The sequence below is a fragment of the Raineyella sp. LH-20 genome, assembly GCF_033110965.1.
Lineage (GTDB): Bacteria > Actinomycetota > Actinomycetes > Propionibacteriales > Propionibacteriaceae > Raineyella.
On record NZ_CP137003.1, the window covers coordinates 3,453,082 to 3,509,834 of the forward strand.

Annotated in this window: 53 protein-coding genes, 2 tRNA genes and 2 pseudogenes (2 of these 57 only partly in view); 20 read left to right on the plus strand and 37 right to left on the minus strand. The window is 68.2% G+C overall.

Annotated elements, in window-relative coordinates:
- The 5 genes from ettA to R0146_RS15320 all read right to left on the minus strand — a co-directional run.
- Positions 1–1,150 carry the 5' portion of an energy-dependent translational throttle protein EttA gene (gene ettA, locus R0146_RS15300; protein ID WP_317690714.1) on the minus strand. The gene continues 533 nt to the left of window position 1, outside the view, so only the first 1,150 of its 1,683 coding nucleotides appear in the window; the start codon lies at positions 1,148–1,150; its stop codon lies off the left edge, out of view.
- A gap of 176 nt (positions 1,151–1,326) precedes the next feature.
- A complete protein-coding gene (locus R0146_RS15305; protein ID WP_317690715.1) occupies positions 1,327–2,001 on the minus strand; it encodes a single-stranded DNA-binding protein in 675 nt (224 codons plus the stop codon).
- Between the two features lie 146 nt (positions 2,002–2,147).
- Positions 2,148–3,797, minus strand: a complete 1,650-nt coding sequence (locus tag R0146_RS15310) for a GTPase (protein ID WP_317690716.1) — start codon at positions 3,795–3,797, stop codon at positions 2,148–2,150.
- Positions 3,797–6,145 (minus strand): dynamin family protein, encoded by a 2,349-nt coding sequence (locus tag R0146_RS15315; RefSeq protein WP_317690717.1) that lies wholly within the window; start codon positions 6,143–6,145, stop codon positions 3,797–3,799. Before R0146_RS15315 ends, R0146_RS15310 begins: the two co-directional genes overlap by 1 nt.
- Positions 6,146–6,153: 8 nt before the next feature.
- Positions 6,154–7,656 (minus strand): PrsW family intramembrane metalloprotease, encoded by a 1,503-nt coding sequence (locus tag R0146_RS15320; protein ID WP_317690718.1) that lies wholly within the window; start codon positions 7,654–7,656, stop codon positions 6,154–6,156.
- A 130-nt stretch (positions 7,657–7,786) separates the two neighbouring features.
- Here R0146_RS15320 and R0146_RS15325 point away from each other — a divergent pair.
- A tRNA-Arg gene (locus tag R0146_RS15325) sits at positions 7,787–7,860 on the plus strand.
- Positions 7,861–8,351: 491 nt separating this feature from the next.
- Here R0146_RS15325 and R0146_RS15330 read toward each other — a convergent pair.
- Positions 8,352–9,758, minus strand: a complete 1,407-nt coding sequence (locus tag R0146_RS15330; RefSeq protein ID WP_317690719.1) for a cation:dicarboxylate symporter family transporter — start codon at positions 9,756–9,758, stop codon at positions 8,352–8,354.
- A gap of 245 nt (positions 9,759–10,003) precedes the next feature.
- Between R0146_RS15330 and R0146_RS15335 the strand changes: the two genes are divergently transcribed.
- Together R0146_RS15335 and R0146_RS15340 are read left to right on the plus strand one after the other, a co-directional pair.
- Positions 10,004–11,722, plus strand: a complete 1,719-nt coding sequence (locus R0146_RS15335; RefSeq protein ID WP_317690720.1) for a sensor histidine kinase — start codon at positions 10,004–10,006, stop codon at positions 11,720–11,722.
- The gene (locus tag R0146_RS15340) at positions 11,715–12,440 is read left to right on the plus strand and encodes a response regulator (protein WP_317690721.1); all 726 of its coding nucleotides are present in this window, start codon (positions 11,715–11,717) and stop codon (positions 12,438–12,440) included. Before R0146_RS15335 ends, R0146_RS15340 begins: the two co-directional genes overlap by 8 nt.
- Before the next feature lie 7 nt (positions 12,441–12,447).
- Here R0146_RS15340 and R0146_RS15345 read toward each other — a convergent pair whose 3' ends face one another.
- Together R0146_RS15345 and R0146_RS15350 are read right to left on the minus strand one after the other, a co-directional pair.
- The gene (locus R0146_RS15345; RefSeq protein ID WP_317690722.1) at positions 12,448–13,254 is read right to left on the minus strand and encodes a DeoR/GlpR family DNA-binding transcription regulator; all 807 of its coding nucleotides are present in this window, start codon (positions 13,252–13,254) and stop codon (positions 12,448–12,450) included.
- A gap of 141 nt (positions 13,255–13,395) precedes the next feature.
- On the minus strand, positions 13,396–14,343 hold the full coding sequence (locus R0146_RS15350) for a carbohydrate kinase family protein (protein ID WP_317690723.1): 948 nt from the start codon (positions 14,341–14,343) through the stop codon (positions 13,396–13,398).
- A 725-nt stretch (positions 14,344–15,068) separates the two neighbouring features.
- On the opposite strand from R0146_RS15350, the gene R0146_RS15355 reads away from it, so the two are divergent.
- A complete protein-coding gene (locus tag R0146_RS15355; RefSeq protein WP_317690724.1) occupies positions 15,069–16,997 on the plus strand; it encodes an MDR family MFS transporter in 1,929 nt (642 codons plus the stop codon).
- 225 nt (positions 16,998–17,222) lie between these two features.
- Here R0146_RS15355 and bfr read toward each other — a convergent pair whose 3' ends face one another.
- Together bfr and R0146_RS15365 are read right to left on the minus strand one after the other, a co-directional pair.
- Entirely contained in the window at positions 17,223–17,690 is a 468-nt protein-coding gene (gene bfr, locus R0146_RS15360; protein WP_317690725.1) for a bacterioferritin, read from the minus strand.
- A gap of 7 nt (positions 17,691–17,697) precedes the next feature.
- Complete coding sequence (locus R0146_RS15365; protein WP_317690726.1) at positions 17,698–17,904, minus strand: (2Fe-2S)-binding protein; 207 nt, start codon at positions 17,902–17,904, stop codon at positions 17,698–17,700.
- A 352-nt stretch (positions 17,905–18,256) separates the two neighbouring features.
- Between R0146_RS15365 and orn the strand changes: the two genes are divergently transcribed.
- A complete protein-coding gene (orn, locus tag R0146_RS15370) occupies positions 18,257–18,982 on the plus strand; it encodes an oligoribonuclease (RefSeq protein WP_317690727.1) in 726 nt (241 codons plus the stop codon).
- A gap of 366 nt (positions 18,983–19,348) precedes the next feature.
- Positions 19,349–19,424: transfer RNA gene (locus tag R0146_RS15375), tRNA-His, on the plus strand.
- Here the strand turns inward: R0146_RS15375 and R0146_RS15380 are convergent.
- The 8 genes from R0146_RS15380 to R0146_RS15415 form a co-directional block, all read right to left on the minus strand.
- Positions 19,417–21,096 (minus strand): recombinase family protein, encoded by a 1,680-nt coding sequence (locus R0146_RS15380; protein WP_026926257.1) that lies wholly within the window; start codon positions 21,094–21,096, stop codon positions 19,417–19,419. The two genes, R0146_RS15375 and R0146_RS15380, sit on opposite strands and share 8 nt — an antisense overlap.
- A 176-nt stretch (positions 21,097–21,272) precedes the next feature.
- Positions 21,273–21,479, minus strand: a complete 207-nt coding sequence (locus R0146_RS15385; protein WP_026926258.1) for a hypothetical protein — start codon at positions 21,477–21,479, stop codon at positions 21,273–21,275.
- Between the two features lie 3 nt (positions 21,480–21,482).
- Positions 21,483–22,061 carry a hypothetical protein gene (locus R0146_RS15390; protein WP_166231459.1) on the minus strand — a complete coding sequence of 193 codons (579 nt, stop codon included), beginning with the start codon at positions 22,059–22,061 and terminating at the stop codon, positions 21,483–21,485.
- The gene (locus R0146_RS15395) at positions 22,058–22,495 is read right to left on the minus strand and encodes a single-stranded DNA-binding protein (RefSeq protein WP_026926260.1); all 438 of its coding nucleotides are present in this window, start codon (positions 22,493–22,495) and stop codon (positions 22,058–22,060) included. Before R0146_RS15395 ends, R0146_RS15390 begins: the two co-directional genes overlap by 4 nt.
- 82 nt (positions 22,496–22,577) lie before the next feature.
- Positions 22,578–24,332, minus strand: a complete 1,755-nt coding sequence (locus R0146_RS15400) for a type IV secretory system conjugative DNA transfer family protein (protein ID WP_317690729.1) — start codon at positions 24,330–24,332, stop codon at positions 22,578–22,580.
- 20 nt (positions 24,333–24,352) lie between these two features.
- Positions 24,353–24,901, minus strand: a complete 549-nt coding sequence (locus R0146_RS15405) for a hypothetical protein (protein WP_026926262.1) — start codon at positions 24,899–24,901, stop codon at positions 24,353–24,355.
- Positions 24,898–26,382, minus strand: coding sequence for a putative type IV secretion/conjugal transfer ATPase (locus R0146_RS15410; RefSeq protein ID WP_026926263.1), 1,485 nt, complete (start codon positions 26,380–26,382; stop codon positions 24,898–24,900). Before R0146_RS15410 ends, R0146_RS15405 begins: the two co-directional genes overlap by 4 nt.
- Positions 26,379–27,209: a hypothetical protein gene (locus R0146_RS15415; protein WP_026926264.1), complete on the minus strand. Its 831-nt coding sequence runs from the start codon at positions 27,207–27,209 to the stop codon at positions 26,379–26,381. Before R0146_RS15415 ends, R0146_RS15410 begins: the two co-directional genes overlap by 4 nt.
- A 115-nt stretch (positions 27,210–27,324) precedes the next feature.
- Here R0146_RS15415 and R0146_RS15420 point away from each other — a divergent pair, with 115 nt between their 5' ends.
- Positions 27,325–28,386, plus strand: a complete 1,062-nt coding sequence (locus tag R0146_RS15420; protein ID WP_026926265.1) for a CHAT domain-containing protein — start codon at positions 27,325–27,327, stop codon at positions 28,384–28,386.
- A 2-nt stretch (positions 28,387–28,388) separates the two neighbouring features.
- Here the strand turns inward: R0146_RS15420 and R0146_RS15425 are convergent, their stop codons facing one another.
- From R0146_RS15425 to R0146_RS15435, 3 genes are read right to left on the minus strand one after another with little or no spacing between them, the layout of a single operon-like run.
- Positions 28,389–29,858, minus strand: coding sequence for a PrgI family protein (locus tag R0146_RS15425; protein ID WP_026926266.1), 1,470 nt, complete (start codon positions 29,856–29,858; stop codon positions 28,389–28,391).
- A 3-nt stretch (positions 29,859–29,861) separates the two neighbouring features.
- Positions 29,862–31,223, minus strand: coding sequence for a conjugal transfer protein TrbL (locus R0146_RS15430; RefSeq protein ID WP_317692437.1), 1,362 nt, complete (start codon positions 31,221–31,223; stop codon positions 29,862–29,864).
- A gap of 34 nt (positions 31,224–31,257) precedes the next feature.
- Entirely contained in the window at positions 31,258–31,554 is a 297-nt protein-coding gene (locus R0146_RS15435; protein ID WP_206080060.1) for a DUF6112 family protein, read from the minus strand.
- Between the two features lie 187 nt (positions 31,555–31,741).
- Between R0146_RS15435 and R0146_RS15440 the strand changes: the two genes are divergently transcribed.
- Positions 31,742–32,608 (plus strand): TIGR02391 family protein, encoded by an 867-nt coding sequence (locus R0146_RS15440; protein WP_026926269.1) that lies wholly within the window; start codon positions 31,742–31,744, stop codon positions 32,606–32,608.
- 14 nt (positions 32,609–32,622) lie between these two features.
- Here the strand turns inward: R0146_RS15440 and R0146_RS15445 are convergent, their stop codons facing one another.
- The 9 genes from R0146_RS15445 to R0146_RS15485 form a co-directional block, all read right to left on the minus strand.
- Entirely contained in the window at positions 32,623–32,889 is a 267-nt protein-coding gene (locus tag R0146_RS15445) for a DUF6112 family protein (protein ID WP_026926270.1), read from the minus strand.
- Positions 32,890–32,895: 6 nt separating this feature from the next.
- Positions 32,896–34,506, minus strand: a complete 1,611-nt coding sequence (locus R0146_RS16205; RefSeq protein WP_026926271.1) for a M23 family metallopeptidase — start codon at positions 34,504–34,506, stop codon at positions 32,896–32,898.
- A gap of 12 nt (positions 34,507–34,518) precedes the next feature.
- Positions 34,519–35,211: a hypothetical protein gene (locus R0146_RS15455; RefSeq protein ID WP_026926272.1), complete on the minus strand. Its 693-nt coding sequence runs from the start codon at positions 35,209–35,211 to the stop codon at positions 34,519–34,521.
- 36 nt (positions 35,212–35,247) lie between these two features.
- Positions 35,248–36,249: a ParB N-terminal domain-containing protein gene (locus tag R0146_RS15460; RefSeq protein ID WP_077684803.1), complete on the minus strand. Its 1,002-nt coding sequence runs from the start codon at positions 36,247–36,249 to the stop codon at positions 35,248–35,250.
- A complete protein-coding gene (locus tag R0146_RS15465) occupies positions 36,246–37,133 on the minus strand; it encodes a hypothetical protein (RefSeq protein WP_026926274.1) in 888 nt (295 codons plus the stop codon). Before R0146_RS15465 ends, R0146_RS15460 begins: the two co-directional genes overlap by 4 nt.
- Positions 37,134–37,226: 93 nt before the next feature.
- Positions 37,227–37,631: a hypothetical protein gene (locus R0146_RS15470; RefSeq protein ID WP_077684802.1), complete on the minus strand. Its 405-nt coding sequence runs from the start codon at positions 37,629–37,631 to the stop codon at positions 37,227–37,229.
- The gene (locus tag R0146_RS15475; protein ID WP_013601299.1) at positions 37,628–38,275 is read right to left on the minus strand and encodes a DUF2637 domain-containing protein; all 648 of its coding nucleotides are present in this window, start codon (positions 38,273–38,275) and stop codon (positions 37,628–37,630) included. Before R0146_RS15475 ends, R0146_RS15470 begins: the two co-directional genes overlap by 4 nt.
- 32 nt (positions 38,276–38,307) lie before the next feature.
- On the minus strand, positions 38,308–39,240 hold the full coding sequence (locus R0146_RS15480; RefSeq protein WP_013601298.1) for a bifunctional DNA primase/polymerase: 933 nt from the start codon (positions 39,238–39,240) through the stop codon (positions 38,308–38,310).
- Complete coding sequence (locus R0146_RS15485) at positions 39,240–40,319, minus strand: ArdC-like ssDNA-binding domain-containing protein (protein WP_026926276.1); 1,080 nt, start codon at positions 40,317–40,319, stop codon at positions 39,240–39,242. The genes R0146_RS15480 and R0146_RS15485 overlap by 1 nt, the downstream gene beginning before the upstream one ends.
- Before the next feature lie 311 nt (positions 40,320–40,630).
- Between R0146_RS15485 and R0146_RS15490 the strand changes: the two genes are divergently transcribed.
- The 7 genes and pseudogenes from R0146_RS15490 (at position 40,631) to R0146_RS15520 (ending at position 45,851) form a co-directional block, all read left to right on the plus strand.
- On the plus strand, positions 40,631–41,062 hold the full coding sequence (locus R0146_RS15490; protein WP_013601296.1) for a hypothetical protein: 432 nt from the start codon (positions 40,631–40,633) through the stop codon (positions 41,060–41,062).
- A 59-nt stretch (positions 41,063–41,121) separates the two neighbouring features.
- The gene (locus R0146_RS15495; RefSeq protein WP_013601295.1) at positions 41,122–41,586 is read left to right on the plus strand and encodes a hypothetical protein; all 465 of its coding nucleotides are present in this window, start codon (positions 41,122–41,124) and stop codon (positions 41,584–41,586) included.
- Positions 41,583–42,593: an MAB_1171c family putative transporter gene (locus tag R0146_RS15500; protein ID WP_026926277.1), complete on the plus strand. Its 1,011-nt coding sequence runs from the start codon at positions 41,583–41,585 to the stop codon at positions 42,591–42,593. The genes R0146_RS15495 and R0146_RS15500 overlap by 4 nt, the downstream gene beginning before the upstream one ends.
- Entirely contained in the window at positions 42,590–43,726 is a 1,137-nt protein-coding gene (locus R0146_RS15505) for an alpha/beta hydrolase (protein ID WP_317690731.1), read from the plus strand. Before R0146_RS15500 ends, R0146_RS15505 begins: the two co-directional genes overlap by 4 nt.
- A 135-nt stretch (positions 43,727–43,861) precedes the next feature.
- A pseudogene (locus tag R0146_RS15510) lies at positions 43,862–44,038 on the plus strand (helix-turn-helix domain-containing protein); the annotation flags it as partial.
- An 80-nt stretch (positions 44,039–44,118) separates the two neighbouring features.
- A complete protein-coding gene (locus R0146_RS15515; RefSeq protein WP_026926279.1) occupies positions 44,119–44,763 on the plus strand; it encodes an N-6 DNA methylase in 645 nt (214 codons plus the stop codon).
- Positions 44,760–45,851 (plus strand): Eco57I restriction-modification methylase domain-containing protein, encoded by a 1,092-nt coding sequence (locus tag R0146_RS15520; protein WP_084189747.1) that lies wholly within the window; start codon positions 44,760–44,762, stop codon positions 45,849–45,851. The genes R0146_RS15515 and R0146_RS15520 overlap by 4 nt, the downstream gene beginning before the upstream one ends.
- Here the strand turns inward: R0146_RS15520 and R0146_RS15525 are convergent.
- From R0146_RS15525 to R0146_RS16210, 3 genes and pseudogenes are all read right to left on the minus strand, one after another.
- Positions 45,788–47,059: pseudogene (locus tag R0146_RS15525) on the minus strand (ISL3 family transposase); the annotation flags it as partial. The gene R0146_RS15520 and the pseudogene R0146_RS15525 sit on opposite strands and share 64 nt — an antisense overlap.
- Before the next feature lie 12 nt (positions 47,060–47,071).
- The gene (locus tag R0146_RS15530) at positions 47,072–47,671 is read right to left on the minus strand and encodes an IS5 family transposase (RefSeq protein ID WP_078062235.1); all 600 of its coding nucleotides are present in this window, start codon (positions 47,669–47,671) and stop codon (positions 47,072–47,074) included.
- Entirely contained in the window at positions 47,565–47,981 is a 417-nt protein-coding gene (locus R0146_RS16210; RefSeq protein ID WP_075890300.1) for an IS5 family transposase, read from the minus strand. The genes R0146_RS15530 and R0146_RS16210 overlap by 107 nt, the downstream gene beginning before the upstream one ends.
- A gap of 208 nt (positions 47,982–48,189) precedes the next feature.
- Here R0146_RS16210 and R0146_RS15535 point away from each other — a divergent pair, with 208 nt between their 5' ends.
- The 4 genes from R0146_RS15535 (at position 48,190) to R0146_RS15550 (ending at position 53,076) form a co-directional block, all read left to right on the plus strand.
- A complete protein-coding gene (locus R0146_RS15535) occupies positions 48,190–48,840 on the plus strand; it encodes a hypothetical protein (RefSeq protein WP_217652097.1) in 651 nt (216 codons plus the stop codon).
- Positions 48,837–51,299 carry a DEAD/DEAH box helicase family protein gene (locus R0146_RS15540; protein ID WP_217652096.1) on the plus strand — a complete coding sequence of 821 codons (2,463 nt, stop codon included), beginning with the start codon at positions 48,837–48,839 and terminating at the stop codon, positions 51,297–51,299. Before R0146_RS15535 ends, R0146_RS15540 begins: the two co-directional genes overlap by 4 nt.
- Before the next feature lie 107 nt (positions 51,300–51,406).
- Positions 51,407–52,771: an IS1380 family transposase gene (locus R0146_RS15545; RefSeq protein ID WP_175558238.1), complete on the plus strand. Its 1,365-nt coding sequence runs from the start codon at positions 51,407–51,409 to the stop codon at positions 52,769–52,771.
- 167 nt (positions 52,772–52,938) lie between these two features.
- Positions 52,939–53,076, plus strand: a complete 138-nt coding sequence (locus tag R0146_RS15550) for a hypothetical protein (protein ID WP_175558235.1) — start codon at positions 52,939–52,941, stop codon at positions 53,074–53,076.
- A 287-nt stretch (positions 53,077–53,363) separates the two neighbouring features.
- Here the strand turns inward: R0146_RS15550 and R0146_RS15555 are convergent, their stop codons facing one another.
- Positions 53,364–53,753: a heavy metal-responsive transcriptional regulator gene (locus R0146_RS15555; protein ID WP_073186157.1), complete on the minus strand. Its 390-nt coding sequence runs from the start codon at positions 53,751–53,753 to the stop codon at positions 53,364–53,366.
- A 95-nt stretch (positions 53,754–53,848) separates the two neighbouring features.
- Between R0146_RS15555 and merA the strand changes: the two genes are divergently transcribed.
- Entirely contained in the window at positions 53,849–55,228 is a 1,380-nt protein-coding gene (gene merA, locus R0146_RS15560) for a mercury(II) reductase (protein WP_026926283.1), read from the plus strand.
- 222 nt (positions 55,229–55,450) lie between these two features.
- Here the strand turns inward: merA and R0146_RS15565 are convergent, their stop codons facing one another.
- From R0146_RS15565 to R0146_RS15575, 3 genes are all read right to left on the minus strand, one after another.
- Positions 55,451–56,053: a cadmium resistance transporter gene (locus tag R0146_RS15565; protein WP_073186143.1), complete on the minus strand. Its 603-nt coding sequence runs from the start codon at positions 56,051–56,053 to the stop codon at positions 55,451–55,453.
- 76 nt (positions 56,054–56,129) lie between these two features.
- Positions 56,130–56,699 carry a signal peptidase II gene (locus tag R0146_RS15570; protein WP_077684801.1) on the minus strand — a complete coding sequence of 190 codons (570 nt, stop codon included), beginning with the start codon at positions 56,697–56,699 and terminating at the stop codon, positions 56,130–56,132.
- Positions 56,696–56,753 carry the 3' portion of a heavy metal translocating P-type ATPase gene (locus R0146_RS15575; RefSeq protein ID WP_073186142.1) on the minus strand. It continues 1,847 nt past the right edge of the window, so the window shows 58 of its 1,905 coding nt (coding positions 1,848–1,905); its start codon lies off the right edge, out of view — the gene reads right to left on this strand; the stop codon is at positions 56,696–56,698. The genes R0146_RS15570 and R0146_RS15575 overlap by 4 nt, the downstream gene beginning before the upstream one ends.

Genomic DNA, 56,753 nt, shown 5'->3' on the forward strand with positions numbered 1-56,753 from the left:
TGCCGAGATCCAGGGAGCCGCTGTCCGGCTCCTCCTGGCCGACGATCATCTTGAACAGCGTCGACTTGCCGACACCGTTCGGGCCGATCACGCCGACGATGCCGGCGCGCGGCAGCTCGAAGCCCAGCCCGTCGAACAGCTCTCGGTCGTCGAAGGCCTTGTGCACGTCGTCGGCCTTGAGCACGTCGTTGCCGAGGCGCGGGCCCGGCGGGATGTTGATCTCGGAAGTGTCGAGCTTGCGGTTGCGCTCCGCCTCCGCCGCCAGTTCCTCGTAGCGGGCCAGACGGGCCTTGTTCTTCGCCTGGCGGGCCTTCGGGCTGGACCGCACCCACTCCAGTTCCTTCTCCAGGATCTTGGCGCGCTTGGCGTCCTTCTGACCCTCGATCTGGAGCCGCTTGCGCTTGGTGTCCAGGTAGGTGGAGTAGTTGCCCTCGTACGGGTGCAGCTGGCCGCGGTCGACCTCGCAGATCCAGCTGGCGACGTTGTCGAGGAAGTACCGGTCGTGGGTGACCGCCAGCACGGCGCCCGGGTAGGACTTCAGGTGGCCCTCGAGCCAGGCGACCGACTCGGCGTCCAGGTGGTTGGTGGGCTCGTCGAGGAGCAACAGATCGGGCTGCTCGAGCAGCAGCTTGCACATCGCGACCCGGCGGCGCTCACCACCGGACAGCACGTCGACGATCGCATCGGCCGGCGGGCACCGCAGGGCGTCCATGGCCTGCTCGAGCTGGGAGTCGAGGTCCCAGGCGTTCGCGGCGTCGAGCGCGGTCTGCAGCTCCCCCATCTCTGCCATCAGGGCGTCGAAGTCGGCGTCCGGGTCGGCCATCTCCATGCCGATCTCGTTGAACCGGTCGAGCTTGCCCTTGATCTCGGCCACGCCCTCCTGGATGTTCTCCAGCACGGTCTTGCCCTCGGTCAGCGGCGGCTCCTGCAGAAGGATGCCGACCGAGGCGCCCTTCGCGATCATCACATCGCCGTTGTCGGGCTGGAGCAGCCCGGCCATCAGCTTCAGCAGGGTCGACTTGCCGGCGCCGTTCGGGCCGACCACGCCGATCTTGGCGTCGGGGAAGAACGACATCGTGACATTGTCGAGAACGACCTTGTCACCCAGCTTCTTGCGGACGTTGTGCATCGTGCAGATGAACTCAGCCACGAATCACTCCAGCTTTCTCACGTACGGACCCGGACCGGGTCCGGGAGGGCGGGCACGGCGCGAGGGCACGCCGTCGCCAGTATGCCAGCGTCCGCGGGGCAGGCCCCAATCCTCGCGCCGCGCTCCGCGGCTCCGACAGTGTGTCCGTGGCTGCTCGGGCGTCCGCCGCCGGGCGGTCAGGCGACCGCCCGGCGGTACGCGTCGACACCGTCGTCGACGGGAAGGTCGTCCGGGTCCCCGGTGAAGTCGTCGTCGCCCGGCCCGGCGAGCCCCGCGTACGTTCCGGAAGGAGCCGACACGACCGGCTCGGCGCTGGCGTCGGTGACAAGGCCGGTCGGCGCACCGTACGCCGCGGTCGTCTCCTGCTGCGCGTCGATCCGCACCGGCTCCTGGCCGGTGGCGCCCATGGCGTCGGCCTCGACGTTGGTGGCCTGCGAGTCGTCTGCACTGGCGTCGGCGGTCGCCTCTTCGGCGGTGCGCAGGGGCGCCGCGGGCCGGGGGCGGCGGACCACCACGACGGTGCCGCGATTCAGGTCGGGACCGATCGACAGCGCCTCGATCTCGTCGCGGGTCTGCAGCACCCCGTCCTTGTCGGCCCATTCGTGGGTGCGGACCTTGCCGTGGACGATCACGGAGTCGCCGCGGCGCAGGGACTGGAACGCGTTCTCGGCGAGGCGGCGCCAGCAGGTGATCCGGTACCAGGTGGTGGTGCCGTCGTGCCACTGGCCGTCGCGTTGGATCCGCGGAGTGTGCGCGATGGAGAACTCGGTGAAGAGGTGCTGTTCCGGGCCCACCATGCGGATCCGTGGGTCGGCCCCCAGATTGCCGGTGAGCGTGATGATGGCGTCCATGTTTCCTCCGGTCGTGTCTACCCAGGTCGGGAGTGATCTCCCCCGGAGAGTGGGACGTACGGACGCCGATCGGTCGCGACATCGACGGCCTGTGGACAACTCTGCACCGGCCCGCCAGGCCTGTTGACGAGAGGGCCGGTCGACGGTCAGCCGGCAGCGATGGTCAGCGCCGCACGGGCCTTCTCGTAGCGCTCGAGCTCGTCGGTGACCGGGTGGACGACCAGCTCGCGGGTGACGGTGTCGATCTTGCCGAGCAACGCCCGACGTGCCGTCACCACCTTCCGTCGGGCACCGACCTCGACGCCGATCCGGCTCAGGCCGCCGAGGACGAGGCCGAGCAGCACCCCACCGACCGCCAGTGCGGTCGGGGCCGGGATGCCTCGCCAGGAAAAGTCGGGCAGCGGTGGCATCCGCAGGTAGAGCAGGCCGAAGTCCGCCGCGAGCCAGGCCAGGCCGGCCAGCACCGTGGCGATCAGGATCCACTGGACGACGCGGACCACAGACCACCACCGGCGGTTGCGGTGCATCTGCAGGTTCGTCGACCCGATGGCCCGGTCCAGCGCGTCGGAGAGGTCGCCGGTCCGCGAGCGGGCCGCTGTCCGTACGGCGTCCGCCCAGCCGCGGGGCAGGCCGGCCGAGGCCTGGTCCGCCAGCACACGCAACGCGGCATCGACCTGGGCAGCGGGGACGCCCTTCAAGGACGTGACCGAGGTCCGGGACAGCGCGGTCGGCGCGTGGGTGGCGTCGACGCCCGATTCGATCTCCCGGCGCGCGCGGCGCCGCGGGCCCAGGTCCAGGTGGAGGCGCCGCAGCGGATCCGGGCGCAACGTGGCCACCCAGGAGACCACCGGCCAGCCGGTGGCGCCCCGACCCCGGCGCCGCCAGGCCTGCCCGACCGCCTCGGTCACGGCCGGGACACCGGCCGCCCGGGCGCAGGCGGTGTCCAGTTCGGTCACCGTACGGTCGTCGACCCGCGGCATCTGTGCGGTGCCGGAAGCCTTGCTCAGTCGCGTCACGATGCGATCGATGTCCACGCCGACCCGGTCGGCGACGGCCTGCTTGTCCCGGACCCGACCGGCGAGAATGGCCCGCAGCTCCGCCATGCCCTCCCCGGTGAGCGCGGACACGGCGTGCACCGGCACCTCCTGCAGGCCCTCGCGGTCGAGCAGGCCACGCAGGTCGTCCAGCGTCCGGCGGCGGTCCTCCCTGTTGAGCAGATCGGTCTGGTTGAGCACGACCATCATCACCGGGGCGTACTCCCGCAACGGGACGAGGTAGTTGTCGTGCAGGGCCGCGTCGGCGTACTTCTGCGGATCGACGACCCAGACCAGCATGTCGACGAGGCGGACCAGACGATCGACCTCCATCCGGTGGGAGACCTCGACCGAGTCGTGGTCGGGCAGGTCGAGGAGCACCAGTCCGTCGAGTCCGGCCTCGCCGCCGTACGCGTCGACGTGGTGGCGCCGCGGCACCTGCAACCAGTCGAGCAGCTCGGAGGTCGGCTCGTCGCCCCAGGTCACCGCCGCCGGCTGCCCGGTGGTCGGCCGGCGGATCCCGGGAACGGACACCTCGCTCCCGGCCAGGGCGTTGAAGAGCGTGGACTTGCCCGACCCGGTGGCGCCCGCCAGCGCCGTGACGGTAGCCGCTCCAGAGAACCGCAGTCGCTGACCCGCCCGGCGGACGACGCTGTTGGCCTCCTCGACGAGCTGCGCGTCGACCCGCCCGGAGGCGGCGTCGGCCGCTTCTCCGAGGGCACGCAGACGGTCGGCGAGACCGGGCTTCGACGAACGGGCCATCACTTCTCCTCGTCACGGTGGGCGGCCCCACCATGGTCACGTCGCCAGTCGCTCTCGGGCCGCAGCAGGCCGGTTTCGCTGGTCTCCTCGGACGCGGGTGTTTCCCCCGGTTCCTCGGACGCGGGTGTCTCGCTCGACTCCACAGACGCAGGCGCCTCACCAGACTCTGCAGAGGCCGGGTCGTCGGCGGGCTCCTCCGACTCCGACACCGCACCGGGCCACTGGACCTCCGCCGGCGCCTCGCTGGTCGCTCGACGAGCAGGCACCTCGGTCACCTCGCCCACATCAGGATCCTCGTCGGACGTCGAGTCCTCGAGGTCCTCGTCGGACAGCGGCGCGTACGCCCGCCGACCGGTCGCCACCACCGGTGTCCCTCCCTCGACCGTCGTCTCGGCGGACTCCACCGGCTCGACCGGCTCGACCGCGGAGGAGGTCTCGGGTGTCCCGACCATGTCCACCGCCTCAACTGCCACGGGGGTCGTCGCTTCGATCGCCTCGGGCACCTCGGCCGTCTCGATCGCCTCGGGCACCTCGGCCGTCTCGATCGCCTCAGGCACCACGGCCGTCTCGATCGCCTCAGGCACCACGGCCGCCGCCACCGACGGGGCCTCCTCGCCGGACGCGTACGACTCCGGGTCCTCGTACGACGCGGGATCCAGACCGGCAGCGATCGCCTCGTCCACCTTCCGGGCGGCGTCGCGGATCTCCGCGGCCTGCTGGGGGCGGACCTGCAGGGCGACCAGGGTCTGGTGGTAACGCAGCAGTTCGGAGGACATCAACACCTCCACCCGCTCGTCGAGGTCCTCCTTGGCGCGCTTCGCCATCCGGCGGACGTTCTCGTCGCCGAACACGGCCTCCAGAAGGCTCTGGGCCAGAGCGACCGACCCGCCGGCGATGCCGACCTCCGCGCCGGTCAGGCCACCTGTCTGGGTGAAGACGAGGACCATCAGGGTGGCGGCGATGCCGTTCACGCCGAGCGCGAGGTAGCGCGCCGTGAGCCGGCGCTGACCGCCCTGTTCGGACACCATGTCCAGGACGGCGCGCTGCCAGTCGCGGATCATCCGGGCGACCTGGTCCGCGAAGTCGTGGGAGGCGACGGCCAGGTCCGCCGGGCTCCCCTCCAGGACGAAGCGGCCGGCGGGATCGCCGCGCCACGCGGCCTCGGCACGCTCGGCGGCAGCTCGGCCCTCCTCGATGACCAATGCCTCAAGGCCGGACTCGACGGCCACCTTGACCTGGTCGGCCTCCATCGGGCGACCCCTCAGGGCCGCCGACAGGCGGTCGCGCAGTCGGCTGATCCGCTTCTCCACAGCGCGCATGAACTCGCCGGTGCCGACGAACTCGTGCCACCGTGCGAGCACTTCGCCGCGCAGCAGGGTGCCGTCCGCCGTACGCAGCTTGACCGCCTTCACCGCCTGGTCGTACGCGGTGTTCGCGTCGTCGCGCAGCTGCGCCACGGCGCGCACCTGGTCGTCGACAGCGGTGGCGATCGACGGTGAGCGCCGCGCAGTGTCCTCGATCGCCCCGGTGAGGGTGGACCGTACGACGTCCTGGCGGGTCCGGTCATCCGCGACCAGGCTTGCCAGCCAGCCACGGATCGGCGAGACCGCGGCGTTCGGGAGGATCCCCTGCGCGTCGACGGTGGTCTCGGGCACGGCGAACAAGGGCGCGTCGCCGAGGCCACGGTGGGCCATCATCTGGCCCAGATGCCCGGGAATGTCTCGCATGCCCGCCCGTGGCACCCGGTCGAGCACGACTCCTACCGCCACGTGCCGCTGCGCGGCACCGTTGAGCACGTCCCACGGGACCGCGTCGGCGTAGCGGGCGGCCGAGGTGACGAACAACCACATGTCAGCGGCCGCGAGGAGCTGCCCCGCCAGGGCCCGGTTCTCGTCGGCGACGGAGTCGATGTCGGGGGCGTCGAGGATCGCCAGGCCGCGAGGCAGCGTCGGCTCGGCGACCAGCTGCAGGCCGGTGCCGTCGGACTCCCCGGTCGCCCGGGCGAGGCCCGGAAGAATGCGCTGGTCGGTGAACCAGGCCGCGTCCCGGCTGTTGTGCACCAACACCGGCCGGCGGGTCGTCGGCCGGATCACCCCCGAGCTGGTGACGGCACGCCCGACCAAGGAGTTCACCAGGGTCGACTTGCCTGCCCCGGTGGAGCCGCCGACCACGACGAGCAGCGGGGCGTCCAGTCGGGCCAGCCGCGGCAGCACGTAGTCGTCGAGCTGGCCGGTGATCGAGCCGGCCTCGGAGAGGGCCCGGGCGGCGTCCGGCAAGGGCAGCGGAAGGTGAACGTCGGACAGCGCGACGCGAAGCTCCTCGAGCGATGCGGCCAGCTGTCCCGTCATGGATCCTCCTACTGCTCGGGTGGGCCCCAACGCGGATCCACCGGCGAGTACTCGACGCCTGATGATCCTAGCGGTCCACCGTCCGCCGGCAGCGACGGCGGTGCCTGGCGAGCACGGACAACCCGGTCGCGCAGTGCCTGACGCCAGCGCTGCCAGGGATACTCGATCGCCCCCACGCCCACCACGACGGCAGCCGGGAGCACCGCGTGCATGCCACGCAACAGCTCGGCCTCACGGCCGGGACCGGCCGAGTCCACCAGCCCCCTGCCGACGGCGTCGCGCAGATACGCCAACTCGACGGCGGCACGCTGCAGCCGCCAGGTGGCCAGGAACGTCGCCGGACCGCGCCACAGCGCGTACCACCGCGCCCGGATCCGCACCCGGGCCGCCACCAACGCCTCGGCGGTGGCCGGGTCGAGCCAGCCGTACCGTCCGTACTCCGTCAGCCGGGCCCGCAGCACCGCCCGCTCGCGGCGCAGCTGGCCAAGGACCACCCCGACCACCGCACCGACGAGGGACAGGGCGACGAACCACAGCATCAGACCGACCGGGGAATCGGCCGACGCGGTGAAGTTGAAGACCATGTGGAGCAGCGCGGCGACCAGGAAGCCGGTGAGCGGCGCCAGCACCCGCACCCGCTTGCTGCGGGCGCGCAGGGCGGTGGCCACACCGATGCCGGTCATCACGGTGAACAGTGGGTGGGCGAAGAACGTCATCCCGCCACGCATCAGAGCCAGCTGGTTCATCGCCTGCTGGGCGTCGACGCCGGTGCCCGAGGTGACCGACACGTAGCGGTAGATCCGCCCGTAGTAGACGATGTTCTCCACGAAGGCGAACCCGGTGCCCGACAGCCCGGCCAGCGCCACCGTGGACAGCCACGACATCGCCCGGTGACGCAGCAGGATGGCGATCCAGAACACCACCGTCGCCTTGGCCGCCTCCTCGACGAACGGCGCGACGAACACCGCACCGCGCAGGCTGGTGGCCGGATCGCCGTCGCCGACGATCGACAGGTGGGCCGACGCCCAGGTGTTGATCGGTGCGGCGATCGCCGTCGCGACCAGACCGCCCCAGACCAGCGCGATCGCCCACAGCCACAGGCCCTGGGGGCGCAGCCGGTCGGCCAGCACGAACACCACCGCCAACGGGACGGCGGTGAAGGCGGCCAGCCGGGCCGCCTTCGGGATCACCGCGGTGCCGAGCCCCTGGATGGTGCCGGTGGCGGTGGTGTGCTCGGGCACGAAGAGGGTCCAGTTGACCAGGAACGCGGCCACGAAGATCACCACCATGGCCGCCGACATCCACAACCGCCAGTCGCCGAGCAACCGGCGGGCCAGCGGCACCGTACGATCCACCGGCGCCGGCAGGCCGTTGCGGCGCCGATCACGGCGCAGGCGCGCCCGGGCGGTGTCCTTGCGGCGACCCTTCCCCGGGGAGGGCAGTTCCGGCAGGCCACGGCCCACCGGGGACGGCGACGGCGCGCCGGTCGTACGGTGGGTCTGGACGGACATGCCGCCAAGGCTACCCAGCCCCGGAAGCACCGCGTCGACGGCGCAGACCCCTTGGTCGTACGCGGCGGTGCAGCCCGGGTCGTACGGGTGACGAGGTCCGCCGGCCGGGCGTCGTACAATCGTCCCCACTGCCCCCATAGCTCAGCTGGATAGAGCAGCAGCCTTCTAATCTGCCGGTCGTGCGTTCGAGTCGCACTGGGGGCGCTGGTGAAACACCTGGTCAGGCACCCGCTCCACTTCGCGAACCGGGCCATCCATCACCGAAACGCGATCCGTTCAGTCGAAACGCGATCCGGTCAGTCGGAGCGGAGTCTGGTGTCGGCTGAAACGTGATAGGGCAAACCTATGGAACCGGGGCGATGCCTGTGCGGGAACTGGGGCGATGCCTGTGCGCGAGCACTCCACCGGGATGGTGCACGGCAGGATCAAGGGGCGCCGCCGGGCCACGAAGCGAAGCAGTGCAGTCCCCTTGCATAGGGCAAACCTATGACCTTTCAGAGGTAAGAAGACTCCGGGAGGCCGACGAGTTGTGCCTGAGCCAGATCCGTGCCGCACAGAAGCTGTCCCGCGTCAAGTAGCTGGCAGGGTTTCTTCGATTTCGAAGTTGGGGATGGTCGGGTGGGCGCCGACACGGCGCCACGACCGGGATCCATCCCGTGCCGCGGCGCCGCGTTCGTACGTGCTGGTCGAGGCTCCTACAGCCGGGCTCCGACGGTCACGTTCAGGCTCGATTCCGGGTGGCCTTCGACGGCCTGCTCGGCGATGGTCGGTGAATCGTACGGATCGATCGTGACCGTGGGGCCGACCTCACCGTGACCGACGACCATGGCCTCGTCGAACGCATCCTTGCCGGAGAACACGGCCTTGGCCTTCGCGGCGTCGAACTCGCCGACCCACGTGCCGAGCACCAGGGTGGCGACGGCGTTACCGGTGAAGTTGGTCAGTGCCCGGGCCTCGGACATGAACTTGTCGATGCCCACGATCACGCCCATGCCGCCCAGCAGGGCCGGCTGGTGCGACTGCAGCCCGGCGGCGAGGGTCGCCAGCCCAGCGCCGGTGACGCCCGCCGCCCCCTTGGAGGCGATGATCATGAAGATCAGGAGTCCGATCTGCTCGCCCAGCGACATCTGCATGCCCATCGCGTTGGAGACGAACAGGGCGGACATCGTCAGGTAGATGGCGGTGCCGTCGAGGTTGAAGGAGTAGCCGGTGGGCACCGTCACGCCCACGACCGGCTTCGAGACACCGGCGTGTTCCAGCTTCGCCATCAGGCGGGGCAGCGCAGACTCCGACGACGACGTCGCGAAGATCAGCAGGTACTCGCGGGCGAGGTAGCGCATCAGCCGGAAGATGTTCACGCCGGTGACGACCCGCAGGATGGTCCCGAGGACCACGACGATGAACAGCACACAGGTGAGGTAGAAGGCGCCCATCAGCAGCGCCATGGCACCGATGGCCGACCACCCGGTCGCGCCGACGACCGCCGCGATGGCACCGAACGCGCCGACCGGGGCGACCCACATCACCATCATCAGGATGCGGAAGACCACGCCCTGGATCAGCGAGACCAGATTGAGCAGCGGCTTGCCGGCCTCGCCCATCTTCTGCAGCGCGAAGCCGGCGAGCAGGGCGACGAACAGCACCGGCAGTACCGGGACCGAGCCGGGGATGATCTCGAGGAGGAAGGCGGTGGTCGGATCCACGGCGGCCTTGCCCGCGGTGTACGGGGTCAGGTGCAGGCCGGTGCCCGGGTGCACCAGGTTGCCGACGACGAGCCCGATCGCCAGGGCGAAGGTGGACATCGTGAGGAAGTAGACGAGGGCCAGGCCGCCGACCTTGCCCACCGTGGCGGCCCGGGCGATCGACCCGATGCCCAGGACGATGGTGCAGAAGATGACCGGCGCGATCATCATCTTGATCAGGGCGACGAAACCGTCTCCCAGGGGCTTGAGCGACTTGCCGACCTCGGGGAACAGCAGGCCTACGGCGGCGCCGAGCACCACCGAGGCGATCACCGAGATGTAGAGCCAGTGCGTACGATCCCTGGTCTTCTCGGCTTCGGGTTTCGCCGCTCGGGGCGCAGCGCTTGTGGGAGTCAGCATTCGACATCCTTGTCGTGACGGGGTGGACGGATACGGGGTGGACGGATACGGGGGGACCGGTGGAGCGAGGCGACGACGCTCACCGGTGAGGCCCGTCACGATCTTCGGGTCCGCCATGTCCGCCGTCACGTTTGCGGTCATAAAGGTCATGATTCGCGTCACAATGGGCTCGCGCGGATCGGTCCGGACGGCCGGCCGTGTGGACGCCGGCCGGATCGCAGCCGCCGGCCGGACGGGAGGGTACGGTGCACGCCTGGAGCCTGGCACGCCGACTGGCGGTCGCCCAGTTGCTGGGGCTGCTCGTGCTGACGGCGCTGGCCAGCTGGGTCAGCTACTTCTACGCCCGGGAGGGCGTCTATCGGGCGCAGAGCGACCGGGTCCTCACCACCGCCCGTCTGCTCGCCCAGGAGCAGGACGTCCGGGAGGCGTACGCCTCCCCTGATCCGACGCAGGTCCTCGAACCCGTGTCGCTCGCGGCCGCCGACCGGGCGGACGTCAGCTGGGTGACCTTCCTGGCCCTCGACGGCACCCGGCTGGCCCACTTCCGGCCGGACTGGGTGGGCTCCCACTACTCGGGTCGCCTCGAGCCGGCCCTGTCCGGGAGCGAGTTCGTCGAGACGTCGACCACCGGCACCGCCGGCCCGTCGGTGCGCGCCCTCGTCCCGATCCGTGCACAGCCCGGGCCGGACGCCGCAGGCGCTCCCGGCCCGGTCATCGGCATCGTGTCGGTGGGCCAGACGGTGTCCCAGCTGGACATCGTCGCCCGCGCCCAGATCCCCACGATCCTCGCCCTGGCGGCCGCCGTGGGGGCGGCCGGTCTGGGGGCCAGCTGGCTGCTCCACCGGTACCTCGAGCGGACGACCTTCGGGCTGGGGCCGCGCCAATTGGCGGAGAACTTCACCTTCCTGGACACCGCACTGCACAACGTGAACGTCGGGATCGTCCTGCTGGCGCCGGACGGCTGTCTCGGTCTCTACAACGACCGGGCGGCCGAGTTGCTGGGACTGCCGAAGCCGCCGGAAGCCGGCGGTCACCGGGGAGGCCGAGCCACGGCCCGGATCGCCGACCTCGACCTGCCGGCGCCGCTCGCCGGCCTGCTCGCCTCCCGACGGGAGGCGCGGGACGAGCTCTTCCTGGCCGGGGAACGCATCCTCGTCGTCAACCAGCAGCGCACCCGTCCGGTCGCCCGTCCCGGGCTGCGCCCATGGCGCCGGTCGGAGACGCCGGCTGATAACGGCACCGTCGTCACCCTCTACGACCGTACGGACGTCCAGCGGATGAACCGCGAGTTGGAGTCGACCCGGTCGCTGACCGATGCCCTGCGCTCGCAGACGCACGAGCATGCGAACCGGCTGCACACCGTGCTGTCCCTGCTCGAGCTCGGCCGTGCCGACCAGGCTCGTGAGCTGCTGACCGACGGCCTGCACACCGTCGGCACTCCGCTGCTGTCCTCACCGGACCTCGAGGCGGAGCCGGCGGTGACCGCCCTGCTGCTGGCGAAGTCGGCGCAGGCCCGAGAACGCGGGGTGCGGATGGACCACCGCAACGAGATCGACGCCCCGACCGGGATCTCCCCCGGCGACCTGGTGACCCTGCTCGGCAATCTCCTCGACAACGCCATCGACGCCGCCGACGCCGCCGGGCTGCCGCCGGAGGACCGCTGGGTGGATGCCGAGGCGCGGCTCGACGGGGATTGGCTGGTGCTGCAGGTCGCCGACGGCGGCCCCGGACCATCGGCCGCCGACCGGGAGAGGATGTACGAGCTGGGCTGGTCGACGAAGCCGGCCGGTCCGGCGGGGCGGGGCATGGGACTGGCACTGGTCCGCCAGACCGCGCGCCAGCTCGGCGGTCAGGTGGACCTCGTGCAGGACTCCGGGACGGTGTTCACGGTGGAGATCCCGGTCCGACGGCCGGTGGCCCTCGGTGCCGGTCGGTCCGCCGCCAGGAGTGGTGGCGATGCGTGACCGGCAGGTGCTGATCGTCGAGGACGACCGGCTCACCGCGACGACGTACGCCGAGTACCTCACCCGGGCCGGCGCGTTCGTCGTCGTCCACAGCTCCCGCACCGCCCACGACGCCCTGGGGTTCCTGGCGGGACGGCTGCGCCGGACCGGGACCTTCGGGGTCGACATGGTCCTGCTCGACATGAACCTGCCGGACGGTCACGGCCTGGACGTCCTGGGGCAGCTGCGGGCGGCCGGCTTCACCGGCGGGGTGCTGGCGATGACCGCCGACACCGAACTGGAGACGATCCGCCGCTCGATCGCCCTGGGCGTCGTGCAGTATCTGGTCAAGCCCTTCGGCTACCAGCAGTTCGCCCAACGGGTCCGCTCCTTCCGCGACCTCTCGGTCGAGATCGAGGGACCGGGCAGGGCCGACGGCCAGGCGGAGGTCGATCGCGCGTTCGCCATGGTGCGGTCGACCGGCCCCGGCGACCTGCCGAAGGGTCTCACCGAGGGAACGCTGAACACCGTCGTCGCGGTCCTGCAGGCGGCCGACAGGGCACTGAGCGCCGGCGAGGTGGGGACCGCGGTGGGCTCCTCCCGGGTGACCGCCCGCCGCTACCTGGAACATCTGCACCGGACCGGCATGGTGGACCGTACGCCGCGCTACGGGACCCCGGGCCGACCGGAGAACGAGTACCGCTGGCACCCCGCCCGACCGGGACGGCCCACCGACTGAAACCGGCTCAGCAGACCAGGACCTCGACGCCGGTCTCCCGGACGGTCCGGACGACCTCGTCGTCCACGGAGTCGTCCACCACGACGTGGGTGAAGTCGCCGACGTCGCACAGCCGGTAGAGCGCACCGTGGCCGATCTTGGTGTGGTCGAGCAGCAGCACCCGGCGCCCGGCCGCCCGGATCATCGCCTGCTTCGCCGCGACGACGGCCGGATCCTGGTGGTAGAGCACCCGGTCGCGCATCGAGGAGGTCGACGCGAAGAGCACATCGGCGTAGAGGGTCGCCAGGGCGTTCTCGCACAGGATGCCGAGGAACGCCGCGTGCCGTACGTCGTAGAGCCCGCCGAGGGCGATGACGCTCACCTCGTTCTGCTCGCCGAGGGCCTGCAGCACGGGCAGGGCGTTGGTGATGACCGTCAACGGGCTGCGCTGGGTGAGGTGGGGCACCAGGTGCAGCGCCGAGGTGGAGTCGTCGACGATCACGACGTCCCCGTCGTTCACCAGTTCGGCGGCCGCCGCCGCGATCCGCCGCTTCTCGTCGACCGCCGTCCCCAGCCGGAACTCCAGGTCGCTCTCGTAGCGGGTCGATCGCTGGGCGGAGGCACCGCCGCGCACCTTCCGCAACGTGCCGAGCGCCTGGAGCTCGTCGAGGTCGCGGTGCACCGTCATCCGGCTCACCCCGAGTGCCTCGACCAGGTCGTCGACGTTGACGAAGCCGTCGCGACGTACGGCCGTGCTGATCCGGTCGAGACGGGCGGCCTTCGACAGCGGACGGTGGTGCGGCGCGGGCCGGTCGGGGTCGCTCAGGGCAGTCATCGAGGTCTCCAGGGTCGGTCGCCGGACGGGTGGATGACGCGTCCCGAGGGGCGCGGTGCGGCGCTGGGCCGACGGTCGGCGGGCACGGTGGGGGCCTGAGCCCGGGAGTCCGCGACCACGGACCCCCGGACTCCGGGTCGGTCAGCCGGCCAACCGTGGCTGGGTCGTCCGGAACTCCTCGACCTGGGCACGGTCGACGATGCCGGCGTCGGACCCGAGGCCGGTGGCGACCAGGCTGCCACAGGCCAGGCCCCGTTCGGCGGCGTCCGCCGGGTCGAGACCGTCGAGCAGGCCGGAGATGAAGCCAGAGGTGAAGGCATCACCGCACCCGGTCGTGTCGACCACGTCGACGTCGTACGCCGGCAGGACGATCTCCTGCTGTCCCCGCGGGGCGATGCTCACGCCGTCGCCGCCCATGGTCAGCACCGTGCAACCGACCCCCTGAGCATGCAGCCAGGCGATGATCTCGGCGCGGTCCTCGGTGCCGACGAGCCAGCCGGCCTCCTCGATGTTCGGCATCAGGTAGTCGATGTAGGGCAGCGCGGGACCGATCAGTTCCTGGGCGTCCGGACGGGGACTCATCAGGAAGTCGACCGTGGTGGTGCAGCCCAGTTCCTTGGCCTTCGCCAGGATGCGGGCCATCGGCGCGCCGTCGATGCCGGGCAGGATGAAGGCGCCGCCCAGATGGAACACGGTGGCCTCGGCGACAGCGTCCCACGGGACGTCGTCCTCGGTGAGGCCGGCATTGGCCCCGATGACGTGCAGGGCGGGCCGCGAGCCGTCGGGCCGGATCAGCAGCAAACTCGACGAGGTCTGCCGCTCCGGGTCGACCACCAGGTGGGTGGTGTCGACACCGTACCTCTCCATCGTGGTGCGGATGAATCCGCCGATCGAGTCGTCGCCCACCCGGCCCACCGTGGCGACCCGGACGCCGAGCTTGGCCAGGTTGACCGACGGTGCAGCGGCCGTGCCCGCCACCGTGAACGAGATGCGGTCGAGCATCGCGAGCTGCTGGCCCGGCGGCACCGCCGCGAAGGGCCATCCGAGCGCGTCGGCGATGTGGGCTCCGAAAGAAATGACGTCGGGCATCGAGCTTCCTCTCAGCCGGGGCATCGCACCGTACGTGGCCGACACCCCCGCGGTCCGGTGGGTGCTGACGACCCGTCCGTTCCGCCGGTGGGATCGTCCGTCGGTGGCCTCGGGTACGACCGCAGCGATGGACCTCGTCGTACATCGTCACCAACACGGCAATGTTAGCAACTGTGATAATCACACGCACCACCCCTGCCGAGTGATGCGCACCACCACCCCGCCGGAGCTTCGGAATCAGGATCGTATGGACCCGCAAGCCGCCGAACCACACGGATCACCGGACCCATAGGTCGCCCGCCCATCGCCGACCGGAAGCGTTCCGCTGGCACGTACGCCTCGGGACAAGGTGATACGAACTGTTACAGGAGATCCGCCGACTCCACCCCTACCCCCTCCACCCCGCGGTGGCAGACTGAGACCCGGCAATGGCGCCGCACCGTGGATGCGAGAGCGCCGATGGACATCAGTCGCCCCCGGCACGGCCGACCGGCACTTGAATAATCTTGCACTATGCGCAAAACTGCATGGGCTGCACGGATCTGTCTTTCGTCGACCCGCCGGTCAGGACGGACACCCCGGACGGGATCCGGCCCGGTCACGCAGCGATCCGCACCGCCGCCCCACAAGGAACGCAAGGAGACTCTTTGTCCGCCATGCTCGAATCCGAGTCTGCCGCACCATCTACCTCGCATCGCACCAGTGCATCGACGCACAGTCCGGTCATGTCCCAGAAGCAGATCATGCTCGTCATCTACGGACTGATGGCCGGCATGTTCCTGTCGTCGCTCGACCAGACGATCGTCGGCACGGCGATCCGTACGATCGGTGACGACCTGCACGGCCTCGACCAGCAGGCATGGGTGACCACCGCCTACCTCATCACCTCGACGATCGCGACCCCGATCTACGGCAAGCTGTCCGACATTTTCGGCCGCCGGCCCCTGTACATCTTCTCGATCACCGTCTTCATCCTCGGCTCACTGCTGTCGTCGTTCTCCACGTCGATGTACATGCTGGCGGCGTTCCGCGCCTTCCAGGGCATCGGCGCCGGCGGCTTGATGTCGCTGCCGCTGGCGATCATGGGCGACATGCTCGCCCCGCGGGAGCGGGCCAAGTACCAGGGCTACTTCCTCGCTGTCTTCGGCGTCTCCTCCGTCATCGGCCCGCTGGTCGGCGGACTCTTCGCCGGCACGCACACGATCGCCTGGATCGCCGGCTGGCGCTGGGTCTTCCTGGTCAACGTGCCGATCGGCATCATCGCGCTGGCGATGGTGATCGCGTTCCTGCACCTGCCGCGGTTCAACCACAACAAGCACGTACGGGTCGACTGGTGGGGCGCCACCGCGGTCGTCCTCGCTCTCGTCCCGCTGCTGATGGTCGCCGAGCAGGGTCGTGTCTGGGGCTGGACGTCGGCGGCCTCACTGGCCTGCTTCGGCATCGGCGTGGTCGGCATCGTGGCCTTCATCATCATCGAGTCCCGGATGGGCCGCGACGCGATCATCCCGCTGTCGATCTTCCGGTCCCGGGTGTTCTCGATGGCCACCGTCCTCGGCGCCCTCGTCGGCTTCGGCATGTTCGGCGCGATGATGACCCTGCCGCTCTACCTGCAGATCGTGATGGGGATGTCGCCGACCGAGTCGGGTTTCGCGACGCTGCCGATGATCGGCGGTCTGATGGTGGCCTCCATCGTCTCCGGCCAGATCATCGCCCGCACCGGCCGGTACCGCCAGTTCCCGATCATCGGGACGGCGTTCGTGGTCCTCGGCTTCCTCGACCTCACCTTCATCACCGCTGACACCCGCTTCGTGTATATCGCCGGCGGCATGGTGCTGATCGGTCTCGGCCTCGGCCAGCTCATGCAGAGCCTCGTCCTGGCCAGCCAGAACTCGGTCGCCCCGACCGACATGGGCGTCGCCACCTCGTCGGCCACGTTCTTCCGGCAGATCGGCGGCACGCTGGGCACCGCCATCCTGCTGTCGGTGCTGTTCGCCAGCATGACCGGCAACATCCGTACGGCGATGCAGGACAAGGACACCCTCACCGACGCGCTGGATGCGGCGATGACCCCGGCGGTGGCCCAGGCCCCGCAGAACGCCGGTGCGATGCGCCAGATCTGGACCCCGATCGTCACCCCGATCGAGGACGGGGTGCAGGCCCAGCTCGACCAGGCGGCCGCCCAGGCGACCAGCCACGCGCCGAACGAGGCCGCCAAGCAGGTCATCCTCCAGCAGGTCGCGGCACAGGCCGGGGCCACCGTGAAGGACGGCCGGATCGTCGTCGACTACAGCAACGACGCCCAGCGCCGTGCGATCGTGGACAAGACCGTGCCGACCGTCCTCGACGGACTGGCGGGCGACGGATCCGGGACCAGCACCTCCGGCGACGTCAGCACGTCCGACACGTCGTTCCTCAACGGCGCCGACGCGCGACTGACCCGTCCGTTCCTGGTCGGATTCACCAAGTCGGCCGTCAGCATCTACTGGGTGGGCATGAGCGTGCTGCTGATCGCCTTCGTGCTGACCTGGTTCTTCAAGGTGCCCGAGCTGCGCATGCACTCCGCACTGCAGGAGCAGGCCAACCGGGCGGCCGCGAATGCGGAGGAGACCGCGGCCGGTGCCGGCCCGACCACGGACGATGGGTCCACCCGGTGACGTACGCCGGCAGGCGATAGCGCCTGAGGACAGGACGCCGTCACCGCAGAGGCCCGAGCCGATGGCTCGGGCCTCTGCGATGTCCCCGTCCGGGGACCGGGTCGTTGTCCGAGGACCGGACCGGATCAGGGAGCCAGGTCGTCCGGGTCAGCTCGGGTCAGGTTCAGGTCGGACCGGTGCCCCGGGGCCGATCCCACCCCGGGGGGCCGATCTCCACCCCCGGGATCAGGCCGGACCGGACGACGGGTCGAGGTGCTGGGCGAGGTAGTTCGGCACGCCGACGCGAGTCAGGGCGTCGAGCTGGCCCTCGAACCAGTCGGCATGTTCCTCCTCGTCACGGGCTCCGGTCTCGAAGAACAGGGCGGTCGCGTGGTCACCGAGTGTGTGGCACTCCTCGGCGCCGGCGTTGAACAGGGCGATCGCCTCCTGTTCCCCGGCGTACGCCAGGCGGAGGACCTCTTCGGGATCCTCCCCCACTCGGATCGGGTTCATCCGCTGGAGGTTCGGGTGGCCGTCGAACATCAGGATGCGCTGGATGAACTCGTCGGCATCCTTCATCTCGGCGATCGACAGGTCGTAGAAGACCTTCCCGAGGCGGGACAGCCCCCAGTTGTCGAGCATCCGAGCATTGAGGAAATAGGTGTTGATCACGGTGAGTTCGAGCGTGAGGCCGGCGTTCAGCAGCTCGATCACCCGGGGACTAACTGGCTTCACGGTCCACCTCCGGGAGTGACGCGTGGATGGTCTCAACATGCTCGCACAGCAGCCGCCGGATCGTCAGGACACAACTGCCACAATCGGTGCCGGCAGTGGTGGCACGGCACACCTGGGCAACCGTCCGGGCACCGCGATCGACGGCGGAACGGATATCGCGGTCCGTCACGACCTTGCACTGACAGACGATCACCGCATCATTCCTTCCTCCGGGCTGACCTCTGCGTCCTGGCCGCCCCTTATTGGTTAGGGTAGCCTAAACTCAGGACGCGGTGGTGGGGCCGGGCCACCCAAGGCTCCGTGCCACGCCACGGCCCGTCGCCACCAGCCCACGTCGCCCGGCGCCACCGGCCGCCCCACCACCGCATCACCACTCCCCGCCCCCCCCTCCCGCCACTCGGCCGCTCGGTCACTCGGTCACTCGGTCACTCGGTCACTCGGTCACTCGGTCACTCGCCGAGAATGCTCCCGGTGGAGCGGTCACCCAAAGCCCCCACTCGCGGCCACTCGGGGAGCAACGCCACCCGCCGGATTAGGATCGACGCGTGACGAATGAACTGGTGTGGATCGATTGCGAGATGACGGGCCTGGACCTGGCCCACGACGAGCTGATCGAGGTGGCCGCACTTGTTACCGACGGGGAGCTCAACGTCCTCGGCGAGGGCGTCGATGTTGTGATCAAGCCCGCTGCCGCAGCGCTCGAGCACATGGGTGACTTCGTCCGCGAGATGCACACCAAGTCCGGCCTGCTGCCCGAGCTCGACGGCGGGTTGACCATGGCCGAGGCCGAGCAGCAGGTGCTGGCCTACATCCGCCAGTACGTCAAGGATCCGCGCAAGGCCCCGCTGGCCGGCAACACGATCGGCACCGACCGGGCGTTCCTGGCCAAGGACATGCCGGAGCTCGAGGCGTACGTCCACTACCGCAACGTCGATGTGTCCTCGATCAAGGAGCTGTCGCGGCGCTGGTACCCGAAGACCTATTACCACGCGCCGGCCAAGAACGGGAACCACCGCGCCCTCGCCGACATCCAGGAGTCGATCGAGGAGCTGCGCTACTACCGCGAGGCGGTCTTCGTCCACCAGCCCGGCCCGGACACGACCAGCCTGAAGCGGATCGCCCGGAAGCACCGCGGCAGCATCACTGGTCTGCCCGAGAACGGTGTGACCGAGAACGGTATCCCCGCCGAAAACGGTGTGGCCGAGAAGAGTGTGGTCGAAGGCGGTGCTGCGGAGAACGCTGAGGAGAGCGTGGCCGCCGACGCCGAGTGACCGCGTCGGGGGACGCCGACGCCCTCCCCCGATCAACCGGCCACTGTCTCCGTATGCCCGTAAAGGGGACCTGGTCCCCGACCGTTCTCAACATCCCCGATGTTCGCCACGTTCCCCGACCGCATTCGCCCGTATTCGGTCGGGGATCCTGACGTGGGTCGCGGTTGGTGAGAATCATCGGGGTTCGTGAGGATCGTCGCGATCTGCGAGGATCGTCGGCACTGACCGGAGTGGCCGGGCAGCCAAGCGCCTCACACCCCCGACCACGTGCCCACAGATCGACGGAATGACGCCGATTGGCGTACGTCTGCCGGACTTGGCTATACTGCTCAAGTTCGCCCGGAAGGGAAACCTACGGCGACGATGGTGGGTATAGCTCAGCTGGTAGAGCACCTGGTTGTGGTCCAGGATGTCGCGGGTTCGAGCCCCGTTACTCACCCCAAACGGGTCAGGTGTGAACTTGCGACCAAGGGGCCACCCTTGGTCGCGGTTCGCGCCTGGCCCATTTTCTTCGCCTCGGCGGCCCAGCTCAGGGCGTCGGCGTGGAGGCCGGAGAGGCTCAGTCCGTCATACGGGTTCCGGTAGCCGACGCGCACGTCGTTGTCCTCGTCGATGTAGATCGCCCTGAACAGTGCTTGGTTGCACAGTCGGCGGTTCGCGTCGTCGGCGTGCTCGTAGAGGTCGGCTGCGTTGGACAGCAGTTTCAGCGAGTCGTCGAGGTTCGCCCGCGCGTCGGCATAGTGGCCGTGGTGAGCGGTGATCCGGTGCTCGATGGTCTCCAACGACGCGGTGATCCGGTCCTGCTCCTTCTTGAGCAGGTCGAGCGGGATGGCTCCGGCGTAGTGGGCTTGCAGCAACTTCTGCTGCTCGCCTTCGAGTTGGGTTCTCCGGGACGCGAGGTCGGCAAGTTCGGCGGCTCCTTCGGCCATCATCTCGTCGAACCGGGCATGGATCATCGCCGAGACCGCCTGCGTCGTCTCGGGATCGAGCTGCACCTTGGCATAGAAGCGCTCGATGAGCCGTTCGACCTGCTCGATGAGCATCGCCTGCCGGGTGCAGTCGCCTCTGCCACCATGCCTGCTCGCGCACACGAAGTACGGGTAGATCGTGCCCTGGCTGCTCTTGGCGTTGCACACCAGTAGCCGCGAGCCGCACTGGCCGCAGAACACCGTCCCCTTCAAGTAGTGCTCGTGGACTTGCGTTGCATCTGCTGCCGAGCGGTGCGTGCCGAGCACGGTCTGCACCTGGTCCCACACCTCGTTGGGGACGATGGCCTCGTGCGCTCCGGCATAGGTCACGCCCTGGTAGCGGACGCTGCCCTTGTAGTACGGGTTCGTCAGCATCCGATGCACCGACGACTTCCCGATGGGTCGGGACGGTCGCCGCGGCGACGCCGCTGTCGTGAGCCCGCGCGCTACGAGCTCCTGGTGAAGCTGGCTCGTCGTCCAGTCGCCGGATGCGAACACCTGGAACGCCCACCGCACCAACGGGGCTCGCTCCTCGTCGATCTCGACGGTGCGTACTTCCCGCCCGAACTCGTCGCGCACGCCGACGTTGCGGTAGCCGATGGGTGCCTTCGTCACGGTGCCGCCCTGCGCGGCCTTCTGCGACAGACCCTTGACGACCTCGGTGGCGAGGTTGCGGGAGTAGAACTCCGCGATCGAGGACATGATGCCGTGCAGCAGCATCCCGGACGGGGTCTCGTCGATGTTCTCCGTGGCCGACACCAGCGTGACGCCGGCGTCCTTGAGGGCGAGGTGGATGGTCACGTCGTCGGCTCGGTTGCGGGCGAGCCGGTCGACCTTGTGGACGATGCAGTAGTTCGTCTTGTGCTTCGCGACGTACTGGATCATCCGCATCAGTTCGGGCCGGTCGGCCTTGCGCGCGGACTCGCCCGCGTCGACGAACTCCTCGATGATCGTTGCTCCGAGCTGGTCGGCCTTGCGCTGGTTCGCCTCGCGCTGGGCCGGGATCGAGAAGCCCTCCGCCTGGCCGCCCTTCTCCGCCTGCTCCTTCGTGGAGACCCGTAGGTAGGAGACGGCGAATGATCCGGGGAACGGGGTGGGCGCTACGAGGCTGTCTATCGCGGTTCGGTCCGCGTCGATGATCGTCATGGCTCTTCTCCACAGTCACTGGTCCTGCCGACGCGGACTTGTGAGAGCGGATGTTGATCGTGAGAAGAGCCCGAAGGCTGTAGGACTAGGCCGAGTCGGCCACGTTTACTTTGCCTCGCCGTGGCGGCGAAGCGCTAGGACCACAACATCCGCCATCCGCGACGGATGCCTCCATTCTACGACGACGCGCTCGCGGAGGCACGAGGGCGCTTCGGTCGCGTCGATCCCTCCGAACGGCACGCTCCCGACTGTTGGAGCGCCAGGCGGATCAGCAGCTCGCAGAGCTTGTCCAGGTCGGGCGGCTCGTGGAACTCGGCGCGGATCGTCAGCTCGCGCTCGCTCTGTTGACGCTGCCCGGTCTTCCGTTCATAGCGGCGCGCCACGATTCACACCTCGCCCGTCTCCGGGTCGATGCCCGCGAAGAAGGCATCCTCTGCTTCCTGGCGCGCATCCACCATGTCGATCACGAACCGAGCGAAGTCTTCGTCGCGATCCGTGATCGGTGAGTCCTCGATGGGCTGAGTGGGGTCTTCACCGGGCCAGCTCGTCTGGCGAGTCGGGCGGTCTCGGTCGAGCCGCGTACCGCAGGCCGACACCCAATCACGAAGGCGGGCACGGGCATCGGCGAAGTCGCGGTGCCAGCCGAGCGGTGCCGACCCATTCTGCTCGGGGTCGTATGCGCACAGCCAGTGCAGGTGCAGCGCCGACAGTTCCCAGAGGAGCTCGGGGTGACGGTGCCAGTAGGGCGGAACGACGCTGGCCGGAAGTCCGTAGGTGTGGCGAAGCCAGTCCACCCAACGGTTCAGTTCGAGCAACTCGGCTTCGAGATCGTTGGCGGTCAGCAGATTCCAGTTGACCGGATGCGGCGGCTCGGGCACGTCGAAACGCGGGGACGCGAGACCTGCCTCGGGTGGCATGTCGTCGTGCTCAGGGTGGAACTGATCGCTCATGGCGGGATCGCTCACATTCCGATGGCAGCCGCGGTGGACGGCGCGGCCTGCTGAGGTCCGGTGAACGCCGCGGCGTCTCGGCCGGAAGTGCGTTCGCTGCGATCCACCTCGTAGCGGGTGCGGGCGAGGTCGTGTCCGATGCGCGTCGCGATGAACTCCTCGCCCTCGTACCGCTGGCCGTTGCGCTCGTAGGAGTAGTCGCGCACCCGTCCGTCGGCGATGATGTTGTCGCCCTTGGCGAGCCGCTCGGCTCCCTGCTCGGCAGCACCGCGATACGCAATGAGGTCGTGGAACGTCGTCTCCAGTTGCGTGAAGGAGTTGTCGGGCTCCTTGCGGTAATGCTCGATGCCGACCTTCATGTAGAGCCGTGCGTCGCCGCGGTCGGTGTAGCTGAGCTGCGGGTCCGAGGCGACAAAGCCGGAGATGGACTGGTGGGTACGAATGGCCATGATGGCGTCCTCCTGAACTCGGGCGACCAGCCGTGTGTGGCCGCTGTGTCAGGCAGGTGCGCTTCGGCACCCAGACGCAGCGTCAGGTGACGGGGCGGTGGCGCAGCAGTGTTTCGAGTTCGTCGCGGTCGCTGCGGAGTTGCGCGGCATCGGGGCGAGTCGGCCAGGCGCGGAGGTCGGTGACGATGGGCGGCGCGGAGCGCAGCATCGCAATGCCGGTGCCGAATGGCAGGGTGCGGATGCGGTCTGGCGGCAGGATCGGGACGCGGCGGATCGAGCGCTGGTTGGAGCGGGTGCCGTGGTCGCCGAGTGTCACGCTGTCGGTGTACTCGTCGCGCTCTCCGATGAGCGTGGAGAGGTCTTGGAGGTCGCGGCTGTTGGATGCGCCGCCGAGGATGATCTTGACGATGCTAGCGTCCCAGATCGCGCCGGCCTGGTGTTCACTCCACCTGTCGCGAGCCTGTGCGAGGGACTGCAAGACCGGCATGGTCGTGATCCCGGTGCCACCGCCTTCGGCCATGAGCGTCGGCAGTGACGGCAGCGGTGCGAGATTCCCGATCTCGTCGAGCGCGAGCAGTAGCGGCGGGTCGAGCCGTGCTCCGGGCGAGCGGGCGGCAAGTCGGCGGGCGGTTTCGATGAGGTCTTCGACGAACGCCGCGACCAGCGATGCCGAGGCTCCTGCTCCTGCTCCGGTGGCGAGCAGGTACAGGGTGCCTTGTTCGGTGAGGAAGGTCTCGGGGTCGAAGTGCTCGTGCGGGCCTGGCGTGACGGCATCGAGCACGCGCGGGTCGGCCAGTGCGGCCAGTGCGAGGGAGACGCCTTGCCAGATGCTGTCGCGGGTCTTGGGGTCGGCGTCGATCATCGCGGCCAGGGAGTCGTCCCAGCCCATCGCCGCGTTCGGGTGTGAGTTGAGGATGGCGACGGCTTCGGACGCGGCGCTGGGGTCGAGGGTCCATCTGAACAGCTCGGCTGGCTGGCGGCCGTCGAGCGCGGCGGCATGCAGCAGGCTTTGGAGTGCGGTGCGGGTTTTGCCTTCCCAGAACCCGCCGGACTCGACCCCTCCGGCGCTGAGTCCTGTGGCGGCTGCGAGGCCGTTAGCGCGGATCATCGCGGTCAGCGGATCGTCACAGCCGCGAATGGGCGACCAGCGCAGCCCGGCGGGGATGCCTTCGGCGAGGTGTTGCGGGTCGAACACCGCGACCGGTCCGCCCCTGCGGCGTCGGGCGCGGAGGGTCGCGGTGAGGTTGTCGGGCCTGGTGCTGGTGGTGACGACCGCTCCGGGTGCGTCGAGGATCGCGTTGATGACGACATGTAGGCCCTTGCCTGAGCGGGGTGGGCCGATCAGCAGGATCGAGTCTTCGACAGATGCCCAGACCTCCGTCCCGCGACTGGCACCGAGGAGGTAGCCGACATCCTGCGGGGCTGGTGATTCCAAGGAGGGGCGCAGTGTGGCCGCGCGGTGCAGCAGTGCCTTCGCGGATGCTGCGGTCTTGACTTCATGGCTGGTCGCGATCCCGGCAAGGCGGTGCGGGTCGGTCTCGGTCTTCCGCGTGTGGCGGCGCAGCACGATCCACACCCAGACGATCCCGGTGGCGAGTCCGCCGAGCAGTGCCGCGCTGACGAGCCAGTAGGCGACCGGGTTGAGACCGTCGGCACCGAGCGCGGTTGCCGGGTCGCCGGGGTTGAACAGCACGGCGAGTCCCGCCGCTGCGCCGGCGTCTGGCTGGGGTGTGCCGGTGAGGAACGCGGCGACACTGCCACCGGCGCGGAGAACGAGGGCGATCCCGAACATGCCGATCAGCCCAATGAGGGCGGCATTGGTGAGTTCGTCGCCCATGCCCCCGGCCTGCCGCTGGTTCATGTCAGCCGCCGCACCGCGAGCGTGCCCGAGATGCGCCCGAACAGGATCACCTCGTGTGTGCCGTCGGGTAGGTCGTCGAGGTCGATGAGCGTCCGGGCTTCGCCGGTCCCGGTAGCGTCGGTGTGGGAGACGATCGTCGCGACAGCGACATCCTCGCCAGGCACGAACCCGCCCGCGGTGACCTCAGCCAAGCGCGGCACCCGTCGGGCGTGGCGACTTCGACGAGTTTCCGGCGCAGGGGTCTCGGACGGTGCGACTGCGCGTCGGGGTTTGCGGGTGCGGAGGATGTCGGTGAAGACGCTGCCGTCGTTCTCGCGCACCTCGACTCGGACTGCGATGGTGCGGTCGTTGGTGATGGCATCCATGAGCGGCCCGAACGTCGCGCGCGTCCAGTCGCCCGCGTCCGGCGACGCGAACGGTGTTCCATCGACCGTGGCGGTGAGGGTGCCGTCTGCAGCGACGGTGACGAGGACGTGCGGCAGCTCGACGGGAGCCGTGGCATCGTCTTCGTTCGGGGTGGATCGGCGCGGGCCGGTGAGGTTCATCGGTGTCCTCCTGCGGCGCGGCTGCTGGTGTCGAACAGGGCGAGTTCGTCGGGGTGGAGTTGGTGCTGGCAGACGAAGCTCCTGGCCTTGATCCGCCACAGCCCTTGGCCGACGCCAAGGTTCGGCAAGAGCTGCTGCTCCGTGCCGGTCAGACCGAGGGCGGTCGCGGTCGGTCCGAGCTGGTCGGACTCCTGCCGGTACACGATCCGCGTTTCCGCGTTCGCGAGTAGTGAGTTCGCCAGGGAGCGCATGGCTGAGCCTTGGTCGCCCACGTTGTCGAGGTCGGTGAGCTTGTGGAAGATCAGCATGTTCGCGATCCCGTAGTGCCGCGCGAGTCGCCAGTGCGCATCCATCCGCCGCAGCAGCGCTGGATGGGACATGAGCCGCCAGGCCTCGTCGTAGATCACCCACCGCTGTCCACCGTTCGGGTCGAGCAGCGCGGACTCCATCCACGCCGACGAGCACGTCATCAACACCGAGATGAGCGTCGAGTTCTCGGTGACGCGCGAGAGGTCGAGCGAGATCATCGGCAGCGACGGGTCGAACGCGACCGTCGAAGGCCCGTCGAACAGTCCGGCCAGGTCGCCGGCCACGAGACGGCGCAGCGCGTGGCCGACGAGCCTGCCGTCCTCGGCCAACCGGCCGTCGGCATCCGCGCTCGGGGCGAGGATGCGGTCAACGACCATCGGCAGGATCGGCACATCGTTCTCCCGCACGGTCTGGGTCAGGGCGATGTCGATCGCGGTGTGCTCCAACGGCGACAATCCCCGCGCGAGCACGGTCTCCGCGAGTGCGCCGATCAGGTCACGCCGTCGGGCTGCGACAGTGGACGCCCATTGCTCATCCGAGAGACCGCTGGGCCGGTGGCCTTCATCGAGCGGATTCAGGCGAGTGTTGAGTCCGTGACCGAGGACGATGGCACGTCCACCGACGGCGTTGGCGACGGCGGTGTGTTCGCCCTTCGGGTCGCCGGGCACGTATACGCGCCGTCCGAACGGTAGCGAGCGCGTGTAGAGGGACTTGGCCAGCGATGACTTGCCGGAGCCGACGATCCCGGCCAGCACCACGTTGGGTGCGGTGATGATGCCGCGTGCGTAGAGCACCCACGGGTCGTAGACGAAACTCCCGCCCGAGTAGAGGTCTTGGCCGACGAACACGCCATCGGCGCCGAGACCGCCCTCGGCGACGAACGGGTACGCACCCGCCAGCGTCGCCGACGTGTCCTGATGCCGCGTCAGATGGAACCGGCCCGGAGTGCGCAGCCGCGCAGCGCCGGACTCGCCTGCCTTCGGCAGGTAGACCGTCGCGCGGCGCTCGGCACGCTCCTCCTCGGCCTTTGCCTTCGCGGCGGCGAGCGCGGTCCTTCGCTGCTCGGCGTGGAGTCGGGCCTCGGCCTTGCGGCGCTGCTTGCGGAGCTTCCGCCGCTCCTTCGACGGTGCCACCAGGACAGCGGTATGCAGCCGCGCGCGATCCTCGGTCACCGCACCAGCCCCCGCGACTGCTTGACCGCCGTGATCTTGGCCGGCTCGAACCACGACCCATCCCGCTTCGGGGTCGGCGGGTCGGCTCGCTTCGGAGCGCCCGGCGACGAGTACGACACCAGAAGCTCCGGCCCCGGCTGCACCGGAGCCGGTTCGACCAGCTCGGCATCCTGGGGCTCGGCCTCTGGTTCGGTGTAGCGGCGCAGCAGCGAGACGTAGCCGATATGCGGGTTGACGACCAGCGCGTAGTCGCCCGAGAGCGCAACCCGATCGTTGGTGCCCTCGCCGGGCTTGTCGTAGACATACCCGTTCTCCAGCGCGGCCTGCGTGGTCTCGTCGCCGTAGTCCCACTGCGCGAGGAAGTCCACCGCATCCACGTGTCCCAGCTCGCCCAGGATGTGCAACGGCCGGTCGGCCTCCTCGCCCTGGAGGAACACCACGCTGACCCACCGCGACGGCATGACCTCCTCGACGGCGGGCTCGGGGTGCCAGGCGATCCGCCCCGCGGCGATGAAGCCTTCCGCGAGCCGGTCGTGGGCCCGGTCGACGAGGTTCGCGGCCTGACGCAACTCTTCCGCAGCAGCGAGCGCCTCCCGCACGCCTGCCTCGTGGCTTCCGGCGTCGTTGAACGCGTGCGCGGCCTTGCGCTCGTGAACATCGGCGATCTGGTCGAGCGCCTGCCGCAGCGAGCGCATGCCCGAGGACAGATCACCGATCACCCCGTACATCTCGGCGGGCTGATCGAAGCCCCGGCTCGCGTGCGCGAGGCCGCGCAAGGCTTCGGACGCCTCGGCGGCGTCGGCAGTCGAATCGAAGAACGTAGGCATGGTGACCTCCTGGTGCCGTATGACGGGGAGGTGCGCACCAGCGAACGGAAAATGTCGGTGGTGCGGCCTAGCGTTGTAGATGACACGAGGGCAAACGAGGCAGGAGCCCGACAGAGTGAGCGCAAGTCAGTACCGAGGACAGCTTGACCGCAAGCGCAAACAGCGGATCGACGCGGACAAGAAGGCGGGTGAGTACCGGTCGAAGGAGTCCTCGAAGCGAGCCGATGCCGCCAAGGCGCGGCAGGCTGCCGCAAAGACGACGAGCAGTTCCACCCGCAGCAGCAAGTTGCGGGACGCCGAGCGCCGCGAGAAGGAAGCGGAGACTGCGGGCAAGGAGGCCAGCCGCTGGCAGACCCGGGCAGCCGGCTACGCGAAGGACGAGGCCGCGCTACAGACCAAGCTCTCCCGTGCCGAACAGTCGGAGGCCGATGCCGCCGAGAGACGCCGAAAGAGCGAGCAGCAGCGTGCCGACCGGCGGGCGGCGGCTGAACGTGCCCAGCTTGAATCGCGGATCAGCGGTGCCGAGGTAGCCGTCAGTCACGCGCTGCGTCAGCTCCCAGCGCCCAAGCCGGAGAAGCTCCGAGTGCTCATGCTGGGTGCTTCGGCCGAAGGTGACCTCCGCGTTGGAAGGGAGCAGAAGCGCATCCGGGCAGCGGTCGAGTCGGCTTTGCACCGTGACCAGATCGAACTCGATGTGCGGCCAGCAGCAACTACGGCTGACCTACTGGACGGCATCACGAAGTTCCGTCCTCACGTGGTCCACTTCTCGGGCCACAGCAACGACGACCTGATCGTCTTTGAGGATGAAGCAGACGAACCCCACGAGGGAGTGATCGTGACGGCGCTAGCCTTCGCACGCGCGATCAGCGCAACCGACGATCCTCCGCTCCTCGTCCTGCTGAACTCGTGTCGCTCCGCAGCCCAGATCGACGACCTGGTGGCTCGAGTCGTGCCGTTCGCGATCGGGATGGCCGACAGCATCGAAGACGCCGATGCGATCAACTACGCCGCACAGTTCTACGCGGCAGTCGCAAACGGGCAGTCCATCATCTCTTCGCATCTGTCGGGACAGGCTGCGCTCGAACTCGCGGGACTGGAAAGCGCTGACCTGCCGACCCTTGCTTGGGCACCCGATGTCGATCCATCAGCCACGATCCTCGTCAGCCCTGAAGGCTGAACTCAGACCCGCCGGCAGAGCGGGAGCGCGGCGGCGGTGAAGGCGGCGGCTTGCTGGCCGACGAGCAGCCGCGTCTCACAGGAGGCTTGGATCGCGGCCTGCTCGATCGCGGCGACGGCGGCATCGAGCTCTTCGCCGGTGGGCGCAGAGACGGCGATGAGGCCGGTGTAGCGGAGGATGCCGTGGCCGGCGGTGAGGTCGGCTTCTTGCTGGAGCACGTCGTGATACTCGGCGGTCTGCGAGGCGTCCTCGATCTGGCCGATCTTCGCGCGCTGGGCCTGGTCGGAGATGTGCTCGACCTTCTTCCTGCGGATGTCGCGAGCAGCGGCATCGGAGCGCATCGGGGTGCAGATCAGCGAGAACGACCGCTGGATGCCGGTGGACAGCAGCACGGGCGACAGGAATCCCGGATAGACGAGCGACCTGGGCCACTCGCTGACCCAGAGCACCGCGTGGTGGGCGGAGTCGGTGCGCAGCTTGCCCCAGGTCTCGGTGACCGCAACCGGCCCTGCGGTCGCGAGGGACTGGCCGAGCCTGCCGTGCCGTTCCAGCGTGGCGGCGATCGCTGGGTCGTAGGCGGAACGCAGCATCACCGCGATGTGCCCTGGTGTCAGCCATCCCGACGGCGAGAGGTCGGCGGAGCGAAGCGCCGCGATGAGAGTGTTCATCTCTTGGCGCAGCACGGCGGCAGCACCGCGCATCCCGGCGCCCGCGGTCCTGATCTGCCGAGCGCTGGTCTTCATGTCCAGTGACAGCGAGAGGGTGGTGGCGTGGCGTTCGCCGGCGGGTCCGGCACGGTCGATGAGTTCTGCGTAGGTGTCGGCCGCCCATGATCCGTCCGGGGTGCCGTGGGTGGCCCACCATTCGGCCAGTCCGGTGCCGGAGTCCGGCAGAGTCCGCTCCAAGACCTGAAGAGTCGCGATCCGCCCGGAGCGGCAGACGGTGGCCAGCACCCGGCCCCAGGAGCTGACGCGGCGTTCCTGCTCGCCGGGATCGAGGAGCACGAACGCGGGATGGGTGACCTCGCACACCACGGTCAACGTGGCGGCGTGGGGGTCGTGGATCATCCCCGCTCCGGTGTCGGGGTCGGTGTACTCGCGCAGTCGCGCCATGTCGCCGGGCAGTGCGAGGGTGCCGACGGGGCGCGGGACGACGATCCTGCGCCGGTACAGCAGTTGTCCGCCGGTGGTACGCCACAGCCACCAGCAGGCGATGGGCAGCCACTCCACGATCGGCCGGCCCGCGATCGGTATCCAAGTCAGCGCGGCGGCGAGTACCCAGATCGGGGCACTGTAGGCGAGCAGCATCCCACCTCCGGCGTAGAACGCGCCGATGAGTGTGGCTCCGCCGATGGCGAGTGTGATGAGCTGGGTCAGCGACAGGCCGAGGAGGACGCCGCGGCGGGTGAGGCGGGAGAACTTCACCGGCACGAGTTCACCCGCAGTGGGCCGGTCCTGGTTCGTGCTGCTCATCATCTACTCCTTTGGTGGGCGTGGCGCGGGCGGCGGGGGCTGCTTCGGCGGCGGTGACGGGTCGGTGCTCGGCGGTCGTGGTGCCGAGATTGACGGCGGTGCCGCAGGTGAGGCGGCGGGCGGTGGCGTTGTCTGCGCGGCTGCGTCGGCGGCGTGCTCGCCCTGGGTTCCCAGCGCCGTTCCGGCCTTCGGCCCGGCGGTCGCGGCACCCTTGGCGACACTCGCCCCGACCACCACCCCTGCGGCCACGGGGCCGACCGCGGCCGCGCCGCCCCCGCCTGCGGCGGCACCTCCACCACCCGCGGCGGGTGCCGGTGCCGGGGTCTTCGGCGGTGGCGGTGTGCTACTTCCTCCACCGGAGCCTCCGCCCGCGTTCCCGCCGCCACTGCTGCTCCCGTCGAGCACCTTCTTCCGATCGCCGCCTCCTTGCGGCTTGGTCGGGACGGGGATCGGGCGGTTGAGTGCGCTCTTGGCGTCCTGCTCGGAGCCGATCGCGTGGTACATGTCGAACCCGACGAACGCGATGAACTTGTACGTGAGATACGGGGCGAACGCGGCCATCGCCATCAGCACGATCCCCGCGATGGGATCGCTGACCGAGGCGAGGTCGGCGTCGATCGGTGCGGAGACCTGGGTGATCGCGACGAGGAACATCACGACGAGCACGAGCTTGGAGCAGATCAGCGCGACGACGAACATCGCCCACTTCCCGATCCACCCCCGCGAGGCGTCCCACGAGGCACCGCTGAACGCGAGCGGCGCGAACACGACCGCCACCAGCAGGAGCGCTTTCCGGACGAGGAGGGACAGCCACACGATCGCGGCGGCGGTGATCGCGAGGCCAGCCATGAAGATCGTGATGATGGCGCCGACACCGGGAGCGGCGATGTTGATGCCGACCAGCCCTGCGGCGAGGAGGGCGATCTTGTCGCCCATCGACTCGGTGGTCTCTCCGGCGGCTTGCACGATCCCGATGCACAGTTGATCGACGACTTCCAGCAGCAGTGCCGTGAGCGTGATGACGACAAACGATCCGAGGACGGACTTCGCCAGGCCGAGCGCGGCGCGGGTCAGGGCGGTGGGGTCGCGGCGGATCAGCCCGGTGATGAGTTGGAGGCAGAAGAAGATCAGCATCACGAAGACGGCGATGCCGAACAGCAGGTTGTAGACGGCGATGTAGCCGGGCTTGGTGACATCCACCAGCGTCGTGGTGTCGAAGACCGACCAGACCGCCTCGAACAGCCACCCGGCGGCGGCACCCATCGCCTGCGCGAGCCAGTCGAACGGGGCCGCGACCAACGACGCGGCTCCTTCGCCGACGGCATCGCACACCGAGGAGATCACGGGAACGTCGCACACGCCCATCACGAACACCAGCTCTCGACGACGATGGGGCGGGTCAGACGGACTGGCCGACGTTCCAGAAGAAGTTGATGAGCGTCACGCTCGAGCCGCAGATCACCGCAGCGCCGCAGGAGACGAGGACGCCGATCTTCCCGCGCGAGGCGAGGTGTGGGTTGGAGGAGTTCGCGCCGAAGCCCCACACGATCGCGGACACGATCAGCGCGAGCACGGACAGGATGAGGCCGATGGTCATCACCGCGCCGACGATGGTGCGCAGTTGGTTGATCCCCGGCAGGCCGTTGGTGTTGGGGTCGATGTTGATGTCCATTGGCACCAGCAGCGGCGCGGACATGACGTTGGCGAGCAGATCGAACACGGTAGGTCTCCTTGGCGACGGGCGGCCCGCCCACGAACTCGCAGACGGGGTACACGCGACAGGTGCGCGCTCGTCGCCGTCCCTGTCGGTGGCCGCCCGTAGCCTTGGAGTATCTGTGCGTCGCTCGCCCGCACGGGACCGCCGGACGAGAGGTGCAAGGAACATGAGTCAGTACGGGGTGGATTACCTCCAGCGGTTGCGTGCCGCTGTTGAGAAGTTCGAGGAAGCGTTCGACGCCTGGATGAGCACTCAGGTTGAGTCGGATCACATGTCGGCGCGCGGCCTCTTTCCTACTGTGTGGACAAAGGAAGGCCAGGACCAGAGCGAGGTTCAACGGCTCGAACTCGGTGTCGCGGAGGCTGCTGGCCTGGCGGCGAGCGCTGTGTCAGTGACCGGTGCCTACATTGGGATCGCTGGTCTCGGAGCGATCGACCCGATCTCTAACTGGTCATTTATGTCTGCGCCCAAGGCCCCCATCGCGCCTCGGGATATTCGGACTACGACCGCCAACGTCAAGGGCAGGCTCGACGCGATGATCGTCGACGCCGAGTCACGTACCGACTCTGACCTTCCGACCTTCGCTCCCGCACAGTTTCACCCCGTGGTCTGGGCTGGTGCTTCCGCCCATTGGACGACGCATCAGTACCGAGTTGCAGTTCGTGAAGCAGCCGAAGGCCTCACGGTCCACTGGAAGGAACGTCTCGGCCGGAACGATGTCGATGACACGGTCTTCTGGCAGCAGACGTTATCGTCGGGCGCTCCTGAACCGGGCAAGCCGAAGCTCACCTGGCCGGGAGGGTCGGATGACAAGACGGTGAAGAGCATGCGCGGCGGTCTTGAACCGCTCGCTAAGGCCCTCAACGCGCTGGCCACTGGTCTGAACCTCACGGTCCGCAACGTGACGACGCACACGCGCACCGAACTGTCCGAGCAGGAAGCGATGGAGCGCCTCGCGGCATACAGTTACCTCGCGCGCCTGCTCGACCAGTGCGAGACAGCGAGCGCCGACGCGGAGGAATCAGACCGATGACCGCGAAGCCGCAGCTACAAACTTGAACCGACTGTGAGTAGCCAGTTCATCCAGGCCACGCCGCCTCCGGCGAGGACGGCCGCGCCGACGGAGACGAGGACACCGATGCGGCCTTTGCTGGCGGTCGCGTAGTTTCCGTGGGCCGTCGCGATCGCCCAGACGATCGCGGAGACGATGAGCATGAGGACGGCCACGATCAGGACGAACGTCAGGAGCGCGCCGACCACGGCGCGGAGGTCGCCGATGCCGCCGAGTCCGTCGAAGTCGGGGAAGACACCCATTGCAGGTCACCCTGCCTTGACGGTGAGGTGGAGGTGGTCGTAGTGGCCGCCGGTGATGGAGGCGGGGTCGTGCATGCCTCCGCCGTTGTATGGCCGCCAGCCCTCGGCGTCGCGGGCGACGGACCAGATTTGGCCTTGCCAGATCAGGTACTCGACGCCGAGCACGTCGGCGTTGTCCTTCATCCAGTTGGTGACCTTCCAGCCGGCGTCGAGTTGTGCCGGGGTGGGTCGCTGGCCGATGCGGTTGCCGAAGGTGATGTCGCAAGCCCTGCCGAGGGGATGCTCGGACTTGGTGCCGGGGCGTGGTGAGTAGCAGCCCCAGCCGGTGTCGGGGAACGCTGCGAGGGTCTGCTGGTAGAGGTGGAGCATGCGGGCGGTGATCTTGCCCGAGCTGGTGGGATCGTCGACGAGCCGGTCGGGGTCTCCATCGACGCCGGTCGGCGTGCCCGCAGTGGTGTTGTTGCAGGCGGCGGGTGATCCGCTGGTCGCTGTCGGCAGGTTCGCAGCCCCGTGCTCATTGAGCCAGGCGGCGGCGTCGATGGCTTCCCCGTTCGTGCCGCCGGGCCGGACCTCGAAGTGCAGATGTGCGCCGGTGCTCATGCCCGAGGAGCCGACATCGCCGATGTGCTGCCCTGCGTTCACGCGGTCACCGGGACGGACGTGGATGCCGCTCTGCCACATGTGCGCGTAGGCCGTGGCGACGGTCTGGCCGTCGATGGTGTGCTCGATGACGATGAGGCCGCCGTACCCACCGGAGAACTCCGCGACGGTCACGGTGCCATCCGCGGCGGCGAGGATCGGCGTGCCGTCGGGCGCGGCGAAGTCGGTGCCGGTGTGCATCTTCCGTTCGCCCGTGATCGGGTGCACTCGCATCCCGAACGGCGAGGTCAGCACCCAGGTGCCCTCGGGCAGCGGGAACACCACCCGCGACGACAAGACCGCCGGGCCGCCCGCGCCGCTAGCGGCACCGCCGCCTGTGGTGAGGGCGGCGAGGATGCTGTCGGCGACGGGCGCGTAGTTGCGGTAGCCGTCGGGGAAGGCGGAGACCTCGACGGCTTGGGCGGCTTCGCCAGGGTCCATCTGTTGCCAGCCGGGGATGTCGAGCAGCCCGCGCGGCGAGGGGTAGTTCGGGCCGGTCGGCCCGCCGAAGAACGCCTGCGCCTGATAGTTCGGGTCCATCAACTCGGCGACGGTGCCCCACCCGGATTGGGGGCGCATCTGGAACAGGCCGAGGGAGTCGTGGTCGCCGCCGTTGCCGTCGTTCGGGTAGTTCGCCGAGTCGGGGTAGGTGCCGGTGTTGGTGAGCATCCGCAGCGTGGACTCGGTGAGCGCGGCCATCAGCGCGATCTTGATTCCCGGCCTGCCCACGTTGGTGATGCCGTTGCCGACCGTGATGATCGTGGCCGCGTGCGTGAGCTGCTGACGATTCAGCGTGAAGGTCTCGTCGTTCGCGGTGGTCACGGTGAGCGCGTCCGGGATCGGTCCGAGGTTCACGCTCCCGGCAGGTGTGGCGCAGTACGCAGCGGCGGGGTTCATCAGCACCCCGATCCCGAGGAGCGTGGCGGCGGGGGCGAAGAACAGCAGTGCCAGCGCTGCGATGGTGGCTTTGCGGAACACGACGCCAGCCCTTCAGCGCAGCGGGTTGTCGAGCTGCGAGAGCCGCAGCAGATGACAGGTCGGGTAGGTCGGGGCGCAGACGACGAACACGGTGAACGCGACCGGATGCTCGCTGGTGACCGGTTGCCCGTTCCAGACCCCGGCACGGTAGCGGGTGCCCTCGATCGTGACGGCCGTCGTTCCTGCCGCGAGCTGCCCCGGCTGGGCCTGCGCTGCCGCGTCGGCCCAGCCGTCGGGGACGTACGCGGCCTCGATGGTGAGGTGTTGGCGGGTGGCGTATTGCCGCAGCTCGATCCAGGCGTCTCGGGTCGGCAGGTAGACGGCTACGTCGGAGGCCAGCCCCGCCTGTTCGTCCCCGCTGGGGTCACCGACCGCGAGGATCGTCGGGCTGTAGTCCAGCGGCCACAGCCCCGAGGCGGTGTCCCACGCGAACAGCGTGGACGCGACGCCGCGAGCGAAGGTCTCGGGGTCTACCGAACGCGGAACCGCTGGAACCCGTGGTGTCCGGGGCGTGCTCGGTGCCACGGTCGGCGGTGCCGTCGTGGTCGGGCCAGGCTCCGGGCCGGGATCGGTGCTGGTGCTGGTGCGGGGGCCGGTGAGGAGTCCGTAGACGCCGACACTGGCGAGGAGCAGCAGGACGATGCCGGCGGCGATGAGGGCGACGAGTCGGCGGCGGTTCCGGGGATCGGTGGGTGCAGGGCTCATGCCGAGCAGGTGCACATCCGACACCCATGCCAGCGGTCAGAGCGCGCGGAGTCGTGGCCGCTCCACCGCGTCTTCGCGTGCGGCACGGAGGGCGTCGGCGAACCGGACGGTGCCGTCGGTGGTGGTGAGGAAGTTCTCGAACTGCTCGTCGGTTAACTCGGCGGCGAGTGTGTCGGCGTCGTAGTGGGTCCACCAGTTGGTGAGCTCGCCCCAGGTCTGCACGAACGCGCGAAGCGGGTAGCGGACGGGTTGGCCGTCGCCGGTGACGAGCGGCAACGGCTTGGGTGGGGTGCGCTTGCCCTTCTTGATCGACTTCGCCTGGGCCACGGCTGCTTCGGCGCGAGCGTGCATCTCTGCCTCGCGCCGCTCCCGCGCAGCGGTGTCGGCATCGCGGATCGCTTGATAGATCGGATGCACCGCGTCACCGGCCTCGATCCGACCCAACCCGGCGGCGGCCTCGGCGCGCAGAGTCTCTGGCAGAGCAGGGTTGCCAGCGATGTCTTCGAGGTAGCCGATCTTCTCCAGCGTCGTGTGCGACGCGCCACCCGGAATCATCGCCGCCGCCTGCTCCCGGGCCTTCCCAAGCGGCCCGCTCGACGGTGGTGCAAATTTTGCACCACCGTCGTTTCCTGGCTGGTTCTCGCTGCTGAACTGGGTCGCGCTCTTGCGACGGGCGGCGTCTTCGGCCATGACCTGCTTGATCTCGCGGTAGAGGCCGGCGGCTTCGAGCTGGGTGTAGGGCTTGTGGAGCATGTTGTCGTCCTGCTCGGCGAGGAGCTGCCCGAGCCGGTCGGACAGGCCGCTGCGCACCCACACGTTGACGGTGCGCCAGCCGAGCTTCTTGATCGCGGCCAGGCGTCGTGCCCCGCACACCAGTACGCCGTCGATCGTGATGGTGAGTGGTTGCAGCAATCCGTCGCGCCCGATGGATGCCGCGAGGGCGTCGATGTCGCCGAGGTCGGCGCGGTGCCGGGTGCCGACGAGGATCGACTCGACGGTGCGGTCGAGCTGGATGCTGCCGATCTGTGGCTCGGTCACGACGACTCACCGCCTCCACCACTCGGAGCGGCCAGAGCGAGCGCGAGGATCAGATCGTCGTCGCGGAGCAGTAGGTCGAGCGTTTCGCCCAGCAGCAGCCGGAGCAGGATGCCGCGACCGCTGCTGGTGGCGACGTAGGCCGGGTGCGGGTTCCCGAGCAGCGCCTTCAGCAGTGCGGCCCAGGAGCGGCGCGGGAGGTCGAGCAGTGCCCGCGCGTGCCGGTCGCGGCGCAGCGTCTCGTAGGCGGACTGGCGGGTGCCGGCTTTCGTCAACGCCCCGCAGACGTGCTCGACCGCGGCCCGTGCGGTGTCGGCGGGCCAGTCGAGCAGGCACAGCATCGCGATGGCGTCCTCGGCCGCCGATCCAGCGGACATGCACGCTTGCGCTGACCCGAGACTGTCGCGCGGTTCCGGTTCGAGGTCGCTGGGACGCAGGTCGGTGGTGTGGAACGCGGGATGATAGTCGGCCAGCGCGGTGTCGCGTTCGGAGAACCGTTCAGGATCGTGGAACGCCGAAACGTGCGCGCGACGAGCCTGGTGCACCGAGCAGAGCAGGCCTTGGGCGCGTTCCTCGTAGACGCAGGTGATCCGCACGGCGTGGGTGATGATCGCCCACGGATCGTTGGCCTCGCGGGTCGAGCGGTACTGCATCGCGTCGAACGCCGCCGTCACCGCTTCCCAGGTGTCGAGCCTGTGTTTCCTCGCGAGAGCGCGGTACTTGTCGGCGGCGAACTCCATCAGGTCGCGGGCCACCGGGTCGTGAACCCAGGCATCCTCGCCGCCCTCGGCGAGGCGATTGAGCAGGGCACGCAGGCCCTCGCCGGTGGTGAAGTCCTCAGCCCCGTCGGCCGTCTGCTCGGTGCTGGTGCTGGTTGGTCTGGTCATGGTGTCGGCACCTCCTGGCAGGCAGGTGCGCACTCGCTCCCACGAGCGCGTCCTGCATGCCGATGCCGTCGCAGCCATGACCTGTCACCACCGTCAACTCATCGAGACCCCGGAGCGGGACACCTGCGAGGCAGGTGCGGTGCTGCACCCGAACGCCGAGATCGGCGGCAACCGCCGGGCGCGATCCCCGAGACGACGAACACCTGCACCGAGCGGGGTGCGGGTGCGGCGTGCCAGCTCGGCCTGGAAGTCGAGACCCCGCCCGGCCGCGTGCGCCGAGTGCCGGGCGATCAAGTCAGTGGGGCGCACCCACTCCACGCCTCGCCCACGAACGAGCGCGTGCCGCTTGTCGTCGCGGGCGACCGGCGCGGCCCGCACCGCCTCCGGCGTACTCATCACTTCGACCGACTCGGGGCGCTCCCGCGGCTCCTCGGGCACCAGCCGTGCGGGATCGGGCCTCGCGGAATCGTTGCGCTGGGGGTTCTCAGTGGTGTTCATGGGATCGTCTCCTCCCGCTCGTCGGCGGTGTCAGTGGTGTCAGTGAGGTGCGCGACGGCGAACCAGCGGCCCACGGTCGAGGGATGCACCCCGAGTTCGCGGGCGATCCGCTTGTTCGACCAGCCCGCCTCGCGCAGCTCCCACCCCAGCGCCCGCCGATCCGCCACACCCTCATCGCGACGGTTGGCCTCCATCTCGCCAGGCGGCAGCGCAGGCATCGAATCCGCGGTGTTCGTCGAGAACGAGTCGGCAGTGGCGGGTTCCGCATGGGGGTCGGTGGTGCGGGTGAGAATCACGGTCAGGTGCGTGATGGCCAGCAGCACGACGGGCGGCACCGCGGCGACCGAGGCCGCGAGCATCCTTGGCACGTCGGCGTCCGCGGCGACGACAGCATGAATGGCGTTCGCCGTCACCGACACGAGCGCGCCGCCTACCAGCAGCGCCCACGGATACCAGGCCGAGCGCTGCCCGGCGAGCGCGACGACGGCAACCGTGGCGACGACGATGATGCCGTCCACGATCAGCGGCCACGCCCACGCCTGCCCAGCCCCGATCCCGGAGCGAGCAGCCAGATCGGCCAACGACGTGAACGACAGCCAGAACGCCCCGGCGGCGATGAACACCGTCCCCGCGACCGCCGTCATCGCGGCCCAGCGCCGCCCTCCCGATTCACGCCTCACAGCCCAGCCCTCCCCAAGGCTGCGGACGGTGGGCTCGCCGAGCGACCGAACCACCGACCCGCGCTCTGGCTCCGGCCGCCGGGCGTCACTTCGGATGCGGGCTGGGTGGCTCGGTAGGCGGAGCGCACGGTCGTGGTGATCTCGCGATCACCCAGACCCGCCGACTGTGCCGCAGCACCCAGCGCATCGAGCGCCTCGGCGGGCGAGACGCCGTTCTCTGCGAGGCGGCAGGCAGCCCAGAACAGGCCTCGGTTCCGCTCGCCCTCACCCCGCCCAGCGACCCACGTCGCCAACCGCTCAGCATCCTCATCCATCGAGCCGCTGCTGGCGCGTAGTGGAGCGACGGGGCGCGGGTCGAGGAAGTCCCGCAGACGGGCCGCGTCCACATGACCGACCGAGTGCGCGGCGATGTCCGCGACCTCGTAGCGGCACACACTGCCGTCGATGATTCGCCGGGAGGGAGGAGCGATGATGTAGCCGCCGTCGCCCCGGAAGTCGACGCCCGCGGTGGCTGCCTGCCACGACCGCTGCTCGCGGCCCGGGGTCGCCGGGAAGTACACGTGCGCGCCTCCGGTGGGTGTGCGCACGAGCAGACCCGCGCCATCGACGAGCCCCGCGTCGGTGGCGCGCTGGAACGCCGCGCGGCCGTCGTGGGGGCCGTGGACATCGACATCGACGACGACAACGCCGGATGGAGCGCCGGTCGGGATGCCGATGTTCGCGTTCGGTGTGCGCGACCACCACGCGGCAACCTGTTCCGGGTCGCTGCTCGCATCGAGGAACCCACGGCGGGTCAGCGGACGCTTCCCCTCGACGACGCACGGAAACACGGGCACGCCAGCCGCCGCGAGGCTCCGCGCCGCGAGCCCCAGGCTCGGTGAACGATCCACGCGAATGAGCGCCGCCAGGACATCGAATGCTTCGGGCATCACAGCCTCCGCCCTGCCAGCGCTGGCGCCGACGCAGCACGCGGACGATCGGTCTCCACCGAGTTCGCAGCCGTACGGGAGGTGCGCGGACTGGGAGCGTCGCGTTCGAGTCCGGGCGGGGTGCCGTCGCCGACCTGGAGCGTGTCGAGCTGGTCGAGGATCGCCAGCGCGGTCTTCCGCACCCGCTCGCCGGTGGACTGCACCACCTGGACGGGCTCTTGGCCGTCCACGCGGGCGGCCCAGGTCGAGACGTACGGGATCGTGTACCCGGTGGTGTCCATGCCGTGCGCGGCACCGATCATCAGCGCGACGGACTCGGCTTCGACCTCGCGGATGCCGCGATGCTGACGTGCTTCCTCGTCGTCGGGATCGTGCATCAGCACGTGCGCCAGCTCGTGCGCGAGCGTCTTGACCTGCGCAGCAGGGTCCATGTTCTCCCGCACCGCTACCGTGCGCTCCTCATAGTCGGTCATGCCGTTCGCGCCGGAGATCATCCCCTCGTGTGGCACCCGCAGCACCTCGAACCCCGCGCCGCGAATCTGCCCGGCCAGCCCGTCCCACAGCCCCGAGGGTGCTTCGCCTTCCAGCAGCGTCGGAGCGGGCGGAACTGGCAATGGTTCTCCGTCGGTCTGGGAGGCATCCCACACGTAGGCCGGCCGGGCTCCGACCATCCGCGAGCGCACCACCTCGCCGGCCTTCGGCGTCTCCCTCGGCCCGAGCCGCCGCCACGAGCCCGCATCGGCAGGGGTCGCGGTGGCGAACCGGCCCGTCACGGGCGCGAAGATCATGTAGCCCGGCTGGCCCTTCATCACCTGCCGACCGAGCCCCTGCCACTGCCGGTACCCGGCAACCAGGGTGGGGAAGGGTTCGGGCACGCGGCCTGCCTCGAACGCGGCTTCGTGCTGCACCCAGATCAGCATCGTGTTGTTGAACGACCGCGACCGGAACCGCGCCGCGAAGGCGAGCGCCTGGCGCCAGTCGTCACCCGAGACCAGCGACTCGACCGCGCCGGTCAGCTTCTCGTGCAGCTCGTCGAGCTTCGCCTCTCGCGCCGCGCGGGCGTCCTCGTTCGATGCCATGCTCCGGCCTCCTCTTCGGCGGGCCGCGACGCGGCTGCGCGCGGCGGTACACCTGGCAGGTAGGCGCGAACACCCGCGCCCAGACCGTGAGCTGGACATCGTTCACCTCCTTGAGGCAGCCCGAGCCGAGACCGGGACGCAACATTGAGCATGCTCAAAATGCCCCGGAGTCCTGTTCTAACACTGACCGTTGAGCATGCGCAAGCCTTGATTTGTGCATGCTCAACGAGTACGGTTTGAGCATGCACAACCACCTTCTGGGTGGACTACATCGATGCCTTGCCCGTTGCGAAGGGAAGGGGGTCACCGTCATGACCGAAGACGAGAGCCAGGCTGCGGCCGAAGACCTCGCCAAACGTCTGCGGCTCCTGATGGATGTCGCCGTCGCCGAGTCCGGCACGGAGCCGACCTACTCGCAGATCGCCGGCTACCTCCAAGAACGAGGCACCAACCTGTCGCGGTCGCGCTGGACGTACATGGTCAACGGCCACCGCTACGTCCAAGACCCCGCCGTCTTCGAAGGGCTCGCGGAGTTCTTCGACGTGGACGCCGCGTTCCTGCTCGGCGAGGACGGTGCTGCCACTCCCGAGAAGGTCTCTGCGCAGCTCGACCTGGTTCGGTCCATGCGTGCCGCGAAGGTGAAGTCCTACGCTGCCCGCACCCTCGGCGATATCTCGCCGAAAGCACTCCACGCCATCACCAAGTTCCTGGACGAGGAAATGACACACATGCCCGAGCACTGACCGGTACCGCACGATGGAGCCGCCACCGGTCCCTGCTCCCTACAGAGAAGGGGCGAACCGTGAAGATCGAACAGACCGTATCGGCGGCCGTCGCGGGCCTTGAGCTCGGCAATACCTTCGCCCTTGACGATCTCCTCCACACCGTCCAAGACCGGCGGCACCGTAGGCTCCGCGTCGTCGAACTCGCAGACCTCGACACCCACGACGGCCTCTGCGCGCTCTGGCTCTCCACCGATGCCGAAGACGTCGTGCTTCACGCCCGCAGCGACTCCGCGCTGCATCGCCAGCAGTTCGTGCTCCACGAGCTCGCCCACATGATCCTTGGCCACGGCGAAGGCGACGGCTGTGCAGTCGGGGAGGTACTGCTGCCCAACATCCCGCCGTACACCAGAGGTCGCCTGCTCAGGCGGCAAGACCTCGACAGCGAAACCGAGATCGCCGCCGAGTCCCTCGCCGACCGGCTCGCCGCCGGCATCCGAGGGTCGGTGTTCGCAGAGTCCAGATACTCGGAGATATTCGGATGATCCAGACGCTCGTCGCAACGCTCATGTGGGCGCTCGTGGCGAGCCTGCTCATCTTCCGACGCAAACGCACCGACCGAAGCATCACCTACGCCGCCCTCACCATCGCCATCGCGATGACGCTCAACGTGGATGCCGCCTACAGCGCCGTCGATCGACTGCTCGGTGGCACCAACCTCGCCACCCTGATCGCGGACGCGCTCCTGATGACCGGGCTGTTCTTCCTCGGCCGCGGCGTCATGAAGACCGGCGAGTACCGGCCCAGGCTCGTCCGAGCCGCCGTCAGCATCCCCGTCCTGCTCGTCGCGCTGCTCGCGATCACCGCATCGTTCCTGCTCATCGACCGCGGCACCACTACCACACGATTTATGATCGACCTCGGCGCACAGCCAGCGGCGGCGGTCTACTCGATCATCAACTTCACCTACTGCCTCGTCATTGTCGTGGCGATGCTCGTCCTCGCCATAAGGCAGTACCGGCACAACACCGGCATCCAGCACCTCCCCGCGGCACTGTTGAGCCTGGGGTCGGCGTTCGGCGTCGCGCTCTGCCTCGCCGTGATCGTCATGGACGTTGCCCACGCCACGGGCCACCTCGACCTCATGCACACTATCCAGTCCGCCTACGATCCGCTCTCCGTCCTGACCTTCGTGTTCCTCTGTGCCGGGTTCGCGATCCAGCCTGCCGTCCGTCGCGCTCAGCACCGCGCCCGGCAGAGGCAGACCGTCGCCCTCACAGCGCAGCTGGAGTCGCTTTGGCACCAGGCGACGCGCGCACGGCCCGGGCTGAGCCAGGCCGACCCCCTCGCCGCCAGTAGCGAAGACCCCGAAGGGCACCTCCACCGAGTGATCGTCGAAATCCGCGACGCGATGATCGACCCTCGCATCACCTTCGACATCAGCACCGACGACCGCGACCTGCTCGAACGCGCCGAGAGCCACCTCGTCGGAAGCGACAGTGCCCTCGCGACGACCTCGCCCGTTCCCTACGTCGAGGAGCGGGAGTCGTGATAGGCCGCATCGCTCTCGGCGCTGGGGCCGCGGCGGCAGCGGTTGCCGGGGTCGGGTGGGCCATCGCGCGGCGGCTCACCGCACCCGTCGGCCCACGAATGTTCGACCTCACCGTTCGAGGCGTCGAGTACACCGACGACGGCGACCTGATCGTGCTCGACCGCACCGACCAGGCCGCCGCGCCAGGCATCTACAATCTCTGGTTCGAGCACGGCGGCTGGGCGCAGCTCGCCACAGATAGCGTCGATCGAGGACCCACCCGCGTCGCTCGCAGGATCACGGGCACCACATCGGGTTTCACTCCGAAGACCGGCGATTGCGCCTCCTGGAGCGGCATCTACTACGCCACCCCAGCCGACGCCGGACTCCACACACGCGACATCACCATCACGACCCCCGCAGGACCATGCCCGGCCTGGCGCATCGACGGCGACCTCGCGACCTGGGCCATCCACATCCACGGCCTCGGCAGCACCCGCGCCGGCACCCTCCGCGGCGTCCTCGCCGCAACCGAACTCGGCTACACCTCCCTCGTCGTCAGCTACCGCAACACAGCAGAAGGGCCGCGAGTTGGCACCGGCCGGACGACCTTCGGCTACGCAGAGACGAGCGACGTTGACGAGGCCATCGGGTACGCCGTCCGACGAGGAGCCGAACAGGTCGTGATCTTCGGCTGGTCGATGGGTGCCGCTGTCGCTCTCCAGCTCGCCGACCACCCGCGACATCCGGGACTGATCGCCGCGCTCGTACTCGACTCCCCAGTCCTCAACTGGACCGAAGTCATCAAGTCCAACTGCGCCCGCAGCGGATGGCCTGCAGCAGCCGGGCACCTCGCGATCCCGTGGCTCACCCTCGACCCACTGGCACGCGCAGTCGGCCTGCCAGGACGCATCCCACTTCCCACCTTCGACTGGACATCCCGAGCCGTAGAGCTCAACACGCCGACCCTGATCCTCCACGGCACCCGAGACGACTCCGTGCCGATCCGGCTCTCACAAGCACTCCGAGACGCTCGCCCGGACCTCGTTGAGCTTGAGACCTTCGATGCCGGCCACACCCTCTGCTGGAACAGCGATCTGGACCGCTGGCGGAACACGGTGACCGCCTGGCTCAAGGTGCGCATCCCACGCTGATCGGCAGAACGCAGCGGCCACTCTCGAAACCCGTCTCGTTCGGCCACGCCCGGAGAAACCCAACTCAAGCCGTACCTCAGCCGGTATCATCGTGGGTGTTGGCCTGCCTGGGCCATTGAGCGAGGGAGGACCAACGTGGCTGAGCCGTGGCTGTCCGCAGACGACATCGCCGCCCACCTCGGGGTCACCAAAGACACCGTCTACACCTGGATCGCCGAGAAGGCCATGCCCGCCCACAAGGTCGGACGCCTCTGGAAGTTCCAAGCCAGCGAGATAGACGACTGGGTGCGCGCGGGTGCGGCGGCCAGTGACCAAGAGCTCCACGTAGCCCATCCCGGTGTCGGTGGACGCTCCTACGCTCATGACAACGACGAGCACCGGGAGGGGGGAAGATGAACCTGAAAGACGCCCAGCGCTTGGTGAAGTCCAAGCAACGCGTTGCGGACCACGGCGAGGTGTTCACGCCGGCGTGGATGGTCGAGGACATGCTCGACCTCGTTAAGCACGAGTCTGAGCGGATCGACTCCCGCGTACTCGAACCCGCCTGCGGCTCGGGCAACTTCCTCATCCCCGTCCTGGCTCGCAAGCTCGCCACGGTCGAGCTTCGGCACGGCAAGAGCGAGTTCGAGAAGCGCCACTACGCATTGTTCGCGCTCATGTGCACCTACGGTATCGAACTTCTCGCAGACAACGCCGAAGAGTGCCGTCACAATCTCGCCGAGGTGTTCAACACGTTCTTGGGTATCGGCAACGATGACCAGTGGGCACGAGCGGCCCGCGCGGTTCTCACCGTGAACATCGTCCAGGGCGATGCCTTGACCATGACCGTGCCAAGCGGCCAGCCGATCACCTTTCCTGAGTGGGGCTACCTCGGCAAAGGCAAGTTCCAGAGGCGCGACTTTCGCTACGACGACCTCACTCAGCGCGCCTCGTACGAGGGAACCCTATTCGGCGAGCTCGATGACGAGGACCTGTTCGTCCCCGCGCAGACTTACCCGACGATGACCGTCATTCAGATCGCCGAGGCCGCCGCGTGACCCTTGCACCTTTGACTCTCCGAGGGCACAACCCGGATGTCTTGACCTGCATCGCGAACCTCTCCAACGATGAGGTCTTCACCCCGCCGGAGTTCGCGAACCAGATGCTCGACACGCTTGCCGCCGCGTGGGCAGACGCCAACGACGGCGCCGACATCTGGGCCAACCCCGATGTCACGTTCCTCGATCCGTTCACCAAGTCTGGTGTGTTCCTCCGCGAGATCGTGCGCCGACTCACCGACGGCCTGATCCTGACGATCCCCGACCTCACCGAACGCGTCGATCACATCCTCACCCACCAAGTGTTCGGCATCGGGATCACCCAGCTCACGGCGCTGCTCGCGCGCCGGAGCGTCTACTGCTCGAAGTTCGCCAACGGCCCGCACTCGATCGCTAGGTCATTCACGACCGAGGACGGCAACATCTGGTTCGAGCGCACCGAGCACACCTGGGGCGGCGGGAAGCGGGAGTTCCGTGCTGATCCACTGACCAGCGAGGAAGTCGCCGTCTATACCAACCGCAAGTGCATCTACTGCGGCGCAGGCGAGGATGACTACGCCCGTGGTGACGACCTTGAGACTCACGCCTACGCCTTCATCCACACCGACGACATCAAAGCCCGCATCGCGGAGCTGTTCGGAGACACCATGCAGTTCGACGTCATCATCGGCAACCCGCCCTACCAGCTCAGCGACGGCGGTCATGGGACCAGCGCCGCCCCGATCTATCAACTCTTCGTAGAGCAGGCCAAGAAACTCGACCCGCGTTTCTTGTCCATGATCGTTCCCTCGCGTTGGTTTGCGGGAGGAAAAGGCCTCGATGAGTTCAGGGAGTCAATGCTGACCGACAGCCGCGTGCGGGCAATCAACGATTACCTGAGCGCTTCGGACGTGTTCCCAGGCGTCGGACTAAAGGGCGGGGTGTGCTACTTCCTCTGGGATCGCGACCACCCCGGACTCTGCGAGGTCACCACCCACTTCAAGGATTGGCCGACGACCACGGCCACTCGCTCTTTGCTGGCTCTTCACAATGCAGGGTGTAGGTGGGGTTTGAATCCTCCGGTTTCGAGGAGGCTTCTGGCTATGTAGTGGGTCAGGTTCTTAAATCCCAAGGCGATCCCGCGGAGGTGTTCGAGGCGTCCGTTGATCGCTTCGGTTGGGCCGTTGCTGGTGCCTGGGCGGTCGAAGAAGGCGAGCACGTCGGCCGCCCGTCGGTGGAGGGTCCGGCCCAGGCTGACGAGCTCGACGAGGTCTCTCGGGACGCCGGTGCTGACCGAGTCGATCACGCCTTGAAGGAGGAACCGTCCAAGTTGCTTGTCGGGATGTCGGTAAGCCACGACGAGCCGTTGGTAGATACTCCATGTCGCGTAGACCTCGGTGTGCTGTTCGTCGGCGAACAGTGCCTCCAGTCGGGCGACTTGCTTGTCGGTGAGTAGATCGACGCCGGTGAGCAGGGTGCGGCGGGCGCGGTAGAGCGGGTCACCGGCGCGGCCCCGATGCCCGCAGGTGTCTTGCTGGACGCGCTGGCGGCAGCGGGTGAGCGCTTCGCCGGCGAGCCGGACGACGTGGAACGGGTCCATCACCGTGGTGGCGTTGCCGAGTTCCTCGACCGCCGCGGTCTTGTAGCCGGTGAATCCGTCCATCGCGACGACCTCGATCCCCTTGCGCCAGGCTCGGGGGCGGGCGGCGAGCCACGTCTTGAACACCTGTTTCGAGCGTCCCTCGACCATGTCCAACAAGCGCGCCGGACCGGTGCCGTCCCTGGTGGGGGTGAGGTCGATGATCACGGTGACGTATTTCTCACCATGGCGGGTATGGCGCCAGCAGTGCTCGTCGACCCCGATCACCTTGACCCCGTCGAACCGGGCCAGGTCGCTGATGAGGACGCGCTGTCCTTCTGCCAGCACGGCGTCGTTGGCGGTGTTCCACGCGACGTCGAGACCGGCGGCGATCCTGGACATGCTCAGGTGTTGGACCACAAGTCCTTCCAGTCCCCAACGCAGCGCCGCACGCGACAGCTTCGAACGCGGCTCGGCTGCGGCACTGGTGTCTTGACGCCACACCCGCCCGCACTCGATGCACCGATAGCGCCGGAGCCGCACGTGCAGCACGGTAGGGCGCCACCCCAGCGGGACATGCGACAAGAGTCGCACCACCGAGCCCCGGATGAGGCCCTGGCCGCCGCAGTCTCGGCACCAGTCGTCGGCGTCGACCGGGCGGCAGGCCAGGATCGCACGGTCGGGTTCGATGCGCTGGCCGGTGACTTCCAACCCGAGGCCGTCGAGACGGCAGAAACTAGGCCATGTCTCCTATGTCTTGAGCCATTGGAGGATGGCGTGGAGGACTGTGGCTGAGCGGTAGGTGGTGGCGAGCTTGTCGTATCTGGTGGCCAGTCCCCGCCATTGCTTGACGCTGTTGAAGGACCGCTCGACCACGTTGCGGCCCTTGTAGGCCTCCACATCGAGGCCAGGTGGTCTGCCGCCTTGGGAGCCCTTCTTCTGGCGGGCGGCGATCTCGTTCTTCTTCTGGGGGATCACCATCTTGATGTGGCGGGCACGCAGGTAGCGGCGGTTCACACCTGAGGTGTACCCGCGATCCGCCAAGACCACCTCGGGTGTGGTGCGAGGCCTGCCGGTAGGCCGAGGAACATAGATGTCTTCCAGGGTGTCCTTGAGCATCACGCCATCGTTGCGTTGCCCGCCAGTGACCACCATGGCGAGTGGGAGGCCGTGTCCGTCCACGACCTGGTGGATCTTCGTGGTCAACCCGCCTCGGGAGCGGCCAACGCCGTGACCTGCGGGTTCATCCTCCCCGGTGGGAGATTTCTTGTAGTTCGATCGCGCCCCCTGTGTCCTGCTCGGGGCGTTTGGTGTTGGTGGCGTGCTGGTGAGCGCGATTGATCGTCGCATCGATGCTGACCGCCCAGTCCACCTCACCTCGCGTGTCCGCCTGGGAGATGACGTGGGAGAGCACATGGTCCCACACGCCTCGGCGTGCATACGAGCGATGCCTCTTCCACACCGTCTGCCACGGCCCGTACTGCTCCCGAGGTAGGTCCCGCCACGGGATCCCCGTGCGATACCGGTAGATGATCCCGTTGACGATCCTCCGGTTGTTGGTGAACGGGCGGCCCTTCCTGCCCTCGTTGGACGGCAGGAGCGGCTCCACCACCGCCCACTGCTCATCCGTCAAGGCCTCAAACCGGGTCAACTCACTCACCTGGCCAGTATCGGGCAAGCCGAACTCCACATATAGGAGACACGCCCTAGTCAGATCAGGGCACGTGAAGGTAGCGTCGGACACGTCGAGGTCTTCCAGATGGGGAGCGTGAGAACTTCCATCTTCGGAGGGCCTCGACCCCTTCAGCCAGCCGCCACGCCGCAACCCCGAACAGCGCTACCTACACCCTCGATTGTGAAGAGCCTCTTTGCTCGAACCAGGCGCGGATGTCTTCATCCGGTTCAACGAGGCTCTGTCAATCTTGCGCAAGGTGATTGCCGTCGAGACCGGGCAGGAGCACTCGCTGGCACTGCCGGAGAGCAAGCGCTTCGAAAGGCTGGTCAGCTCCCGTAAGCCCTTTGGATTTGAGACCACGTTCAAGGGCAGAGCGTCAAAGGCGCCTGGCGACGTGCTCATCTACCAGAACGGTGGGACTGGGTATGTGGACCGAGCATCGATCCCTTCGGGCGCTCACCTCATCGATGGCTGGAAGGTTTACGTTGGCCGCGCCGCGCCCGGCACGGGAAATAAGGACACCTATCCCCATCGGATCATCAGCACTCCCTTCCTTGGCGAGAGCGGGAGCATCTCCTCCGAGACGTACCTCTGCATCGGAACCTTCGATACACGAGGAGAGGCGGAGAGCGCGCTGTCGTACCTCCGCTGCCGTCTGACGCGCTTTCTCATCCTCCTTCACAAGCCCTCGCAAGACACCACGCGGAAGGTCTATGCCTTCGTTCCGACCCAGGATTGGACGCGAGACTGGAACGATCATGATCTTTACGAGAAGTACGGACTCTCGGAAGACGAGATCGACTTCGTCGAGCGGATCGTTCGCCCGATGGAGGCGGACGAGTGAAGCGGGAGATTGACGAACTCCTCCCCAAGAAGCCCGAGGCGCGACTGCGAATCTACGCATGGTCGCCGAACGATCCACCAGTCGGCTACGCGGGGCTTCTCAAGGTGGGCCAGACGACGAAGGCGGATGTGAACGCGCGCATCCGCGAGTCTCAGGGGCAGATGCAGCAGGCATACACGCTGCACGTTGATGAGCTCGCCGAACGAGGCGACGGGACGGTGTTTCGCGACTCAGATGTGCGCCAACGGCTGATCGACAAGGGCTTCGAGAACCCGATCTTCGGCTCAGCGCGAGAGTGGATGTGGTGCACCCCAGACGATGTGCGCACGGCGATCACTGAGCTTCGCACAGGCGTGAAGCTCAGTGGAACCCATCATGAGAAGTTTCCGATGCGCCCGGAGCAAGCCAGCGCCGTGGACAAGGCCGAGGGCTACTACAAGTCCATCTGGGCCGAGGACTCTCACGCGGTGCCACGGTTCCTGTGGAACGCCAAGATGCGCTTCGGGAAGACCTTCGCCTCCTACCAACTCGCGAAGCGGCTCGGCGCCAAACGCATCCTCGTGGTCACCTTCAAGCCCGCAGTGGAGGACGCCTGGCAGACCGACCTGGAGTCTCACGCCGACTTCGACGGCTGGCAGTACCTCTCCTCGGCCACCGGGGGCAGCCCAGATGAGGCGGACAAGACTCGGCCACTGGTCTACTTCGGATCGTTCCAGGACCTGCTCGGGCGAGATCGGAAGACCGGCCTCATCAAGGCGAAGAACGAGTGGGTCCACACCACCAACTGGGACCTCGTCATCTTCGATGAATACCACTTCGGTGCGTGGCGAGAGTCCGCCAAGGAGCTGTTCGAGGGCGAGGACGAGAAAGTCAAGCAGAAGGAACTGGCCGCGGAGTACAACGACGGCCTCGTGGCCTTCGACGAGGAGCTTGACGAACTCGGCAACGACGAGGACGACTTCCTGCCGATCACCACCCGCGCCTACCTGTACCTGTCGGGCACGCCATTCAAGGCGCTGGCAACCGGTGAGTTCATCGAGGAGCAAATCTTCAACTGGACCTACACCGATGAGCAGCGCGCCAAGGCCGAGTACGCCGTCGCGCAACCGGACGCCTGGAACCCGTACGGGTCGCTCCCGGAGATGCGTCTGTTCACGTACCAGATGCCTGACGAGTTGATTGCCGTTGCGAATCAGGGAGAGTTCGACGAGTTCGACCTCAACGAGTTCTTCGAGGCAAAGGGCATCGGTAAGGACGCCGAGTTCACCCACAAGACCGACGTGCAGAAGTGGCTCGATCTCGTCCGCGGCGCTCACCTTCCCACCCAGGTCGACGCGATGCGGATGGGCACCCGCCCGCCATTCCCGTACTCCGATGTCCGACTCCTGCCGTACCTTCAGCACTCGTTCTGGTTCCTGCCCAACGTTGCTGCCTGCGAGGCAATGTCGAACCTGCTCGCGGAGAAGCAGAACGTGTTCTGGCACGACTACAAGGTCCTCGTCGTCGCGGGTCCCGGCGCGGGCATCGGGCTGGATGCTCTCCCGCCAGTGCGGGCGGCGATCGGCGACGGCCACGACACCAAGACGATCACCCTGTCGTGCGGCAAGCTCACCACGGGCGTCACCGTCAAGCAGTGGTCCTCGATCCTGATGTTGCGCAACCTCAACTCACCCGAGACCTACTTTCAGGCAGCGTTCCGCGTACAGTCACCGTGGTCGATCAAGAATCCCGACGGAGACAACCCGAGCGCCGAAGCAGTCCTCAAGCCTGTGTGCTTCGTGTTCGACTTCGCGCCCACTCGCGCGCTGCGTCAGATCGCCGACTACGGCGCCGGTCTCTCGCCGGAGACGCCGAACCCTGAGCAAGCCGTCGAGGAGCTCGTGAAGTTCCTGCCCGTGTTGGCGTACGACGGGTCGAATATGACCCAGGTCGATGCCGGCGGCATCCTCGACATCGCCATGTCGGGCACCTCCGCGACCCTCCTGGCCCGCAAGTGGGAGTCCGCAATCCTCGTCAACGTCGACAACGACACCCTGCGCAAGATCATGAACAACCCCGACGCCCTCAACGCCGTCATGAACATCGAAGGCTTCCGCGCGCTCGGCAGCGACATTTTCGAGACCGTCGTGAACAAGAGCGACGCCGTGAAGAAGGCGAAGAAGGAGAAGGGCGACGACATTACTCCGGCGGAGAAGAAGGAGTTGACGGAGGAGGAGAAGGAGTACAAGTCCAAGCGGACGCAGATTCAGGAGAAGCTGGTCAAGTTCGCCACCCGCGTCCCTGCGTTCATGTACCTGACCGACTTCCGTGAGAACACTCTTACCGACGTCATCACCAAGCTCGAACCCGGCTTGTTCCGCACCGTCACCGGACTGACCGTCGAGGACTTCCACCTCCTCGTGAATCTCGGCGTCTTTAACCTCGATCGTTCATGGCGGAGTGAGGGACGCGTGCGGTAGATAGGCCGGAGTGCCTTCTGACTACGGGATACTTGGACTTGCGACTGTTCAAGACCCCTGAAGCGGAAGGCACTCCGTAGGTGAAGCGTACTTCGTGGTCCACCGGTATGTCCGTGACCGGCGATGGTGGCGCGGTCATCGCCCACGCCGGCAGCATCGGGCTCAGGATGCTGGCCGAGAACACCGGCCTGACCGGAGCCCTCTCGACGGCGATGGCCCGGCGTTCGTTCATCCCCTCGATCCATGACCGCGGCCAGGTACTGACCGATGTCGCGGTGATGCTCGCCGACGGCGGTGAGGCGATCTCCGACATCAACGTGCTGCGCCACCAGACGCAGATCTTGGGGCCGGTCGCCTCTGCTCCGACGGTGTGGCGGGCGTTGGACGAGGTCACCGACGCCAGACGCAGGAAGATCCAGACAGCCCGGTCCCGTGTCCGGCGCCACGTCTGGTCACAACTGACAGCCGCTGGCGGTGTCCCGGCCTCTCGGGTCGCCGGCACCGATCTGGGTGAGACGGTCGTGTTGGATGTCGATGCCACGATCGTGGTGGCCCACTCGGAGAAGGAGTTGGCGTCGCCGACGTTTAAGAAGACGTTCGGGTATCACCCGATCGGCGTGTGGTGCGACAACACCGGGGAGTTCCTCGCCGCCGCGCTGCGGACCGGCCGGGCGGGATCGAACACCGCCGTGGATCACATTCAGGTCCTGGGCGAGGCGATCGCCCAGATCCCGATGCCGTATCGCCGCAACCTGTTGATCCGCTGCGACGGGGCCGGCGCCTCGCACCAGTTGCTGGACTGGCTCACTGCGCAAGGCCAAGTCAGAGGCCGCAGCCTGCACTACAGCGTCGGGTTCACGATCGGCGAGAAGATGCGTGCCGCGATCACCGAACTTCCCGCGGGCTTGTGGTCCCCGGCGCTGAAGGCTGATGGTGAGGTCCGAGACGGCGGGGAGGTCGCTGAGGTCACCGGACTGCTGGACTTGACCAGTTGGCCGGCCGGGATGCGGGTGATCCTGCGCCGCGAACGCCCGCATCCGGGGGCTCAGTTGTCGCTCTTCGAAGCCCACGACGGGTGGCGGTATCAAGCGTTCGCCACCAACACCACCAGCGGCACCCTGCAGTTCCTCGAGACCCGTCACCGGGCCCATGCCCGGGTCGAGGACCGGATCCGACACGCCAAAGACTCCGGCCTGGGCCGGTTCCCGTCCCGCGAGTTCAGCATCAACCAAACCTGGCTACTCCTGACCATGATCGCCGCTGACCTGGTCGCCTGGCTCAAGATGCTGGCTCTCGACGGCGACCTCGCCAAGGCTGAGCCGAAAGCGCTGCGCTATCGACTGCTGCACGTCCCGGCCCGACTCGTACACGGTGGCCGCCGGCGACGGCTACGTCTACCCAAGACCTGGCCGTGGGTTGAGCACCTCGTGGCCGCGTTCGCCCGGATCGCCGCGATCCCACCACCGGCCTGACCCCAACCGCCCGCACCAAGCCGAAGGAACCTGGAGAACCGCCCACCGGCAGCGTCAGCCGGCCCACAGTCACGCCCTCACCCGGCCCAGTGTTCAGATCGGGCTCCGACAGCCCAGCTGGCAGCCCTCAACCCGCCTCATGAAAGAGGGAGGTTAACGCCACCCATATGAACCAGGCCGTCTTCGCCTTCCGCCGCTACGAGGACTCCTCCTTGTCCTACACCGGCATCGAGTCCCACAAGGGCCTGCGCCGCTACGGCCTCTACGACACCGTCGTCGCCGTCAACGACGAGACCGCAGTCTGACCACCCGTCAGCCCGAATCGAGAGAGCCGCATGTACTTCTAGACCCCGTGCAGCATCGAGGAGATGCTCACCGCCATCCGCAAGCGCGAGTATCTGATGCCAGCTATCCATCGTGAATTTGTCTGAGGCACGGATACCCCGTCGGCTCCTTCCTGCTCTGGAACTTCAAGCCCGACCGCGCAGTCGTACACGTTCTACGAGTTCCTGACGAACTACCGCGAGCGCGACAACCTTACGCGGACAAGACAACGGTTCCCTCCGGGCAGCAAGACCCTTCAGCCGATTGGTCAGAGGTACCGGCAGATCGACTCGGGTGTGCAGACCTCCGGCGGCGTCTGTGCTGCGTTCGCGCGTAGGTCGGCGACGCTGGTACGGAGCAGGCGGAGCTGCTCGAGCTGCTCGTCGATCTCGACCAGTCGCCGGTCGAGAAGGTCTCGAACATGACCGCACGGCGACCCGCCCGCGTCACGTACTTCGAGGATCTCGGCGGTTTGCGCGAGAGTGAGCCCTGCTGCGCGGGCCCGGTCGATGAATTCGAGCCGCTGCACCGCCTCGTCGCCGTAGTTGCGGTACCCAGCCGGGGTGCGCTCCGGCGGTTGGAGCAGCCCGCGCTCCTCGTAGTACCGCAGCGTGGACGCCCTCGTCTTCGCCTTCCCCGCGAGTTCCCCGATCCGCATCGTCACCTCGGCCACCGACTTGACCTTCAAGCATACTTTAAGGTCCATTCTTTCAGGAGTGGCCGCACGAGTGGCCGGTTCGAACTGGAGGAGGCATCGTGACATGGCACACGGAGGTTGATCTCGTGGTGATCGGGACGGGCGGGGCGGCGATGTCCGCAGCGATCCACGCGCGCCTCGAGGGGGCCAGCGTGGTCGCCATCGAATCGGGAACCCTCGGCGGTACCTGCGTGAACGTGGGTTGTGTGCCGTCCAAGACGCTTCTCGCGGCCGCGCACACCCGGCACTCCGCCCTCACGAACCGGTTCTCAGGCGTCCCCAGCTCTGCTGGGATGGTCGATCTCAGCGCGCTCATCGAGCAGAAGGATGATCTGGTTGGGATGCTCCGCCAGACCAAGTACGCCGACATCGCCGCTGCCTACGGGTTTGACATCCTCCCGGGCACTGCAACGTTCACAGACGCTGGAACCCTGCTCGTGGATGGACGACCGGTGCGCGCGAAGTCGTATCTCGTCGCCACCGGCGCCGAGCCGCACGTGCCGGCAATCCCTGGGCTTGAGCAGGTTGATTACCTCACGTCGACCACAGCGATGGAACTGACGGAACTGCCCGCGTCGCTCGTGGTGATCGGCGGTGGCTTCGTCGGCCTGGAACAGGCGCAGCTGTTCGCCCGGCTCGGAGTAGAGGTCACCGTCATCGGTCGGCTCGCCCCGCACGCCGAACCGGAACTGTCATCCGAGCTCCGCAAGGCCTTCCTGGCCGAGGGGATCAGCGTCATCGGCGACCGCGCAGCCACGATCACCCAGCACGAGGGCCTGGTCCAGGTGACGACCCGCAACGGGAAGGACGCGACCGGTGAACGTGTCCTCGTTGCCACCGGTCGCACCCCGCGCACCGAAGGGCTCAACCTTCCTGCTGCGGGTATCGCGACCGACGAGCGCGGCTTCGTCATCGTAGACGAGCAGCAGCGGACCACGAACCCGGCTGTGTTCGCCGCCGGTGACGTCACTGACGTGCCCCAGTACGTGTACGTCGCCGCGAGGACTGGGAAGATCGCCGCGCACAACGCCCTGGGTCACGACGAGCGAGTCGACTACACCGGGTTGCCGTCTGTGCTGTTCACCTCACCCCAACTGGCCTCCGCCGGGATCACCGAAGCCAGCGCCATCGCCGCCGGATACCGGTGCGCCTGCCGATTCCTACGACTTTCCGACGTGCCCAGGGCCATCGCCAACCACGACACACGCGGCGGCATCAAGGTCGTCGCCGACGCCGACACCGGCAAAGTCCTCGGTATCCACGCCCTCGCCGACACCGCTGGGGAGATGATGCTCGCCGCAACCTACGCCATCACCGCCGGATTCACCGTCACCCAACTCGCCGACACCTGGGCCCCCTACCTCACCATGGCCGAAGGCATCCGCCTCACCGCGAACCTCTTCCGCAACGAACTCCCCACCTCCTGCTGCGCCTGACACAAGAGCCGGGCCCAGCGATGTGGTGATCCAAGTGATATCCGCGACGCCTTCAACACCGGCACCGACCGCGTGATCGACGCCTACGCGGTCAGCGTGGGCTCAGTTGAGGCAGCGGCGCCGAGCACGTCGTCTGGGCCGCTCACACGCGCAGCGCACCGGGACACTCAGCCGCCAGGTAGCAACCACAGCACGCTGCCATCTACGCAGTCGGCTACGAGTTCAGAGGCCGAAGGCACCACCACTGACGAGGATGAAGATGCCCAGGCCGATGAGCACGATCGGGAACAGGATGTGTTCCCAGCGTTCCAGGAGTTCGGCGATCGGTCGGCGGGTGGCGACGAACTTGCCCAGGCCGACGAGGGCGGCGACCAGGGCGAGGAACACGATGCAGTACGCCACCACGGCCGCTGGGCCCACGCTGAGGAAGACCGGGACGTAGACGCCGATGTTGTCCCCGCCGTTGGCGAAGGTCACCCCGGCCACCGTCCACACCCCAACCTTCTTGCCCTCGACCTTTGCCTCATCGTCATCGTCGGCACCGCGGTTGCGCCAGGCTTGCCACGCAGCCCAAAGTCCCAACCCCAGCGGAATGAGTCCGAAGTAGGGGATGACCTCTGGCGGCAGGAACGCTCCCGCCCCGAGCGTCACCAGCACGGAAGCGCCCAGGATGCCAGCGAACCCGAGGTACTGTCCGACCAGGATTCGGGCGGTGGTCCCGCGCTGGCCCACGCCTCGGGCGAAGAACAGTGAGAGCACGATGATGTCATCGATGTTCGTGGCGATGAATAGGCCGATCGCCTGCAGGACGGAGGACAGGATCATGCGCCCACCGCCGCGTTACAGCCGCCTGGCGACCCAGCGGTTCCGGCAGCCGCGTGCCGTTGATACTCTGCGACCATCATTGTCCGTTCCTGGTGTGGTGTGGGCCTCGGAGGTAAAGCAGGACGCCCAGGGCGACGCCGAAACCGAGGATGACGTCGGCAAGGTTGCCGATGAACAGGTTGCCGTAGGCGAGGAAGTCGGTGACGTGACCGCGGCCAAACTCGGGAGGGGCGAACAGCCGGTCCAGCAGGTTGCCGACCGCGCCTCCCCACACCAGGCCGATCGCGACCGCCCACCCGACGGTGCGGGCGCGGGTTGCGGCGACGAGTAGAGCGACAGAGGCCGCCGCGGCGATGACGGTGAGCAGCCAGGTTGCGCCGGCTCCGAGGGACATCACGGTGCCGGGGTTGAACGCGAGCTGCAAGCCGAGCCAGTCTCCCAAGAGCGGAATACGGTCATCCTCGCTGAGCTGAGCGAGGGCGAGTGCCTTGCTGCCTTGATCGATCAGCACCGCGCCAGCGGCGACGGCGCACGCGAGCAGGAACCAGCGGAGCCGGACGCGCGCCGCCGCCGGGCCGGCAGAACTCGCTTCCACGGCATCCGCTTTTCCCGGGGAGGGAGCGGAGCCGTCAAGGGGATCGGTCATGCCTTCGTGCGCCGCGCCGCGCGGAGCCCGTTGAGGATGACGACGACTTCAGCG

Excerpts from the sequence above, each read along its gene's own strand:
- R0146_RS15340 (WP_317690721.1), top strand. The coding sequence starts at position 11,715 with ATGCGTGACCGGCAGGTGCTGATCGTCGAGGACGACCGGCTCACCGCG.
- R0146_RS15425 (WP_026926266.1), bottom strand. The coding sequence starts at position 29,858 with ATGAGCAGCACGAACCAGGACCGGCCCACTGCGGGTGAACTCGTGCCG.
- R0146_RS15405 (WP_026926262.1), bottom strand. The coding sequence starts at position 24,901 with ATGAACCTCACCGGCCCGCGCCGATCCACCCCGAACGAAGACGATGCC.
- R0146_RS15305 (WP_317690715.1), bottom strand. The coding sequence starts at position 2,001 with ATGGACGCCATCATCACGCTCACCGGCAATCTGGGGGCCGACCCACGG.
- R0146_RS15430 (WP_317692437.1), bottom strand. The coding sequence starts at position 31,223 with ATGGGCGTGTGCGACGTTCCCGTGATCTCCTCGGTGTGCGATGCCGTC.
- R0146_RS15435 (WP_206080060.1), bottom strand. The coding sequence starts at position 31,554 with ATGTCCGCGCCGCTGCTGGTGCCAATGGACATCAACATCGACCCCAAC.
- R0146_RS15345 (WP_317690722.1), bottom strand. The coding sequence starts at position 13,254 with ATGACTGCCCTGAGCGACCCCGACCGGCCCGCGCCGCACCACCGTCCG.
- R0146_RS15565 (WP_073186143.1), bottom strand. The coding sequence starts at position 56,053 with ATGATCCTGTCCTCCGTCCTGCAGGCGATCGGCCTATTCATCGCCACG.
- R0146_RS15330 (WP_317690719.1), bottom strand. The coding sequence starts at position 9,758 with ATGCTGACTCCCACAAGCGCTGCGCCCCGAGCGGCGAAACCCGAAGCC.
- R0146_RS15555 (WP_073186157.1), bottom strand. The coding sequence starts at position 53,753 with ATGCGGATCGGGGAACTCGCGGGGAAGGCGAAGACGAGGGCGTCCACG.
- R0146_RS15570 (WP_077684801.1), bottom strand. The coding sequence starts at position 56,699 with ATGACCGATCCCCTTGACGGCTCCGCTCCCTCCCCGGGAAAAGCGGAT.
- R0146_RS15320 (WP_317690718.1), bottom strand. The coding sequence starts at position 7,656 with ATGTCCGTCCAGACCCACCGTACGACCGGCGCGCCGTCGCCGTCCCCG.
- R0146_RS15415 (WP_026926264.1), bottom strand. The coding sequence starts at position 27,209 with ATGCCTACGTTCTTCGATTCGACTGCCGACGCCGCCGAGGCGTCCGAA.
- R0146_RS15500 (WP_026926277.1), top strand. The coding sequence starts at position 41,583 with ATGATCCAGACGCTCGTCGCAACGCTCATGTGGGCGCTCGTGGCGAGC.
- R0146_RS15550 (WP_175558235.1), top strand. The coding sequence starts at position 52,939 with ATGAACCAGGCCGTCTTCGCCTTCCGCCGCTACGAGGACTCCTCCTTG.
- R0146_RS15455 (WP_026926272.1), bottom strand. The coding sequence starts at position 35,211 with ATGAGCCCTGCACCCACCGATCCCCGGAACCGCCGCCGACTCGTCGCC.
- R0146_RS15310 (WP_317690716.1), bottom strand. The coding sequence starts at position 3,797 with ATGGCCCGTTCGTCGAAGCCCGGTCTCGCCGACCGTCTGCGTGCCCTC.
- R0146_RS15515 (WP_026926279.1), top strand. The coding sequence starts at position 44,119 with ATGAACCTGAAAGACGCCCAGCGCTTGGTGAAGTCCAAGCAACGCGTT.
- R0146_RS15475 (WP_013601299.1), bottom strand. The coding sequence starts at position 38,275 with ATGACGGCGGTCGCGGGGACGGTGTTCATCGCCGCCGGGGCGTTCTGG.
- R0146_RS15465 (WP_026926274.1), bottom strand. The coding sequence starts at position 37,133 with ATGACCAGACCAACCAGCACCAGCACCGAGCAGACGGCCGACGGGGCT.
- R0146_RS15350 (WP_317690723.1), bottom strand. The coding sequence starts at position 14,343 with ATGCCCGACGTCATTTCTTTCGGAGCCCACATCGCCGACGCGCTCGGA.
- R0146_RS15485 (WP_026926276.1), bottom strand. The coding sequence starts at position 40,319 with ATGGCATCGAACGAGGACGCCCGCGCGGCGCGAGAGGCGAAGCTCGAC.
- R0146_RS15490 (WP_013601296.1), top strand. The coding sequence starts at position 40,631 with ATGACCGAAGACGAGAGCCAGGCTGCGGCCGAAGACCTCGCCAAACGT.
- R0146_RS15470 (WP_077684802.1), bottom strand. The coding sequence starts at position 37,631 with ATGAACACCACTGAGAACCCCCAGCGCAACGATTCCGCGAGGCCCGAT.
- R0146_RS15355 (WP_317690724.1), top strand. The coding sequence starts at position 15,069 with ATGTCCCAGAAGCAGATCATGCTCGTCATCTACGGACTGATGGCCGGC.
- R0146_RS15395 (WP_026926260.1), bottom strand. The coding sequence starts at position 22,495 with ATGGCCATTCGTACCCACCAGTCCATCTCCGGCTTTGTCGCCTCGGAC.
- R0146_RS15380 (WP_026926257.1), bottom strand. The coding sequence starts at position 21,096 with ATGACGATCATCGACGCGGACCGAACCGCGATAGACAGCCTCGTAGCG.
- R0146_RS15315 (WP_317690717.1), bottom strand. The coding sequence starts at position 6,145 with ATGACGGGACAGCTGGCCGCATCGCTCGAGGAGCTTCGCGTCGCGCTG.
- R0146_RS15440 (WP_026926269.1), top strand. The coding sequence starts at position 31,742 with ATGAGTCAGTACGGGGTGGATTACCTCCAGCGGTTGCGTGCCGCTGTT.
- R0146_RS15480 (WP_013601298.1), bottom strand. The coding sequence starts at position 39,240 with ATGCCCGAAGCATTCGATGTCCTGGCGGCGCTCATTCGCGTGGATCGT.
- R0146_RS15445 (WP_026926270.1), bottom strand. The coding sequence starts at position 32,889 with ATGGGTGTCTTCCCCGACTTCGACGGACTCGGCGGCATCGGCGACCTC.
- R0146_RS15530 (WP_078062235.1), bottom strand. The coding sequence starts at position 47,671 with ATGCGACGATCAATCGCGCTCACCAGCACGCCACCAACACCAAACGCC.
- R0146_RS15400 (WP_317690729.1), bottom strand. The coding sequence starts at position 24,332 with ATGGGCGACGAACTCACCAATGCCGCCCTCATTGGGCTGATCGGCATG.
- R0146_RS15545 (WP_175558238.1), top strand. The coding sequence starts at position 51,407 with ATGTCCGTGACCGGCGATGGTGGCGCGGTCATCGCCCACGCCGGCAGC.